We start from the raw sequence: 56,864 nt of genomic DNA on the forward strand, positions 1-56,864 counted from the left end.
GTCCACGGACGGCGGAGCGGGCATCGTCTATCTGCTCGACGATCCGGACGTGGTCCGCCGCAAGATCATGCGTGCCGTGACCGACAGCGGTCAGGACGTCGTCCACGACCGTGAGAGCCGGCCCGGCGTATCGAATCTGCTGGAGATCCTCGCGGCCTGCGAGGGCGGGAACCCGGAGGGGCTGGCCGGTGCGTACGAGTCGTACGGCGCGCTCAAGAAGGACACGGCCGAGGCGGTGGTGGAGCTGCTGAGGCCGCTCCGGGAGCGGCACGCGGAGCTGGCGGCCGATCCGGCGTATGTGGACGACGTGCTGAGGGCGGGGGCCGCGAGGGCTCGGGGGCTGGCCCGTCCTCTGGTGGATCGCGCCTATCGGGCGATCGGGCTGCTTCCGGTCTGCTGACGGAAGGCTGTCCGGTAGTCGCGCGGGCTGGTGGCGAGGTGGCCGGCGAAGTGCTGGCGCATGGTCACCTCGCTGCCGAATCCCGTGCGGCGGGCGACTTCGGGGATGGGGTGATCGGTGAGCTCGAGGAGCTTCTGAGCGGCTGCCACCCGCTGGGCGATCAGCCAGTGGAGAGGGGTGGTTCCGCTGGTGGCCTGGAAGTGACGGGCGAAGGAGCGGGGCGACATGCCTGCGCGGGCGGCGAGTGACGCGACGGTGTGCGGCTCGGCGAGGTGGGCGAGGGCGTAGTCGCGGACGGCGGCGAGAGCGTCGGCGTCTCGATCGGCCCGCGGTGTGGGGTGCTCGATGAACTGGGCCTGGGTTCCCGTGCGGAAGGGCGCGGTGACCATCGAGCGGGCGATGGTGGCGGCGGCTTCGGCGCCGTGGGTGATGCGGACGAGATGGAGGCACAGATCGATTCCGGCAGCGGTGCCGGCGGAGGTCCAGATGTTGCCGTCGTGGAGGAAGAGTGCGTCGGGGACGACGGTGACCCGGGGATGGTGCTCGCGGAGGAGGTGCGTGAGGCTCCAGTGGGTGATCGCACGACGGCCGTCGAGGAGGCCCGCCTGGGCGAGGGTGAAGGCGCCTCCGCAGAGTGCGGCGATCGGAGTGCCCCGGTCGTGGGCGTGGCGGAGGGCGTCGAGGACCGGCGAGGGGGCGGGGGTGAGATGGTCGTCGAGGCCGGGCACGACGACGAGGTCGGCGCGGCGGAGCCAGGCGAGGGTGCGATCGGGGGTGAGGCTCAGACCGCCCCGCATGGGTACGGGTGCGTGGTCGGCTGCGGCGCGGCGGAGTTCGAAGGGGGGTACGCCGCGGTCAGTGCGGTCGACGCCCCAGACCTCGTTGATGACGGAGACGTCGAAGGCCCGTACCCCCGGGAAGGCGAGGAGGGCGATGCGCTGGGGGGTTGCTGTCGTCGAAGCCGCCATGGGCTGGCAGTAAACCATCGATCGGCGACTTTTGTGCGTCTGTGGCGCGGTACGGCGCCCGGGCAGCATGGCGGGCATGGAGATCGCGGAGAACGCAGCGCTGGTGGTCGTCGATGTGCAGAAGGCATTCGAGGAGGAGGACTTCTGGGGGCGGCGGAACAACCCGGGGGCGGACGAGAACATCGCCGCACTGATCGATGCGTGGCAGACGAGCGGCCGTCCGGTCGTGTTCGTACGGCATGACTCGTCGAAGCCGGGGTCGCCGCTGCGGCGGGGCCACGCCGGCAACGAGTTCAAGGACTACGTGGAGCAGCGGAGGGGGAAGGGAGCGGGACCGGAGTTGCTGGTGACGAAGACCGTGAACTCGGCGTTCTACGGGACCCCGGACCTGGGGGCATGGTTCGGTTCCCACGGGGTGCGTCAGTTCGTGGTGGCCGGGATCCAGACCAACATGTGCGCGGAGACCACGGCGCGGATGGGCGGGAACCTGGGGTACGAGGTGCTGTTCGCGCTGGATGCGACGTACACCTTCGACCTCGTGGGCCCGTTCGGCTGGAGCCTGGGGGCCGATGAGCTGGCACGGGCCACCGCCGTGTCGCTGCACGGGGGCGGGTTCGCGACGGTGGTCGCGACGGAGGAGCTGGTGGCAGCCGCCGGGAAGTGAGCACCGGCCCGGGTTCGGGCGCGCGCACGCCGGTGGACTCCGGGACGGTGATCCGGCCGCCGGCCCGGACCGCGCGCGCCCGACGGCCGGAAGGCGGGTACCGCGACCGCCGTCGCGCTACCGGAACCCTGTCGGCCGGGCGGCCAGGGGGCGCCCCGGTCTCAGCCGTTGCCGGAAGCGAGCTCGCGGCTGCGGTCGCGGGCCGCTTCCAGCGCGGCGATGAGGGCGGCGCGCACACCGTGGTTCTCGAGTTCGCGGATGGCGTTGATGGTGGTGCCCGCGGGAGAGGTGACGGCCTCGCGGAGCTTGACGGGGTGCTCGCCGGAGTCGCGCAGCATCACCGCGGCGCCGATCGCGGCCTGGACGATCAGGTCGTGGGCCTGGGCCCGGGGCAGGCCGAGGAGGATGCCGGCGTCGGTCATGGCCTCGACGAGGAAGTAGAAGTAGGCGGGTCCGGAGCCGGAGAGGGCGGTGGCGGCGTCCTGCTGGGACTCGGGGACCCGAAGGGTCTTGCCGACTCCGCCGAAGATCTCCTCGGTGTGGGCCAGGTGCTCGACGGTGGCGTGGCTGCCGCCCGAGATCACGGACATGCCCTCGTCGACGAGGACGGGAGTGTTGGGCATGACACGGACCACGGGGGTGTTGGGGGCGAGCCGGCTCTCGATGGTGGCGGTGGTGATACCGGCGGCGGCGCTGATCACGAGGCGCTCCGCCGAGACATGGGGGGCGAGCTCGTCGAGAAGCCTGTTCATGTCCTGCGGCTTGACGGCCAGGATGAGGGTGTCGGCCCGTTTGGCGGCGTCCGCGTTGGTGACGGCTTCGACGCCGTAGCGGGTGCGGAGCTCCTCGGCGCGCTCGGCCCGGCGGGTGGTGACCAGCAGGGCCGAGGCGGGCCAGCCGGCCCGGATCATGCCGCTGAGCAGGGCCTCGCCGATCTTGCCGGTACCGAGGACTGCGACTGTCTGGGTCATGCGGGTCACCTCGCCGGGGTGGTGCGTGTGCACATGGTGGTCGTCCGTGTCCGTGGCCGGTCGCTTCCGGGTTCTTCCACGGACATGGACATCCTTGCACCGGGCTCCCCGTGGTGTCGGCGGCGTCCGAGGGGCGGTCACGCGGTGCGGCGGCGGAGGGTGGCCGCGCCCAGGGAGAGGACGAGGAGGGCGCAGGCGGCGACGACCAGGATGTCGCGGAGGAAGTCGGCGGTGACGTCGGTGTGGCGGAGCACCTCGTTCATGCCGTCGACGGCGTAGGACATGGGCAGCACGTTCGAGATGCCCTCGAGGACGGGCTGCATGTTGTCGCGGGCGGTGAAGAGGCCGCAGAGGAGGAGCTGGGGGAAGATCACGGCCGGCATGAACTGGACCGCCTGGAACTCGGATGCGGCGAAGGCGGAGACGAACAGGCCGAGGGCCGTGCCGAGCAGGGCGTCCAGCAGCGCGACCAGGAGCAGCAGCCAGGTGGAGCCGACGACGTCCAGCCCGAGGAACCAGACCGCGAGCCCGGTCGCGAGGGCGGACTGGACGACGGCCAGGAGGCCGAACGCCAGGGCGTAGCCGGCGATGAGGTCGGCCTTCCCGAGGGGCATGGCGAGCAGTCGTTCGAGGGTGCCGGAGGTGCGCTCGCGCAGCGTCGCGATGGACGTGATCAGGAACATCGTGATCAGCGGGAAGATGCCGAGCAGCGAGGCGCCGATGGCGTCGAAGGTCTGCGGGCTTCCGTCGAAGACATAGCGCAGCAGGAAGAGCATCAGGCACGGCACCAGCAGCATCAGGACGATCGAGCGGGGATCGTGCCGCAGCTGCCGCAGGACCCGGGCGGCGGTTGCGAGGGTGCGGGACGGGGAGAGCGCGGGGCGCGGCGCGGACTCGGCGGCGGTCGCGGGCGGGCGCGAGGGATGGGCGTTCATCGAGCGGTCTCCTGGAGGGCGTCGGCCGTGTCGACGAGGTGGAGGAAGGCGTCTTCGACGGTGGCGGTGTCGTTGCGGCGGCGGAGGGCGTTGGGGGTGTCGTCGGCGAGGAGTTCGCCCTCGCGCAGCAGGAGGAGCCGGTGGCAGCGCTCGGCCTCGTCCATGACGTGCGAGGAGACGAGGATCGTGGTGCCGCGTTCGTCCGCGACACGGTGGAAGAGGTCCCAGAGGTCGCGGCGCAGGACCGGATCGAGGCCGACGGTGGGTTCGTCGAGTACGAGTAGTTCGGGAGCGCCGAGGAGGGCGACGGCGAGGGAGACTCGGCTGCGCTGACCGCCGGAGAGCCTGCCCGCGAGTGAGCCGGCGTACGCGGCGAGGTCGACGTCCGCGAGGGCCTGGGAGACATGGCGCCGGCGCCGTTCGGCCGCGGCGCGACCGGGGTCGAGGACCGCGGCGAAGTAGTCCAGGTTCTGGCGGACGGTCAGATCGTCGTAGACGGAGGGGGCCTGGGTGACGTAGCCGATGCGGGAGCGCAGTGCGGCGTGGCCGGCGGGCCGGCCGAGGACGTCGAGGATGCCGGTGACCCTGGCCTGGCTGCCGACGACGGCCCGCATGAGAGTGGACTTGCCGCAGCCGGAGGGACCGAGGAGTCCGGTGATCTGCCCTCGCGGCACCTCGAAGTCGAGGTCGCGCAGGACGGTTCGGGAACCGCGGACGACGCTGAGGGCGCGCGCGTGGACGGCCGGTGCCGGAGTACCCTCCGGCGGATTATTCATCATGCGGTGAATAATCCATCCGGAGCGGGTGGGCGTCAAGATGCGAGGCGGGGAGCCATGACATGCCCGGCGCCGGCGGGACGACCCGCGGACGACGGTCCGCGGTCCGTCGGTCCGCAGTCCGCAGTCCGCAGTCCGCAGGAGAACGACGGTGGCGCGGACGATCGCTGCTCGACCCGGGCGGCCGGACGCCCCGTCAGAAAGCGGTCGCATGGACTGCCGTCCGGCCTGACGAACTGGATGCACCCCTCCCGGCGGCCGAGGCTCACGCACTGGACCAGGAAGCGGAAGTCCGGTGGCCGAGGCTCACGCCCGCAGAGCCGGAAGACGACCGCTGCGGCGGTGTGCGAGCCCGTCGGGAGCGCGGACGCACCGGCTCTGCGCAGTGCGCCCGCCCCCTTGGATGTGCCATGCGGCTCAGCACCGCGGCCATGGCGGGGCCGGGTTCGACGGCGACGACCCGGGCGCCTCGGTCGCGCAACAGACGGGTGGCGATGCCGGTACCCGCGCCGACGTCGACGACGCGGGAGTCCGGAAAGGTCTGCCGGTCAGTTCCTCGATCGCGTCGAGAAGGGCGGGCGGACAGCCGGGGCGGGCCGCCTCGTACTGGTCGGCGACGGACCCGACGGAAAGCGGCGGCCGTGGGCGTCAGGCCCCGGCCGCCGGGCCGCGTGCGTCATGTGCCTCATCATGGCGCGGCCCGGTCACTTGCGCTTGGGCTTCCTCCGGGCCGCCGGGTTGCCGGTGCGCGTGCCACGGCGCTTCTCGTACTGCGCGAGGGCCGTCTCGTACTCCCCGCGCCGCAGTTCCTCCCCCGGCGCTTCGGCGAGCGAGCGGAAGAAGTAGGCGAGCAGCGCTCCGATGAAGCCGATCATCCGCAGGCTGTGCAGGGACTCGTCGCGCGCGGGGTCGGCCGGACGGCGCGAGAAGCCCTCCCAGGTCTTGCGGAAGGCGATGGCGCTGCACACCGCGAACGTCACGATCACGAGCAGGTTGACGAAGCCGCCGACCCGGGCGGTCTCCAGGCCCTGGTAGGCGAACCGCAGGACGAGGCACCCGGTGACCGCCGCGGCGAGCGAGCCGGCCGCGACGGCGACGCGGCGCAGAACGTAACCGCCGTCGTGGTGGACCCAGGTGGTGCCGAAGAACCTGATCTCCTCGGGCTGCGGCCCGGCGCGGCCGTCGCTCCCGGCGCCGGACTCGCCGGGAGCGGCCGCGAAGCCGGGGGTACGGCTGGGGTGGGGACTGTCTCCACGGGTCTCGCTCACGCACCCGATTATCCCCGGCCGCTCCCGGCCCCCGGACGCGGCCGCGGGGAACGGGTCCCCGAGCGGCCCGGCCACCGCCCGCGGCAGATTCGGCGACGGCCGGCGCCCGCCCGGACGGAGCCGCCCCGCGTCCGCGCATGGGCGGAGGAGGCACGGCGGGCCGCAGAGGCGGCCGGGACCGCCGCGGAGTCCTCGGCCGCGGGGACGAGGGTGCCGGCTGCCGTGGTGGGCGCGAACGACGTCACGCAAACGGTCGAGACGCCCCGCCCGCACATCGGCAGTCCCACTGCCGGTGTCGAGCCGGACGTCCGGGCCTCGGGCGGCGGGCCGGGCAGCGCTCCGCGAGCGGAGCGAACGCGGTCGCCAGGCGGGCGGCGGACGCGGCCGTCGGCGCCGTGGCTGACCCGGTCACCGGAAGGGTCATCGCCCCCGGACCCGGTCACCGGAAGGAACGCCGCCCCCGGAACCGTGACGGACCCGGTCACCGGAAGGGACGCCGCCCCCGGGCCCACCGGGCCCACCGAGTGCCCGGGCCCGGGCTCCGTCCCTGACGAGTCGAGTCGAGTCACCGGAGTGTCCACGCCGGTCCGGGTGTCCGGCCGGACGGAGCCGCCGGTCAGGCACAGCGCACGGCCACGTACCCGTCGCTGCCCGTGTTCACGTACGCGTCGGAGACGAACTGGCCGTTGGCGATGTTGTCCCACAGGTTCGACGTGCCGTACGGCCCGGTGACGGTCTCGCCCGGCTTCTGGCAGTTGATCGGCACGCGCGCGCCGTACTGCAGCACCCTGACGATCTGGTAGTGGGTTCCCGGCCCGCTGCGGACGTTCAGGCGGTAGCCGGGGGCCACCGCGTAGCGTCTCGTGGCGCGCGGTGCGGCGAGGGCCTGGGGCTCCGCCTCTTCCGCCTCTTCCACGCTTTCGCTTCCTTCGACGGCCATGAAGGCCTCCCCCGCGTTTCGAAAGACATGTCTGCGCCCCGCAGGCTAGCAAGCCGCCGCCGACTCGTACGCGCCATCGACTAGGCTCCGTGAGTCGCGCTTGCGGACAGAACACGGGGGTGGGCGATGCCGCCGCTGCGCAGCACCGGGCCCGTCCCGGAAGCGGAACATCCTGAGTACGCCGGGCAGTACCGCCTCGAGCGGTGTCTGGGCTCGGGCGGCATGGGTGTGGTGCATCTGGCCACCTCGGTGTCCGGGCTGCGCCTCGCCATCAAGGTCGTCCATGCGGAACACGCCACGGATCCGGAGTTCAGGGCTCGTTTCCGGCAGGAAGTGGCCGCGGCCCGCCGGGTGAGCGGTGCGTTCACCGCACCCGTCGTGGACGCCGACCCGGAGGCCGGGCGCCCTTGGATGGCGACACTGTTCATCAAGGGGCAGACCCTCGCCGAACGCGTCAAGTGGAACGGGCCGTTGAGCCTCGACGAACTGCGCAGGGTGGGCGCCGGGCTCGCGGAGGCGCTGCGCGACATCCATCGCGCGGATGTCGTACACCGCGATCTCAAACCCAGCAACGTGCTCCTCGCCGCCGACGGTCCGAAAGTCATCGACTTCGGGATCTCCCGTCCCTCGGACAGCGATCTACGCACGGAGACGGGGAAGTTGATCGGCACTCCCCCGTTCATGGCACCGGAGCAGTTCCAGCGGCCACGGGACGTCGGGCCCGCCGCCGACCTGTTCGCGCTGGGCGCCGTCCTCGTCCACGCGGCGACAGGACGGGGGCCGTTCGACTCCGGCAGCCCGTACATCGTCGCCTACCAGGTGGTGCACAACGAGCCGGACCTGACCGGGGTGCCGGGCGAACTCGCACCACTCCTGGCCCGTTGTCTGGCCAAGGACCCCGCCGAACGGCCCGCGCCCGACGAGGTGATGGCCGAACTCCGCACCCCGGTGGGGGAAGTGGCGACGGCCTTCATACCGCTTCAGCGGACGCCCGCGGCCGGACGGCCGTCCGGCGGATCCCCCTCCCCCGCGGAGGAGGAAGGGGCTGGACCGGCCCCCCGGCCGCGCCGGCGCCTTGTCCGGTACGCCGCCGTCGGCGGCCTCGTCGCCGGACTGCTCGCGGGCGCGTACGCGGGAATCCGCCTGGCCGCGGACGACGGCGCCCGCCCGGCCGGCGCCCCGGTCGCCCACCGCGGCGAGCCTGCCTTCACCGCCTGGCGGACCTCCCTGTCGAAGGGCTCCGACGCCCTGCGGACCCCCGCGTGTTCCGCCCACGGCGGATACCTGTACTGCGCGGCGCCGGGCGTCATGGCGACCCGGCTCGCCGCGGCCGACGGCAAGCCCCGGTGGAAGCGCGAGGCCGTCGGCTCCGCTGCCGGAGCGGGGCCGCAGGCGGACTCGGGCTACCAGGCCGGGGCCCCCGTGCTCTCCGGCGGACTGCTGCATGTCACCACGGCCGGCGGTAGGCGTCTCGAAGCGCTCGACCCGGAGTCGGGCGCCACGCGCTGGACGACGTCCATCGGTTCCGCCACGGTCGGCCACGCCGAGGGATGCGTCCTCCTCGCGGGAGCGGACGGGATCGTGCGGGCACTCGACGGCGCGACCGGCGAGGAGCTGTGGCGGAAGCGGCGGGGCGCGCCGGGCACCCAGTGGGCGCCGGGCCCGCCCGGTTCGGGAACCGTCTTCGCCGTCACCCCGGGGGCCGACGGCGCCACCACCGTCGTCCGGGCCGTCGGCACCCGTGACGGCGGTGTGCGCTGGGAGGAGCACCTGAAGGGCTCGCTGTCGCCGGTGCCGTCGGTCTCGGAGGACGCGCTCTTCCTCCTGGCGGCCGATGCCGACGACTTCACCACGGCGGTCGTACGCCTCGACACCGCCACGCGCGAGGTCCGCCGCGTCCCGCTGCCGGTCGACGTCGACCAGGCCCAGGCCGCGGTGGCCGGCGGCACGGTCTACCTGGCGGGTGCGGGAGGCTCGCTGCTCGCCGTGGACACCGCGGACGAAGGCCGCCAGCGATGGCGGCTGGAGACGTACGTGGCCCGGTCCTCGCGGCCGGTCGCCGACGGGCACCGGGTCTATCTGAGCGGTGCCGACGGGCGGCTGCTGGCGGTCGACGCCGAACGCGGTGTGCAGCTCGGTCAGACGGATCCACGGATGGGCACGGGGCGTTTCACCCACGCGTCCGCCCTGCCGGCTCCCGTCACCGCCCCCGGCAAGGTGTTCGCGACCGCTCCCGACGGGAGCGTGTTCGCCGTGGACGCCGAGGATCCGGCGCGCTGGTAGGCGGCCGGGTACGGCGGAGCCCCGCCGGCCGGTGGGGCCGACGGGGCCGGCGCGGCGGAGCGGTGCGTCAGCCGAGCCTGTCGACGTCCCGCACCGCGCCCTTGTCCGCGCTCGTCGCCATCGCCGCGTATGCCCGCAGCGCCGCGGAGACCTTGCGCTCGCGGTTCCTCGGCGCGTAGACGCCGCCCAGGGCCTCGCGGCGGGCGGCGAGCACGGCGTCGTCGACGAGGAGCTCCACGGAGCGGTTCGGGATGTCGATGCGGATGCGGTCGCCGTCCTCGACGAGGGCGATCGCGCCGCCGGACGCCGCCTCCGGGGAGGCGTGGCCGATGGACAGCCCCGAGGTGCCGCCTGAGAAACGGCCGTCTGTGATCAGCGCACAGGCCTTGCCCAGGCCGCGGCCCTTCAGGAAGGAGGTCGGGTAGAGCATCTCCTGCATGCCGGGGCCGCCGCGCGGGCCCTCGTAGCGGATGACGACGACGTCGCCCTCCTTGACCACCTTGGAGAGGATCTTGTCGACGGCCTCCTCCTGCGACTCGCAGACGACGGCCGGGCCCTCGAAGGTCCAGATCGACTCGTCGACGCCCGCCGTCTTCACGACACAGCCGTCCTCAGCGATGTTGCCCCTGAGGACTGCGAGGCCGCCGTCCTTGGAGTAGGCGTTCTCGACGGAGCGGACGCAGCCGCCCTCGGCGTCGACGTCCAGCGACTCCCAGCGCTCGGACTGCGAGAAGGCGGTGGCGGAGCGGACGCAGCCGGGAGCCGCGTGCCACAGCTCGACGGCCTCGGCGGACGGGGAGCCGCCGCGGACGTCCCAGGTCTTGAGCCATTCGGCCAGGGATGCCGAGTGGACGGTGTGGACGTCCTCGTTCAGCAGCCCGCCCCGGTACAGCTCGCCGAGGATGGCGGGGATGCCACCGGCCCGGTGGACGTCCTCCATGTAGTACGTGCCGCCCGGCGCGACGTTCGGTGCGACCTTGGCCAGGCACGGCACCCGGCGCGAGACGGCGTCGATGTCCGTGAGGTCGTAGTCGAGCTCGGCCTCCTGGGCGGCGGCGAGCAGGTGGAGGATCGTGTTGGTCGAGCCGCCCATGGCGATGTCGAGGGCCATGGCGTTCTCGAATGCCTCACGGGTGGCGATGTTGCGCGGGAGGACCGACTCGTCGCCCTCCTCGTAGTAGCGCTTGGTGATCTCGACGACCGTGCGGCCCGCGTTCTCGTACAGCGCGCGGCGGGCGGTGTGGGTGGCGAGGACCGAGCCGTTGCCCGGCAGGGAGAGGCCGATGGCCTCGGTCAGGCAGTTCATCGAGTTGGCGGTGAACATGCCCGAACAGGAGCCGCAGGTCGGGCAGGCGTTCTCCTCGATGCGCAGCACGTCCTCGTCCGAGACGTTCTCGTTGACCGAGTCGACGATGGCGTTGATCAGGTCGAGCTTGCGGACCGTGCCGTCGACGAGGGTGGCCTGGCCGGCCTCCATCGGGCCGCCGGAGACGAAGACCGCCGGGATGTTGAGGCGCATGGCGGCCATCAGCATGCCCGGGGTGATCTTGTCGCAGTTGGAGATGCAGATCAGGGCGTCGGCGCAGTGGGCCTCGACCATGTACTCCACGGAGTCCGCGATCAGGTCGCGCGACGGCAGCGAGTAGAGCATGCCGCCGTGGCCCATCGCGATGCCGTCGTCGACGGCGATGGTGTTGAACTCGCGGGGCACCGCGCCCGCCGCCAGGACGGCGTCCGAGACGATCCGGCCGACCGGGGCGAGGTGGGTGTGCCCGGGGACGAACTCCGTGAAGGAGTTGGCGACCGCGATGACCGGCTTGCCGATGTCCGCGCTCGCTACGCCCGAGGCCCGCATAAGGGCGCGGGCGCCCGCCATGTTGCGGCCGTGGGTGACTGTGCGGGACCTCAGCTCGGGCATCGTCGCTCGCTCCTTCAGGCAGTTCTGGCTTTATCGAGCGTACGCCGATGCTCCAAGATCTGGACATCCCGTCCGGAATACGGGACGCGGGTCCGCCTTTCGGTCAGCGTCCCGGGCGCCGGTACGAACGGTACGCGCCCCCGTCCACCATGCGGGCCGCAGGACGCACCGTAGCCCGGTCCGGCGGCGCACCGGGCACCGGGCGCGACCGGGAGAGAGCTGCCGGACCCGGCGGCGCGGCCCCCGCGCCCCGGTCCGTCCTCCCGGAACCGGCCTCGGGCCGCGGGGCGCCCGTCCCCGGAGCCGGCGCGCAATCCGAACCGGGCCGGGCCGGCCCCGGCAGTGACCGTCGTCCCGGCCCCGGACTCACGCCTCGGTGAGGTACCTCTGCAGCGTCGGCGCGACCATCTCGATGATCTCCTCCGGGTCCACCGTGGCCAGCGGCTCCACCTGGACCACATAGCGGAGGATGGCGATGCCGATCATGTGCGAGGCGGCCAGCTCGGCCCGGAACTTCGGGTCCGGCACGTCCAGGTCGGCCGCGATCCGCTCCAGCATCCGCCGAAGGACGAAGCCGCGGAGCACCTTCGCGGCGGCCTCGTGCGTCAGCGCGGAGCGGAGGATCGCGAGCAGCGGCGCCCGGCTCACCGGGTTCTCCCACACCCCGACGAAGTAGCGGGCCAGCCGCTCGCCGACGCCGTCCTTGCCCTCGCCGAGGATCGCCGGCACGACCAGCGCCGGCTCGAAGGACACCTCGATGGCGGCCGCGAAGACCTCGTCCTTGGTGCCGAAGTAGTGGTGGACGAGAGCGGGGTCCACCCCCGCTGCCTTGGCGATCCCCCGTACGGAGGTCTTGTCGTAACCGCGCTCGGCGAACTCCTCGCGGGCCGCTTCGAGGATCCGCTCCCGGGCGCCGGGGCCGGTCTCCGCCTCGGTGCGCGCGGGCCGGCCGCGTCGTCTGGGCACCCCGCCGGTCATGATCGGCCCGGGTCCGCCGTGCCGGGGCGGCCGCCCCGCGGCGGCGCGCTCGCCGAGGCCAGGTGCAGCCGGGTGAAGGCCAGCGCCTCCGCGAGGTCGGCTTCGCGTTCGGCGGCCGACATCGCCCGCCGGGTGTTCACCTCGATCACGACGTGGCCGTCGAAGCCGCTGCCGGCCAGGTGCTCCAGCAGCTCCGCGCACGGCTGGTCGCCACGGCCCGGCACCAGGTGCTCGTCCTTCGCCGAGCCCCTGCCGTCCGCGAGGTGGACGTGGCCGAGCCGGTCTCCCATGCGGTCGACCATGGCGAGGGTGTCCGTGCGGGACGTCGCCGTGTGGGAGAGGTCGATCGTGAAGTGCCGGTAGTCCTCTTTGGTGACGTCCCAGTCGGGGGCGTACGCGAGCATCTCGCGGTCCCGGTAACGCCAGGGGTACATGTTCTCGACGGCGAAGCGCACGTCCGTCTCGTTCGCCATCCGCCAGATTCCGGAGACGAAGTCCCGGGCGTACTGCCGCTGCCAGCGGAACGGCGGGTGCACGACGACGGTCGACGCGCCGAGCTTCTCGGCGGCCGCCTGGGCACGCTGGAGCTTCACCCAGGGATCGGTGGACCAGACGCGCTGGGTGATGAGCAGACACGGCGCGTGGACGGCCAGTATCGGCATCTCGTGGTAGTCGGAGAGCCGGCGCAGCGCCTCGATGTCCTGGCTCACGGGGTCGGTCCAGACCATGACCTCGACGCCGTCGTAGCCGAGGCGCGCGGCGATCTCGAAGGCCGTCGCCGTCGACTCCGGATAGACGGAGGCCGTCGACAGGGCGACCTTCGCATCCGGGATGCGCACCACTGGTTCTGCCACGAGGGACAGATTACGGGCCCGCATCAGAGGGTGGGGAGGTGATCCAGCCTCCGCAGGATCACCCCCTCGCGGAGCGCCCAGGGGCAGATCTCCAGTTCGTCGACGCCGAAGAGGTCCATCGCACCCTCCGCGACCAGCGCTCCTGCCAGCAGCTGGCCGGCGCGGCCCTCGGAGACGCCCGGCAGGGTGGCACGCTGCGCGGCCGTCATCGCGGCGAGCTTCGGAACCCACTCCTCCAGTGACTTTCGACTCAGTTCGCGCTGGGTGTACAGGCCCTCGGTGGAGCGGGCGGCGCCCGCGATCCGGGCGAGCTGCTTGAAGGTCTTGGACGTGGCGACCACGTGGTCCGGCCGGCCGAAACGGCTGAACTCACCGACCGTACGGGCGATCTGCGCCCGCACATGGCGGCGCAGTCCGCGGACGTCCTCCGGGTCCGGCGGATCGCCGGGCAGCATCCCGGCGGTCAGCCGTCCGGCGCCGAGCGGCAGGCTGACGGCGATGTCGGGGTCCTCGTCTATGCCGCAGGCGATTTCCAGCGAGCCACCGCCGATGTCGAGGACCAGCAGCTTCCCGGACGACCAGCCGAACCAGCGCCGGGCGGCCAGAAACGTCAGCCGGGCCTCCTCGTCGCCGGTGAGGACCTGGAGGTCGACGCCGGTCACCGCCTTCACCCGGGACAGGACGTCGTCGGCGTTGGCGGCCTCCCGCACGGCGGAGGTCGCGAACGGCAGCACGTCCTCGCAGCCCTTGTCCTCGGCTGCCTGCAGGGCGTCGTTGAGCGTGCCGATCAGCCGGTCGACGCCCTCCGGGCCGATGGCTCCGTCTCCGTCGAGCAGCTCCGCCAGGCGCAGTTCCGCCTTGTGGGAGTGGGCGGGCAGCGGCCGGGCGCCGGGGTGGGCGTCCACCACCAGAAGGTGCACTGTGTTCGAACCGACGTCGAGGACTCCGAGTCTCATGGACGGAACGCTACTGCGGCGACGCGCATACGCTGGAGTCGTGCCAAAGACGAAAAAGGCGAAGCAGGACAAAGCCCAGCCGAAGAAGCCCCCTGTCACCTCTCACGACCCTTCGCAGGCCGAACCGGACGAGAAGGGCCTGGACTTTCCGCGGGCCTGGGTCGAGTTCCCGGACCCGGCGGACGACGAACAGCTCTTCCGCTGCGACCTGACGTGGCTGACCTCGCGCTGGAGCTGCATTTTCGGCAGCGGCTGCCAAGGCATCCAGGCGGGCCGTGCGGACGACGGCTGCTGCACGCTCGGTGCGCACTTCTCCGACGAGGACGACGAGAGGCGGGTCGCCGAGCATGTGGCACGTCTCACCCCAGAGGTCTGGGAGTTCCACGACATCGGCCGCGCGTCGGGCTGGGCCGAGGTCAACGAGGACGGTGACCGGCAGACGCGGCGCTGGAAGGGCTCCTGCATCTTCCAGAACCGGCCGGGCTTCGCGGGCGGCATGGGCTGCTCGCTGCACATCCTGGCGATCAAGGAGGGCCGGGAGCCGCTGGAGACCAAGCCCGACGTGTGCTGGCAGCTGCCGATCCGCCGCACGTACGAATGGATCGACCGGCCGGACGACACGCGGGTCCTCCAGGTCTCGATCGGCGAGTACGACCGCAGGGGCTGGGGCCCCGGGGGTCACGACCTGCACTGGTGGTGCACCTCGGCAACGTCGGCGCACGGCGCGGGGGATCCGGTCTATGTGACCTACCGGCCCGAACTGACGGAGCTGATGGGCAAGGCGGCCTACGACGTGCTCGTGGAGCTGTGCGAGGCGCGGCTGGCCTCGCAGCTGCCGCTGTTGGCTCCCCACCCGGCGGATCCCGCGTAGCGGGATCCCGGCAAGAGCACGCCTGACCGGCGGCCGCCCGCTGACGCCGCGAGATCGCAGACCCGGCGGGCGTGCGGGCCGCAGCCTTCGACCGTGCCGGGCGGACGACGCGCGACCACGCGGATCGCGACCGTGCGGCTGCCTGCTGAGGCGGGACCGCCCGGCGCCCGGCGGTCCCGCCTGGTCCACGGCTTCTCACACCGGGGCACCGGGGCACCGAGGCAAAACGCTTCGTCAGCCTGGCGTGGCCGGGGCCTCACTCAGCGGCGGCGGGGAGGGACCGGTCGCCGACGACGGCGGCTCCGACGGCGGAGGTTCCGAGGACGACGGCGGAGGTTCCGAGGACGAAGGTTCCGAGGACGGCGGCTCGGACGGCGGAGGCTCCGACGACGGCGAGGTCTGCGGCGCCCCCTCCCCCCGGATCTGCAGGACCGTTCCAGCGGGGTCGACACCGACACGGGCGCTCCACGGACCCGCCGGTTCGGCAGCGTGGTCGACATGGACGCGGACGACGACCGACCGCCCCGGAGCCAGCGTGCCGGAGACGCGGTCGGCGTAGAGCCACGGCACGTCCGTCCACAGGGACCAGGAAACCGGGGCACCGCCGGAGGCGGTGAGGGTGAGCATCGTGGACCCGCCGTACGGTCGCGCCTCCACGGAGAGCCGGCCGAAGCCCTGTCCATCCGCCCCGGCGGAGCCGGGAGGGAGGCCGGGGCTGATCACCTCGACGGTGACTCCACCGGCCCCGGGGCGCGGCAGCCCGCCGGCGACCAGGGAGTCCGCGGCGTCCCGACGCGCGTTGCCGGCGTTCTCGTACCGGTCGTACGGGACGCCGCCCACGGGCTGCGCCGCGTCGGCCTCGCTCGCGGAGACCGAGGAGTCCTCGCGTGCCTCGCCGGTCAGCGGGGCGCCCCGGTAGGCGGCCCAGAGGGCGAGCACGGGCGCGGCGACGACGGTCGCGACCACGGTGGTGGTGACGGCGCGGGCCCGCAGCCGGCTGCGTCGGGCGGCGTGGTCCTTGGGGTCCAGGGGGAAGCCGTCGCGGCCGAAGCGGGGCGCTGCGGCGCGGGCGCGCGGGAGGTGCGGCAACGCCGCGTGCGCCTCGGCACGGGGCGCGGCGACCAGGGGGAGTGCGGCGGGCGTGACCGTCGACCCCGGCCACGGTCCCGAGGCACCCGCCCGCTCGGCCGATCGGCGACAGCGCGGACAGTCGTCGACGTGACGGACGAGCTCACGCCGCAGTGCGGCGGAGAGCAGCACCCTGCGGTCCGCGGTGAGCCGGGCGACGGAGGGACAGTTGCCGGTCTCGACGACGGCGAGCGCGGCACGGGTGCGCTCCACCTCGCAGGCGGCGGACGAGAGCAGTTCGCGTGCGCTGGCCGGCTCCATCCCGAGCACGGCGGCGACGTCACGGGAACCCAGCCCGTGCCGCACGGCGAGTTCCAGTGCCTCCCGCTGCTCGGGAGTGGTGCCCGCGGCCTCGGGCCAGGCCAGCCGGGCGAGCTCCGCCCGGTGCCGCTCCTCGGTCTCGGGAGGCACCAGGGGCTCGCCCTGGTCCTCCGGGGCGGCGGCCCCTCGGGCGTGCGCGCCCGGTCGGGCGGCGTGCGCCCCCGGTCCCTGGTGCCTCCGGCGGCGCTGCTCGCCCAGTGCACGCAGGCAGGCCCAGCGGGCTAGTGCGTACAGCCAGGCCTTCCGCCGCTCCTCGTCGGCGGGGCCGCGCCCGTGATGCCGTTCGGCGACGGCCAGGACCTCTCCGAGCACCGCCGTCGCGGCGCCGTGGTCGCACAGCACGGACAGGCAGTAGGTGAACAGCCCGTCCAGATGGGGCTCGTAGCGCGCGGACGGGGTCTGCCCGAGCGCCGGCCGCGCACGGCGGAGTGCGCGGTGTGCGCCGGTGGTTTGCGCGGGGGGCTCCAGCATGCGGCTCGTCACCTGGCGACCGTAGGCAGCCATTGGCACACCCTTCGCGCGACTTGAGCGCATTTAATCCATACGGGTGAAGCGATCCCTCGAAAGAGAACAGCGGCATTTGCCACGGTGCGGGTGATTGTGGTTACCAACCTGGCCTATGCGCAACGCATGTGCGTGTCCCTCCCGCGCGGGCCGCCCCGGGCTGCGCGGCTCCCCGTCCGGGCACCCGTGGGCGCGCTGTCGGTGCGCGCCGCTACGGTTTCCCGCATGGCTGCCCGTACGAAGACCTCGAAGGACCGGCCGTCCTACCGCTGTACTGAATGCGGATGGACGACCGCCAAGTGGCTCGGCCGCTGCCCCGAATGCCAGGCGTGGGGCACGGTGGAGGAACAAGGCGCGCCCGCGGTCCGCACGACCGCCGCCGGCCGGGTCACCAACGCCGCCCTGCCCATCGGCCAGGTGGACGGGCGCCGGGCGGCGGCCCGCACGACCGGCGTCGACGAGTTGGACCGGGTGCTCGGCGGGGGGCTGGTACCGGGCGCCGTCGTGCTCCTCGCGGGTGAGCCGGGCGTCGGGAAGTCCACACTCCTGCTCGACGTCGCGGCGAAGGCGGCTGGCGACGACCACCGCACCCTCTACGTCACGGGCGAGGAGTCCGCGAGCCAGGTCCGGCTGCGCGCCGACCGGATCGGCGCGCTGCACGACCACCTGTACCTCGCGGCCGAGACCGACCTGTCCGCCGTCCTCGGGCATCTCGACGCGGTCAAGCCCTCCCTGCTGGTCCTGGACTCGGTCCAGACGGTTGCCTCCCCCGAGATCGACGGCGCACCGGGCGGGATGGCACAGGTCCGGGAGGTCGCGGGAGCGCTGATCCGCGCCTCCAAGGAGCGCGGCATGTCCACGCTGCTGGTGGGCCACGTCACCAAGGACGGGGCGATCGCCGGCCCCCGGCTGCTGGAGCATCTCGTCGACGTCGTGCTCCACTTCGAGGGCGACCGGCACGCGCGACTGCGCCTCGTACGGGGCGTCAAGAACCGCTACGGGGCCACGGACGAGGTCGGCTGTTTCGAACTGCACGACGAGGGCATCACCGGACTCGCCGACCCCAGTGGGCTGTTCCTCACCCGGCGCGACGAGCCCGTACCGGGCACGTGCCTCACGGTGGCCCTGGAGGGCCGCCGCCCGCTGGTCGCCGAGGTGCAGGCGCTGACCGTCGACTCGCAGATCCCCTCGCCCCGGCGCACCACCTCCGGGCTGGAGACCTCCCGGGTGTCGATGATGCTGGCCGTGCTCGAGCAGCGGGGCAGGATCAGCGCCCTGGGCAAAAGGGACATCTACAGCGCGACGGTCGGCGGTGTGAAGCTCTCCGAGCCCGCGGCGGACCTCGCGGTCGCCCTGGCGCTGGCCTCCGCCGCGAGTGACACCCCGCTGCCGAAGAACCTGGTGGCGATCGGCGAGGTGGGGCTCGCAGGCGAGGTGAGACGCGTCACGGGCGTCCAGCGCCGGCTGGCCGAGGCGCACCGTCTGGGCTTCACACACGCGCTGGTCCCGTCCGATCCGGGCAGGGTCCCGCCTGGTATGAAGGTCACGGAAGTCGCCGACATGGGGGACGCGCTGAGAGTGCTCCCGCGCGGGCGTAGGGCAGAGGCCCCACGGGCGGACGACGCGCGCCGGTAGACTTTGCCCTGGTCTCGCCCGCCCGTACGAGCCGGAGGAGTGCAGTGGCAGCCAACGACCGGGGCTCAGCACCCGGAAAGTCCGGCGGAGGCCCCGGGGGATCCGGCACGGACGCGCTGATGCGCGCCTCGCTCAGCGCGGTCGCCCCGGGCACCGCCCTGCGTGACGGTCTCGAGCGCATTCTTCGAGGCAACACGGGCGGCCTCATCGTCCTGGGAATGGACAAATCGGTCGAATCCATGTGCACGGGCGGCTTCGTGCTGGACGTGGAGTTCACGGCCACACGACTGCGCGAACTGTGCAAGCTCGACGGCGCGCTCATCCTCGACAAGGACATCACCAAGATCCACCGGGCCGGTGTGCAGCTCGTCCCCGACGCGTCGATCCGGACCGAGGAGACCGGCACCCGGCACCGGACGGCGGACCGCGTCTCCAAGCAGTGCGGCTTCCCCGTCATCTCCGTGTCCCAGTCGATGCGCCTCATCGCGCTCTACGTGGACGGCGAGCGGCGGGTCCTGGAGGAGTCCGCGGCGATCCTGTCCCGGGCGAACCAGGCACTGGCCACGCTGGAGCGCTACAAACTCCGGCTGGACGAGGTCGCCGGCACGCTCTCGGCCCTGGAGATCGAGGACCTGGTGACGGTGCGGGATGTCACGGCGGTCGCGCAGCGGCTGGAGATGGTGCGGCGTATCGCCACCGAGATCGAGCAGTACGTGGTGGAGCTCGGTACCGACGGCCGGCTCCTCGCGCTCCAGCTCGACGAGTTGATCGCCGGTGTGGAGCCGGAGCGCGGTCTCGTCATCCGCGACTACGTCCCGGAACCGACCGCGAAACGCTCCCGCACGGTCGACGAGGCGCTCGCCGAGCTCAACGACCTGACGCACGCCGAGCTGCTGGAACTGCCCATCGTGGCGCGCGCCCTGGGGTACAGCGGCTCGCCCGAGACGCTCGACTCCGCGGTCTCGCCGCGCGGTTACCGGCTGCTGGCCAAGGTGCCCAGGCTGCCCGGCGCGATCATCGAGCGGCTCGTCGAGCACTTCGGCGGCCTGCAGAAGCTCCTGGCCGCCAGTGTCGACGACCTCCAGACGGTCGACGGCGTCGGAGAGGCCCGCGCCCGCAGCGTCCGCGAGGGGCTGTCGCGCCTCGCCGAGTCGTCCATCCTGGAGCGCTACGTCTGACGGCCGCGGGCAGGCGTACGGCCACAACCCGGCAGGTGGCGCGCTACGGACAGCGGCCGCACGCGGCGCCCCCCGATCTCCGAACCGGCCCTCGCCCGGCCGGAGACGGCACCCGCCCTTGCCCGGCCGGGACCGCACCTGCCCTCTCCGGCCGGAACCGACCCAGCCCTAGAACACCGATGAAGAACTTGCTCTGGCCGCCCGGCTCACCCCGGATTGCCGGTAAATGTCAATCGCGTAAATGTCAATCGCTGCAAACCAGGGCAGACCGGGCACAGTTTCAAGATCTTCAGGACGCTTCTAGTCCTTCTCCAGCCGGAACGACGCCGGAGCCACCGACGTGCCCGGGAACGCGGCTTCCAGCAGGTACGAGCCGGGGGCCGCGGGAGTGGACGGCGGGGTCGCGCACTGCGGGGCGCTTCTGCGCCGGTCCCAGCCCACGGTGTGGGTCACGGTCCGGCCCGCAGGGACCTTCAGGAGGAGGGAACCGCCCGCGGTCGGGCAGTCCTTCGAGGACCACACCTTGTCGTTCTCGCCGTCGTTGATGGCGGACACGGTCAACACCGCGTTCTTGGGCCCGACATCGGCCTTGCAGGTCACGGACGAGCCGTTGTGCACGGAGAGTTCGAACCGGGGGCGCTCTCCCGGTGCGTAGGCGGGCTTGACGCTGCGCACCGTCAACCCGACCGCGCCCGGGGCGCAGTCGGGGAGGGATGAACCCGCCGGGACCTGCTCGGCCGGGCCGGTTCCGCCGCCGTTCGCCGCGCCGCCCGCCCCCGGGTCACCGTTCTTGCCGTCGCCGCCGCCGGTGTCCGTACCCGTGCCCGCGTCGCCGCCGGTGCCGCTGCCTTCGCCGGTGCCGCCCGACTCGTCGCGGCCGCCCGGCTGTTCGCTGATCGCGGGGCCCGAGCCGCTGGGGCCCGGCGTGATGGAGGGCGCGGGCTCGGTGCCGCCCGGCTTGCCGTCTTCGCCCGTTCGGCTGCCGGTGTCGCCGGAGCTGACGGCCCAGGCGATCAGCAGCGCGAGCAGCGCGAACAGCAGCAGCGCGACCGCCCTCCGCCGCCAGTAGATGGAGGAGGGAAGGGGCCCGACCGGATTGCGCAGAGATCCCACGTACCGAACTGTACGAGAGATCGGCGGGCAACTCCGGCCCCACCCGCCGCACATGGTTCCCGAATGTGCGGATCATCATCATGCGCCCCTGATTCCGGCCGCCTTGAAGTGCCCGGCAGGGCCCCGAGGGGAGCCGCGGGCCCGACCGCCGGCCCCTGCCCGCCACCGCTCCGGGCCGTGTGTGCGGTGAGTCCCTCAACTCGCCGGTGGACGAGGAGCGTCCGTTCGCCGGTGGACGAGGAGCGTCCGTACCGCGCCGTCGCGGGGGCCGTGCGCGCCCCCGGTGCCGTGCCGGCCGACGGACGGCTGGTCGTTCCGAGCGCCCCCTCGACGACCGCCGGGCCGCGCTCGTGCCCGGTACGGCCGTGGATCGCCCGGCTCACCGCTCCCACCTCCTGATCACGGCCTGCTCCCGCATCCTCGCCGGGGGCCACCGCACGACGTGAACGCGGCCGGCTGCCGGGCACGGCGGCCCTGGACGTGGAGCCCCGTGCGACCGGGCCGGGCGTCTCCCCCGGCGCGGTGGTCCGTCCCGGCCGGTCCCACGGCGGGGAGGCCCGCGGGCCGCAGCCCCACCGGGGGCGGCCGCCCGACGCCCCGGGCGCACGGGCGCACTGGCGCGGACAGACCGGGAAATACACCGATCCGGACGCGGCCGTGTACTCCGACCCGGACCCCGTCACGGTCCGCCCGGAGCGCATACGCCGCGTCCGGCGCTGAACATGCCAGGATCGGAGGTGCCATGACTGCGACCGAGATGCCCTCCTCCGTGACCGACGTCCCCTCCGACCAGGACGGTGTGCCCGGCGCCGCCGAGGCCACCGCCGACCTCCACACCCCCGTCCTCGCCTGGTTCGACCAGCACGCCCGCGACCTGCCCTGGCGCCGCCCCGAGGCCGGTGCGTGGGGGGTGATGGTCAGCGAGTTCATGCTGCAGCAGACCCCCGTCAACCGGGTCCTCCCGGTGTACGAGCAGTGGCTGGCCCGCTGGCCGCGCCCCGCGGACCTGGCCGCTGAGGCCCCCGGCGAGGCCGTGCGCGCCTGGGGCCGCCTGGGCTACCCCCGCCGGGCACTGCGGCTGCACGGAGCCGCGGTCGCGATAACGGAGCGGCACGGCGGTGACGTACCCAGCGAGCACGCCCAGCTGCTCGCACTGCCCGGGATCGGCGAGTACACGGCCGCCGCCGTGGCGTCGTTCGCCTACGGGCAGCGCCACCCGGTCCTGGACACCAACGTCCGCCGGGTGTTCGCCCGCGCGGTCACCGGAGTCCAGTACCCGCCGAACGCGACGACCGCGGCCGAACGCCGGCTGGCCCGCGCGCTGTTGCCGGACGACGAGCCGAAGGCGGCCCGCTGGGCCGCAGCCTCCATGGAGCTGGGCGCACTCGTCTGCACCGCGCGCAACGAGGACTGCGGACGGTGCCCCGTGGCCGGGGTGTGCGCCTGGCGCCTCGCCGGCAAGCCGGCCCACGACGGACCGCCCCGGCGCGGCCAGACCTACGCCGGTACGGACCGCCAGGTGCGCGGCAAGCTCCTCGCGGTGCTCCGGGAGGCCGTGCGACCGGTGCCGCGCGCCGTGCTCGACCGGGTCTGGGACGAGCCCGTCCAGCGGGCCCGCGCCCTGGACGGCCTGGTATCGGACGGATTGGTCGAACCTCTGGAGAATGACCGGTTCCGGTTGCCGCTGACCTGAGAATCGGCGGCCTGACCCTCCTGTTACACAACCGATGGATGGCCGTGCGCCCTCCGACGGCTTCTCCGCACAGCCTCGTGACAACTGCTCCGTAGCTTCTTGTGGCGTAAGCGAGACCACGGAAACACACGGCGTGTCACGAGGCTGGAACGGGGAACGGAGGCGGTTGGAATGGCGCACGCAGAGGTGCTCGAGTTCGAGGAGTACGTCCGCACGCGGCAGGAGGCTCTGCTGCGCAGCGCACGACGGCTCGTCCCCGACCCGGTCGACGCCCAGGACCTGCTGCAGACCGCGCTGGTGCGGACCTACGGCCGGTGGGACGGGATAGCCGACAAGTCCCTCGCCGACGCCTATCTGCGCCGCGTCATGATCAACACGCGTACGGAATGGTGGCGGGCCCGCAAGCTGGAGGAGGTCCCCACCGAGCAGCTGCCGGACGCCAGCGTCGAGGACGTCACCGAGCAGCACGCGGACCGGGCCCTGCTCATGGACGTCCTGAAGGTACTCGCGCCCAAGCAGCGCAGCGTGGTCGTGCTGCGGCACTGGGAGCAGATGAGCACCGAGGAGACGGCCGCCGCGCTCGGCATGTCGGCGGGTACCGTGAAGAGCACGCTGCACCGGGCGCTCGCCAGGCTCCGCCAGGAGCTGGAGAGCCGTGAGCTGAACGCCCGGACCACGGAGCGTTCGGATCACGGGAACCAGTCGCACGCAGGGCGTGAGGAACGGGGGCAGGAGCGTTGCGCGGCCTGATCAGAGGGGCCGGCCCCGGGGACGGGACCGGCCCGCGGGGCGGTCCCCCCTTCGGACGGCTCCCGGGCCCGTGGGCGGCGAGTGGCACGGCGATGGCCGGCCTCGCCGCCTTCGGCCTGCTCGCGGCGGGATGCTCCACCGGCGGCATGGGTACCCGCGACGAGGGTCCGGCGCGTACGGACCCGGTGGCCCAGTCGCCGTCGACGACGTCGCCGACCGCCACGACCTCTCCGGTGAAGAAGGTGGACGCGGTCGCGCTGCTCAAGAGCGACCCCAAGGTCAGCAAGGGGGTCAAGGCCGATCTCCGGCCGTGCGCGGCCGACGCCTACGCGATCGACACCTCGTACGGGAGCCTCACGGACAACCCGACGACACCGGACGTGGTGGTGAATCTGATGACGTGCGGGGATGCCGTGGGGATCGGTACGTATGTGTACCGGGCGACGGACGGGACGTACGAGAATGTCTTCGCGAAGGAGGAGCCCGCCGTCTACGCGACGATCGACCGCGGGGACCTCGTCGTCACCCAGCAGGTCTACGCGAAGGACGACCCTGTCACGTACCCCTCCGGCGAGATCGTGACCACCTACCGCTGGTCGGGGAACAAGTTCACCGAGCACGACCGGGTGCAGAACGAGTACAGCCGGGTCGTCGGCGGCGAGGCGGAGCCGCCGCCGACGCCGGTGCCGAGCGAGAACTGACCCGCGCCCCGAGCCGGCCGTGCCGCCGGACGGCCCGCGCAGCGCCGCCGGCAGCGGCCGGGAGGTACCGGGAACTGCGGACGGCCGCAGACGACGATCGAGAGACGAGAGCCGAGAGAGCTGAGGGATGGCCGAGACACATGTGCTGTTCGTCGAGGACGACGACGTCATCCGTGAGGCCACCCAGCTGGCGCTGGAGCGCGACGGTTTCACGGTGACCGCCATGCCGGACGGGCTGGCCGGTCTCGAGGCGTTCCGCGCGAACAGGCCCGACATCGCGCTGCTCGACGTGATGCTGCCCGGTCTCGACGGGGTCAGCCTGTGCCGCAGGATCCGGGACGAGTCGACCGTGCCCGTGATCATGCTTTCGGCACGGGCGGACTCGATCGACGTGGTCCTCGGCCTGGAGGCCGGGGCCGACGACTACGTCACGAAGCCGTTCGACGGTGCCGTACTGGTCGCCCGGATACGTGCCGTGCTGCGCCGCTTCGGCCACGCGGGCGGGGTCGCGGGCGACTCGGGCGAGCCGGGCCGTCCGGGCGAGCGCGGAGTGCTGGTCTTCGGCGACCTGGAGGTCGACACGGAGGGCATGGAGGTACGCCGGGACGGCCGTCCGATCGGTCTCACGCCCACGGAGATGCGGTTGCTGCTGGAGTTCTCCTCCGCGCCCGGCACGGTGCTTTCGCGCGACAAGCTGCTGGAGCGCGTCTGGGACTACGGCTGGGGCGGGGACACCCGCGTCGTCGACGTCCATGTGCAGCGGCTCCGCACGAAGATCGGGCAGGACCGGATCGAAACGGTCCGCGGCTTCGGGTACAAGCTCAAGGCATGAGGAGACCGGCCCTGCGCACCGGCGTCCGCTGGAAGATCAGCATCGCGATCGCCGCGGTGGGTGCACTGATCGCGATCGCGCTGAGCCTGGTGGTCCACAACGCCGCCCGGGTGTCGATGCTCGAGACCTCGCGTGATCTGCAGATGAGCCGGCTGCTCTTCGCCCAGCGCATCTACGAGACCACGAAACCGAGGACCGAGCCGAAGCTCGGCTCCAAGCTCAACGACCCTGAACTGCCGCGCCCGCTGCGCAGCCTGCTCGCCGACGGACGGATGGCCACCTATGTGCAGGGGGAGGGCCCGGCGCCCGACATCTGGGCGGCCGTGCCGCTGAGCAACGGCGATGTGCTCTCCCTGCACAGCCGGATACCCGACCGCAGCGCCGACATCATGAAGGACCTCGACCGCGCCCTCGTGATCGGTTCGGTGTCGGTCGTCTTCGGCGGCTGCGCGCTGGGCGTGCTCATCGGCGGACAGCTCTCGCGCCGCCTGCGGAAGGCCGCCGCGGCGGCGGGCAGGGTGGCCCAGGGCAACACGGACGTACGGGTCCGGGAGGCCGTCGGCGGCGTCGTACGCGACGAGACCGACGAGCTGGCGCGGGCGGTCGACGCCCTGACCGACGCGCTCAACGAACGCATAGAGGCCGAACGCCGGGTCACCGCCGACATCGCACACGAGCTGCGCACACCGGTGACCGGACTGCTGACGGCGGCGGAGCTGCTCCCGCCGGGCCGCCCCACCGAGCTGGTGCGGGACCGGGCGCGAGCCATGCGCACCCTGGTCGAGGACGTGCTGGAGGTGGCACGGCTGGACGGCGCTTCGGAGCGGGCCGAGCTCCAGGAGATCGCCCTGGGCGAGTTCGTCAGCCGCCGGGTCGCGGTGCTCGACCCCGAGGTCGGGATCAGCGTCGTACACGAGTCGTGGGTCAGTACGGACCCGAGGCGGCTGGAGCGGATCCTGCTGAATCTGCTGACCAACGCGGCCAAGTACGGCAGGCCGCCGATCGAGGTCACGGTCGAGGGCCGGGTGGTCCGGGTCCGCGACCACGGTCCCGGCTTCCCGGAGGCGCTGCTGCGCGAGGGGCCGAGCCGCTTCCGCACCGGCGCGAGCGACCGTGCGGGAACGGGCCACGGGCTGGGCCTCACCATCGCCGCGGGCCAGGCCCGGGTCCTCGGCGCCCGGCTGACCTTCCGCAACGCGGCCCCGGAGGGCGTCGTGGGGCCGGGCACCGCCGGAGGTGCGATCGCCGTGCTCTGGCTGCCGGAGCACGCGCCGACGAACACGGGAAGTTTCCGCAGACCGACGTTCCCGGACTGATCGCTTCCCGGCGGAACGCCCCCGCTCGGATCGCTCCCGGCGCAGCGACCGACGGGCCGTCCGTCCCCGGTGGCCGCGGCCGTGGCGGACGAGCGAGCGGGCATGCCATCGGGCCCGCGTTCACCTCGTCCGCGCTTCCCGGTGTCCGTCCGTCCGCCCGACGCCGTACGCACCCTCGACGGCGGCCCGCACGGCAGCCGGCCCCCGGTGCCGTGCACGGGGGGCCGTCGCGCATCCGCGCCCGAGGTCAGACCTCCTCGGAGACCTTCGCGCCATCGGGAGCACCGGTCGAATCGCCCTCCGTGCGGGCCGGGCCGGCGCCCTTCAGCGGCACTTCCTTGACCAGGAACGCCGCCAGGAAGCCGATCACCGCGATCGCGGAGCCGAGCAGGAACGCGGAGTGCGTACCGGAGGCCACCGCGGACTGGTAGGCCTCCCGCACCTGCTCCGGCAGTCTCGCCAGACTCGCGGCGTCGAGCTGTGCCGACTGCTGTGTCGCCACCGACCCACCCCGTGCGGCCATCTCGTCCTGGACCCGGGAGGTGAAGAGGGCACCCATGATCGCCACGCCGAAGGAGGAGCCGAGGGTGCGGAAGAGGGTGGTCGCCGAGGAGGCGACGCCCATGTCCTTCATCTCGACGCTGTTCTGCGCGACCAGCATCGTGATCTGCATCAGGAAGCCCATGCCGGCGCCGAGGACCGCCATGTAGAGGCCCGAGGTGAGCCGCGAGGTGCCCGTGTCCATCTGCGCGAGCAGGAAGAGCCCGGCCACCATCAGGGCACCCCCGACGATCGGGAAGATCTTGTACTTGCCGCTGCTGGTGGTGAACCGTCCCGCGATGAGCGAGACGACCATCATCGACAGCAGCATCGGCAGGAGCAGCAGCCCGGAGTTGGTGGCGGAGGCGCCCTGCACGGACTGCTGGAACAGCGGCAGGAAGAGCACGGCACCGAACATCACGAAGCCGATCAGGAAACCGATCACCGACATCAGGGTGAAGTTGCGGCTCCGGAAGATGTGCAGCGGCATGATCGGTTCCGCGACCTTGGTCTCAACGAAGACGAAGCCGACGAGGGCGGCGACGCCGATCGCGATGAGCTCCAGGATCACCGCGGAGTCCCAGGCGTACTCCGTGCCTCCCCAGGTGGTGACGAGTACGATCGCGGTGATACCGACCGTGAGCAGCGCCGCCCCGAGGTAGTCGACCCGGACCTTGGCCGTCCGGTCGGGCTTCGGCAGGTGCAGCACGACGCCGAGCATCGCGAGGGCGACCGCGCCGAGCGGCAGGTTGATGTAGAAGCTCCAGCGCCAGCCCCAGTGGTCGGTGATCGTGCCGCCGACCAGCGGCCCGCCGATCATGGCGAGGGCCATCACACCGGCCATCATGCCCTGGTACCTGCCGCGCTCCCGGGGCGGTATGAGATCGCCGATGATCGCCATCACGCCGACCATGAGACCCCCGGCACCCAGGCCCTGGACGGCTCGGAAGCCGATCAGTTGGCCCATGTCCTGGGCCATTCCGCTGAGGGCCGAGCCGATCAGGAAGACGACGATCGAGGTGAGGAAGACGCCCTTGCGGCCGTACATGTCGCCGAGCTTGCCCCAGATGGGGGTGGAGGCGGCCGTGGCCAGGGTGTACGCGGTGACCACCCAGGACAGGTGGGCGAGGCCGCCGAGTTCACCGACGATCGTCGGCATCGCGGTCCCGATGATCATGTTGTCGAGCATCGCGAGGAGCATCGCGATCATGAGCGCGAGCAGGACGACGCGGACGCCGCGCGACTGCGGAGCGGTGGACGGGCCGTCCGCGGCCCCGCCCGCCCCGGCGGGTTCGGGCCCACCGGACCCCGCTCCCCGATCTGCTGCCTGTGCTGCCACCCGTCCCACTCCCCTGTGCACTTACTTGCCGCCCGGCTAGTTCATTACACTGGGGAAGGTAGTCACGGAACTAGCCGGTCGTCAAGTAAGTTTCCGCCCCAGGAGAGCCCCCATGGCCAGAGGCAACACCCGCCAGCGCATTCAGGACGTAGCCCTGGAACTCTTCGCCGAGCAGGGCTATGAGAAGACGTCGCTGCGCGAGATCGCCGAGCGGCTCGATGTGACGAAAGCGGCGCTCTACTACCACTTCAAGACCAAGGAAGACATCGTCATCAGCCTGTTCCAGGACCTGACGCGGCCCATCGACGAGCTCATCGCCTGGGCCGAGGAGCAACCGCACACCCTGGAGACCAAGCAGGAGATCCTGCGCCGCTACCAGGAGGCGCTCGTCGGCGCCTACCCGCTCTTCCGCTTCATGCAGGAGAACCAGGCGACCGTGCGTGAGCTGAGCATCGGCGAGACCTTCAAGGAGCGCATGATCACCATGACCCGGCTGATCCAGGAGCCGGGCCTGGCCCTGACCGACCGGGTGCGCTGCGTCAGCGCGCTGTTCACGATGCACGCCGGGATGTTCTTCATGCAGCACGTCGAAGGCGACCCCGAGGACAAGCGTGAAGCCGTCCTCGAGGTCGCCGTCGATCTGGTGTCGCAGGCCCATCACGGCCCGCGGGGGTGAGCCGTGGCGGCCGTCGCGGCGAGCGTCAGATGGTGACGCCCTGGGCGCGCAGGAAGTTCGCCGGGTTCAGGGCCGAGCCGTAGTTCGGGGTCGTACGGATCTCGAAGTGCAGGTGCGGGCCGGACGAGTTGCCGGTGTTGCCGGACAGGGCTATGAGCTTGCCGGCGTTCACGCTCTGGCCGACGTGCACGTTGATCTTCGACAGGTGCGCGTACTGCGAGTACTTGCCGTTGCCGTGCTTGATCACGATGGCGTTGCCGTACGCCGGACCGTCACCGCCGCCGTTCGGGCCGGCCTTGACGACGACACCGCCGCTGGCGGCCTTCACCGGGGTGCCGACCGGAACGGCGAAGTCCTGGCCGGAGTGCTTGTTGGACCACATGGCGCCGCCCTGGTTGAAGCTGGCGGTCAGGGTGTAGCCCGAGACCGGCTTGACCCACGCGTTGGCCTTGGCCTTCTTCGCCGCGGGCTTCGCCTCGGCGGCGACCGAGCCCTTCACCGTGTCGGCGGACGCGACACCGGCACCGGCCCCGACGACCATCGCGGCGCCGAGTCCGGCGGCCACGACGGCACCACGGGTACGGAGCGCGGACGGAAGGAAACGGGTGGGGGTGATGCGCTTCGACATGCGGGGAGAACCTCCGGGCTGTGGGGCGGGAAGCGACCCGATGCCTGAGCACCGGGGCGACACCTTGGTAACCCGCGCCCCCAAGCCGACTCAAACACCCCATCTACGACATCTCGTCGTAGGTTCGCGCCTGTGAGCGGGACCCTTGACGTCAGCGGATTCCCTGTCCCCTATTGCCCGAAATCTCCGGACGAAGAATGGTTTATTCGCACGTGGGGGCTGCACGGATGCGTTGTCCGGTCCGGACCGCCGCCACACCGGGCCCGGACGTCCGGCGCACCCGCCCACGACGGCCCGAAAAGCCCGAAGCGCGGCCCCGCACCCCCACTAAGCCACCTAGTAGGCTCGGAATCGCCTGTGCGCCTTGTCACGGCCGGTGGGACCAAAGACCTTCCGTTTCGGGACCAAAGTCCCGTTAGCCGGAGGCGCTGACGGACTTCGGACGATGAGCCCGAAGTGCCCAATTTGAGTGGATACGCCCCTCGGGACACGGGAGAGAGGCCGATGGAGCCCGCACTGATCGGCACCCGCCTCGCATCGGCGGTGCTCTCCCCCCTCGTCAGGCGCCTCCTGGTGCAGGAGGGCGGCGGCGCCGCCCTCACCGACCGCCCCGTGCGACTCGCGGGCCTGGTCTCCTTCCGGGGCGAGAAGCGCACCCTCACCGAGCGGGACGTCCGCAGGCTCGCGGGCACCCTCGTCCGGGAGTCGCTGACCCGGCCCGGCGAGCCGCCGTTTCCCGGTGACGAGGCCGAAGCCGTCGCGGACGCCCTGTCCCGGAGCCTGCTGGCCCTGGGCGACCTGGAGATGGACGACGTCCAGGCCGTCCGCCACGGCCACCGCGAACTCGCCCGGCGACTGCGCGCCACCCCCGCGGCACGGAGCGCGGCCGAGGGCCTGTCCGCGGACGCCACCCTCTACCTCGACTCGATCACCGAGTGGGCCTGCCTCCACATCCTGCAGTTCTTCACCCAGCGGTCGTCCTTCGTCGCCCGCACCCTCGTCGAGCAGAGCCGCACCCAGGCCGAGCTGATCGCGAAACTCGACGAGCTGATCCTGCGCGTGCCGCGTACGGACGCCCGTGACACGGCGTTCGAGCGCCGCTACCTCCCGTACGTCGGGCGGAGGTACGGGCACCTCACGATCTACGGCATCGACCTGCACGAGGCACCGGACGAGTGGCCGCTGGACGTGGCCTACCTCTGCCTGGAGGCCTCCGCCCGGACCGGACCGTCCGGGGACCGGCCCACCGGACCGGCCGCGGTCGGGCCGGCCGCCGACCCCCGGACCGACCCGCCCGGGGACCGGCCCACTGTGCCGCACGCCCGCCCGGAGCCGCCGGACGACGGCGTCCGGTGGCTGCGGAGGGCGAGCGTCACGGACGGGCCGGAGGCGGAACCCGTGCAAGCGGACCAGACCCTCGCCGCCCACGACCGGGTGCTGCTCCGCGGCGTCGCCGGCTCCGGGAAGACCACCCTCGTCCAGTGGCTGGCCGTGTCCGCGAGCCGCACCGCGGGGGAGGATCCCGACGGGCGGATGGCCTACCTCCACGACCGCGTCCCCTTCGTCCTGCCCCTGCGCACCCTCACCCGCCACGGCGAGCGGCTGCCCGGCCCCGGCGGATTCCTGTCGGCCGTGGGCTGCCCCCTCACCCCGCCCGAGGGCTGGGCGGACCGGGTCCTCACCGCCGGCCGCGGGCTGATCCTCGTCGACGGCCTCGACGAGGTCCCCGAGGCGGAGCGGAGCCGCACCCGACGCTGGCTGCGCGACCTGCTGGGCGCGTACGGCGACGGCAACCGCTGGCTCGTCACCTCCCGCCCCTCCGCCGTACGCGACGACTGGCTCGCCCCGGACGGCTTCACCGACCTCACTCTCTCGCCCATGAGCCGCCGCGCGGTCACGGCGTTCGTGCAGCGCTGGCACCGTGCTGCGGGCGCCGACGCGGGGACGTACGAGCAGCCGCTCCAAGACGCCCTCCGCGGCAAACGGGACCTCGCCGCCCTCGCCACCAACCCCCTGATGTGCGGACTCATCTGCGCACTCCACCGCGACCGGCGCGGCTTCCTCCCTCGCGGCCGCAGGGCCCTCTACGAGGCGGCGCTCACGATGCTGCTCACCCGCCGCGACCGGGAGCGGGACCTGGGGGCACCCTCCGGCGTCGACCTCGCGGAGGCACCGCAGATCCAGCTCGTCCAGCGCCTGGCGTACTGGATGACGCTCAACGGGCGTACGCAGATGGATCGTTCACGAGCGGAGTCGCTGGTCACGGGAGCGGTCCCGGCGGTTCCCGAGGCGGCCGCCGCCGGGGACCCCCAGGCCGTCTTCGGTCATCTGCTGCACCGCAGCGGACTGCTGCGCGAATCCTCCCCCGGTGCCGTGGACTTCGTGCACCGCACCTTCCAGGACTTCCTCGCGGCCAAGGCGATCGTGGACGAGTGGCACATCGGAGTCCTCACCCGGCATGCGGCGGACGACCAGTGGGAGGACGTGATCCGGATGAGCGTGGCCCATGCGCGGCCGCGCGAACGCGCCGAGATCTTCACGGAGTTGCTCGCCGCGGCGGACGCGGCACCCGACCGCGCCACCCAGCTGCGGATCCTGGTGGTCGCGGCGGCGGCGATGGAACAGGCCACGGAGATCGCGCCCTCCGTCCGCGAGACGCTGCTGAGCCGTACGGCCGAGGCCATTCCGCCGAGGACCGTCGAGGAGGCCCGTGCCCTGTCCGCCGCGGGTCCCCTGGTGCTCGACCTGCTGCCGGGGCCCGAACACGCGGCCGACGACGACGTGGCGCGCATGACGGTCGTCACCGCCTCGCTCGTCGGCTCCGAAGCGGCGGTCCCCTTCCTCGCCCGGTACGCCGAACATCCCTCGGTGCGGGTGCGCTCGCAGCTCGTGTGGGCCTGGGACCGGTACGGCCACGACGAGTACGCCAGGGACGTGATCGCCGCCGTCGACCCGTCAGGGCTCTACTTCACGGTGCGCAACGCCGAGCAGGCCCGCTCGGTCGCCGCCCTCGCCGGCGGCCGCGCGGTGCACTTCCAGGGGGACCTGCCAGGTGAGCTCATCACCGCGACCGTCCGGTCCTGTGCCCCTCCAGCGGTCCGCATCTCCCAGAACCCGCAGCTCACCGACCTCACCTGGCTGGCGGACGCGCCCGCGTCGCCGGAGGACGTCGAGATCGACCGCTGCCCCGCTCTCACCGACCTCTCGGCCGTGGGCCCCCTCACCACGCTCCTCCTCGACGACAGCCAACTGGCCGTCGTGGAGAGGGTGCCGGACACGGAGGGGGTCCAGGTGGAGCTGAGGCGGGCGGTACCGAACCTGCGCCGCATCGCGGCTCTCTTCCCCGGCCTTCCCTCCCTCTCCGTCGTGCACCTGTGGCAGGACGAACCGGTCGACCTGTCTCCGCTCACGGCCGTCGACGGGCTGCGCCGGGTCCTCCTCGTCGGCGACCCCACCCTGTTCCTGGGGGCGGACGACCTCGCCGCACGTGTCTCACTGTCCGTCAGACTACCTGAATGACACGGGCGTTGCGTCACGCCTCCTTCCGGCCCCGGGTCCCGTCCGCCATCCTCCTGTGACATGAGCAGACCCGTGATGAGCCCGAAACCACGCGGGCACGGCCGCCGCGACCCCTTCCTCCGCGGTGTCCGCCGCGCCCGGACCTGGCCGCTCACCCTTCTCCTCGTAGCCGCGCTCACCTGGAGCGGCGGCAGCGCGCCCGCCGGGGCAGGGCCCTCGGACACCGGACTCAAGGGCGCGATCGACACGATCCTCGCCGACCCCCGGATGGACGGCGGTGCCGCGAGCGTCGTCGTCGCCGACGCCACCACCGGGGAACGGCTCTACGAACGCGACGCCGGCGACCGGCTGATGCCCGCGTCCAACACGAAACTCGCCACATCGGCCGCCGCGATGGCCCTGCTCGGCCCCGGCTACCGGTTCCGTACCGAAGTGCTGTCCACCGGCCGCCGATACGGCTCGGTCCTGCACGGGGACCTGTACCTCCGCGGCGGGGGCGACCCCACCACGCTCGCCTCCGACTACGAAGGACTCGCCGCCCGGCTGCGGGAGTCGGGCATCCGCAGGGTCACCGGTCGAGTCGTCGCCGACGACACCCGATTCGACACCGGCCGCCTGGGCCGGTCCTGGGCCGCCGACGACGAGTCCTCGTACTACTCCGCCCAGATCTCGCCGCTGACCGTCGCACCCGACACCGACTACGACTCCGGCACCGTCGTCGTGGAGGCGTCACCCGGCGCCGCACCCGGCGACAGGCCGGAGGTGAAGCTCACCCCGCCGACGGACTACGTGCGGGTCGACGTCCGGGGCAGCACCGTCCCCGCCGGGCAGGCCGACACCCTCGCCGTCGAGCGCGAGCACGGCACCAACACCATCGTGGTCGGCGGGGACATCCCGGTCGGCGGGTCCACCACCAAGGAGTGGATCACCGTGTGGGAGCCCACCGGCTACGCCGCTGCCGTGTTCGCCGACGCCCTGGCCGAGCACGGCGTACGCGTCACCGGCACCCCGCGCCTGGGCAGGCCCACTCCGCCCGGCGCGAAGGTCCTCGCCACCCACAGCTCCATGCCGCTGAAGGAGCTGATGCTCCCGTTCATGAAGCTGTCCAACAACATGCACGCCGAGACGCTGACCAAGGCGATCGGCTACGAGACGTCCGGAAGCGGCACCTGGAGCGCGGGACTCTCCGCCGTCGACGGCTATCTGGAGAAGGAGGGCGTCGAAGCCGCGAAGCTGCGCCAGGTCGACGGCTCCGGGCTGTCCAGGATGAACGTCTTCCCCGCCGACCAGCTCGCCCGCCTGCTGCTCGCGGTCCGGGACGCGCCCTGGTACGCCGGCTGGCAGGCGTCCCTGCCCGTCGCCTGCCACCCCGACCGCGCCGTCGGCGGCACGCTCCGCAACCGGATGTGCAACACCCCGGCGGCGCTCGGCGCCCGCGCCAAGACCGGGTCCCTGACCGGGGCCTCGGCCCTCTCCGGATACGTCGAGGACGCCGCCGGCCGCGAACTGGTCTTCAGCATCGTGCTCAACAACTATCTCGCGTCCTCCGTGAAGAGCATCGAGGACGCGATCGTGGTGACGCTGGCCGGGTCCGACACGGCCGCCGGCACGATCGCCGCGGCGCCCTCCGTACCGGGCCTGCGAAGCGCCGACCGGAAGGCACCCTCGGATCTCGAATGCACCTGGCGGAAACCCGATGTCTGCTGATGCGCCAGGGCCCGGACCGCGGGGAGGCGCGGTCCGGGCCCCGGCGACCGGTGTCGTCGGCCACCCGGCGTGGGCCGCCGTTGCGGAAGTCCGCCGCCTGACCGGGCGGCACCGCAAAGGGGCTGCCCCCGGACCCGAAGGCCCGGGGGCAGCCCCTTCGACGTGTGCTCAGGACGCTCAGGCGTCCTTCGACAGGTTCGGCCCGCTGCCGCCGGCCGCCGACTCGATCGGCGGGACGTCCGGCAGAGCCGACTTCTCCTCACCGCGGAAGGTGAACTTCTTCTCCTCACCCTCGCCCTCGGTGTCGACCACCACGATGTGACCGGGACGCAGCTCGCCGAAGAGGATCTTCTCGGAGAGCAGGTCCTCGATCTCCCGCTGGATCGTGCGGCGCAGCGGCCGGGCGCCCAGGACCGGGTCGTAGCCCTTCTTCGCCAGCAGGAGCTTGGCCTCCTGGCTGAGCTCGATGCCCATGTCGCGGTCCTTCAACCGCTCGTCCACCTTGGCGATCATCAGGTCGACGATCTGGATGATGTCGTCCTGGGACAGCTGGTGGAAGACGACCGTGTCGTCGACACGGTTGAGGAACTCCGGCCGGAAGTGCTGCTTCAGCTCGTCGTTGACCTTGGCCTTCATCCGCTCGTAGCCGGTCTTGACGTCGCCCTGGGCTGCGAAGCCCAGGTTGAAGCCCTTGGAGATGTCCCGGGTGCCGAGGTTGGTCGTCATGATGATGACCGTGTTCTTGAAGTCCACGACCCGGCCCTGGGAGTCGGTCAGGCGACCGTCCTCCAGGATCTGGAGAAGGGAGTTGAAGATGTCGGGGTGGGCCTTCTCGACCTCGTCGAAGAGGACGACGGAGAACGGCTTGCGGCGGACCTTCTCGGTGAGCTGGCCGCCCTCCTCGTAGCCCACGTATCCGGGCGGGGAACCGAAGAGGCGGGAGACCGTGTGCTTCTCGCTGAACTCCGACATGTCGAGGGAGATCAGCGCGTCCTCGTCGCCGAAGAGGAACTCGGCCAGTGTCTTGGACAGTTCGGTCTTACCGACACCGGACGGGCCGGCGAAGATGAACGAACCACCGGGGCGCTTCGGGTCCTTCAGGCCGGCACGCGTACGCCGGATCGCCTGGGACAGCGCCTTGATGGCGTCCTTCTGGCCGATGACGCGCTTGTGGAGCTCGTCCTCCATGCGGAGCAGACGGGAGGACTCCTCCTCCGTCAGCTTGAAGACCGGGATGCCGGTCGCCGTGGCGAGGACCTCGGCGATCAGCTCGCCGTCGACCTCGGCGACGACGTCCATGTCGCCGGCCTTCCACTCCTTCTCCCGCTTGGCCTTCGCCGCCAGCAGCTGCTTCTCCTTGTCGCGCAGGGAGGCTGCCTTCTCGAAGTCCTGCGAGTCGATCGCGGACTCCTTGTCCCGGCGGACACCGGCGATCTTCTCGTCGAACTCGCGGAGGTCCGGCGGCGCGGTCATCCGGCGGATGCGCATCCGGGAACCGGCCTCGTCGATCAGGTCGATCGCCTTGTCCGGCAGGAAGCGGTCCGAGATGTACCGGTCGGCCAGGGTCGCGGCCTGGACCAGCGCCTCGTCCGTGATGGAGACGCGGTGGTGCGCCTCGTAGCGGTCGCGCAGGCCCTTGAGGATCTCGATGGTGTGCGGCAGGGACGGCTCCGCGACCTGGATGGGCTGGAAGCGGCGCTCCAGGGCCGCGTCCTTCTCCAGGTGCTTGCGGTACTCGTCGAGCGTCGTCGCACCGATGGTCTGCAGCTCGCCGCGGGCCAGCATCGGCTTGAGGATGGAGGCGGCGTCGATCGCGCCCTCGGCGGCGCCCGCACCCACCAGGGTGTGCAGCTCGTCGATGAACAGGATGATGTCGCCGCGGGTGCGGATCTCCTTGAGGACCTTCTTCAGGCGCTCCTCGAAGTCACCGCGGTAGCGGGAGCCGGCGACCAGCGCGCCGAGGTCGAGGGTGTAGAGGTGCTTGTCCTTGAGGGTCTCGGGCACCTCGCCCTTGACGATGGCCTGCGCCAGGCCCTCGACGACGGCGGTCTTGCCGACGCCGGGCTCGCCGATGAGGACCGGGTTGTTCTTGGTGCGGCGGGACAGCACCTGCATGACCCGCTCGATCTCCTTCTCGCGCCCGATGACCGGGTCGAGCTTGGACTCGCGGGCCGCCTGGGTGAGGTTCCGGCCGAACTGGTCGAGAACGAGGGAGGTCGAGGGCGTGCCCTCGGCCGGACCGCCGGCGGTGGCGGCCTCCTTGCCCTGGTAACCGGAGAGCAGCTGGATGACCTGCTGCCGCACCCGGTTGAGATCGGCGCCCAGCTTCACGAGGACCTGGGCGGCGACACCCTCGCCCTCGCGGATCAGGCCGAGCAGGATGTGCTCGGTGCCGATGTAGTTGTGGCCCAGCTGAAGAGCCTCCCGGAGCGACAGCTCCAGGACCTTCTTGGCACGAGGGGTGAAGGGGATGTGCCCGGACGGGGCCTGCTGGCCCTGGCCGATGATCTCCTCCACCTGCTGGCGGACCGCCTCGAGCGAAATCCCGAGGCTCTCCAGGGCCTTAGCGGCGACACCCTCACCCTCGTGGATAAGGCCCAGGAGGATGTGCTCGGTGCCGATGTAGTTGTGGTTGAGCATCCGGGCTTCTTCCTGAGCCAGGACGACAACCCGCCGCGCGCGGTCGGTGAACCTCTCGAACATCGTTAATCGCTCCTCAGAGCGGTCAGTCAGTTAGGGGTCGATCCCCTCCCTGTCCTTCCGCAGCTTAGTCCCGCAAGCGGGGACCGCTCATTCCAACTGCCGACACCCGTCTGTGGCCTCCTGCCCCGAACGCCGACAAATGCTCCAACCCGATGGTGCGAGACGATGTTCCCGCAGGCCAGGCAGTTACCCGTGCCATCAGTACGCCGATGGCGAACGTGAGACTCCAAAGCCCGCGTGTCACCCGTCCCCACTAGGGATGTCTTACCCGTATGGACCGACACTCCATGCGGCGCGTACCGGTTCCCTCAGCTACGGGCGAACATCCTTGCGCCCTCGAACACACCCTCACCACCTCCTCGCCGACACCCTGGGTGACAAATGCCCGACGATGCGTAACCACCGGGTTCTTCCGGGAGTTCCCGGGTCATGGCCTTCACTCTCCCGGCACCTCGCGTGCCGCTCGATGACGGCAGCACAAGGTGGTACAAGAACGAGCTTGGCTGGGCTACGGCCGAAGGGCCACCGCTACGGCTGATCACCGGGCTGCGGTTCGACGCGCTGCAGCTGCCGGCGGACGCCGGGAAGGCTCTGTTGCGGCGCTGCCGGCGCACCGGACCGGTCGCCAGGGCGGGAGACAGAATTCTGCTCCTGGTCGCCGCGGGCAGCGCCGAGGAGCTGCCCGGGCTGCTCGACTGGCTGGAGTGGGGCGGGATCGGCCTGGAGCTGACCGCCCTCGGGGCGGGCGGATCCGTGCCCGCGCCGATGCCCCCGGGGCTCGCGGTCCCGGCCTGGGCGCCTCAGGGGGCCGCCGTGTGGCTGCGGCCCCCGAAGCCGGGGCGCGAGGTGGAACCGTCACTGCCGGCGTTCGGCGCCGTGGGGCACCCGGGCGACGGGTCCGGGGGCGGTGGGGGCGCCCCCGACCTCGTACGGCTCGTGGACGCGGCGGCGAACGCCTGCCACAGGGCCCGTCTGCTGCGCGCGTATGCGGGCGGGCCGCACACGAACGCTCAGCCGTTGGCCTTCTCGTAGGCCTCACGGATCTCGGCGGGGACGCGGCCGCGGTCGTTGACGCTGTAGCCGTTCTCCTTCGCCCACTTCCGGATCTCCGCGGTGTCCTTGCTGCCCGTCGAGGTCGCGGCACGGCCCTTTCCGCGGCCGGCCGAGGCACGGCCGCCGGTACGCCGGCCGCCCTTGGTGTAGGGCTCGAGTAGACCGCGGAGCTTGTCCGCGTTGGCGGTGGTGAGGTCGATCTCGTAGGTCTTGCCGTCCAGAGCGAACGTCACGGTCTCGTCCGCCTCGCCGCCGTCGAGGTCATCGACAAGAAGGACCTGAACCTTCTGTGCCACCGGATTTCCTTTCATCGAAAATGCAGTACGCGGAAAGGAAACCGCTTTTCCCTGGAAAACACAAACCCTCGGCAGAGGTTCAGAACCCGGGGAACGCGGGAAACGTACGCGATTCGGACATAGGGGTTCGGTGCCGGGCCGAGTCCCGCTTCCGCTTGCCGCCGAAGCGGCATCACAGGTGCAGAAGCATCCGGCTGTTACCCAAGGTGTTCGGCTTCACCCGTTCGAGGCCGAGGAACTCGGCGACACCCTCGTCATAGGAACGCAGCAGCTCGCTGTAGACATCTCCGTCAACCGGGGTCTCCCCGATCTCCACGAACCCGTGCTTCGCGAAGAAGTCGACTTCGAAGGTCAGGCAGAATACCCGCCGCACACCCAGCCAGCGGGCGGTGTGCAGCAGCTTGCCGAGCACGTGGTGGCCGACGCCGGCACCCCTGAACTGGGGGTCCACCGCGAGGGTACGGACTTCGGCGAGGTCCTCCCACATCACGTGGAGGGCACCGCAGCCGACCACCCGGGCGTCCGAGTCGCGTTCCGCGACCCAGAACTCCTGGATGTCCTCGTAAAGCGTCACGGTCGCTTTGTCGAGCAGGATACCTTCGCTCACGTACGGGTCCACGAGACGGCGCACGGCCGGCACATCGCCGGTCCTGGCCCGGCGGACCGTGACGGCATTTGCTGCGGCATTGGGGGGCGACTGCTCTGACGACATGACCGGACGCTATCGCCCCGCCCCGCCCCCGCCGTCGGCGCCCTCGGCCTCCCGTTCGGGAGAACCTTCCGCCACACCTCGTGGAGACCCTTCCCGCCCGGGCTCCGGAGCTTCTCCCTCGGGGTCGCGCTGGACGACGCGGATCGCGTCACGGAGCGCCTGGCGCTGCTCCGGCGACATCATGCCGAAGAAGGCGACAAGAGCCGCAGCGGGGTTGTCGCTCTTCGACCAGGCTTCGTTCATCAGTGCGGCCGAGTAGGCGGCCCGGGTGGAGACCGCGGTATATCGATAGGCGCGGCCTTCGACTTCCCTGCGAACCCAGCCCTTCTGATGGAGATTGTCCATTACGGTCATGACCGTGGTGTAGGCGATGGACCGTTCCTGCTGGAGATCTTCCAGCACTTCGCGCACCGTCACCGGGCGGTTCCATTGCCAGATGCGCGTCATGACGGCGTCTTCGAGCTCTCCCAATTGGCGGGGCACATCGCCACCATAGTCGGAGATGTCGTAATGGTCGGCTATTGACGTACTTCGGGTACGAAAAAGGACGTACGACCGCGATGAGCCGTACGTCCTGAGAGAGCCGGTGCGGACCTGGGTCAGGCCTCGGTCGGACGGTCCGACGGCGCGGCCCCGCCGGCGGCCTCCGCGCGGGCGATCGCCGCGTCCACGGCAGCGTCCTCCTTGGCCTTGTTCGGACCGCCCTGGCTCTTCACGATCGTGACGACGAGGGCGGTGAAGAACGCGGCCATCACGACCGGGGGAAGGAGCGCGGATACGTAGTCCATGCCCTCCAGAGTAGCTATCCGACGGCCCGCTTCTCCGGCGGGGGCGCCGGGCGGCGGCGCGGCGGGAAGACCTCGCCCGGGGTGGGGATGGGGCGCTCCGGGCGGGGAGCCGGGCGGGAGGGCTTCGGGGAGGCCGGGCGGGGCTCCTGCTTGTCACCGGCACCGGCACGGCCGCCGGGCAGGGCCTGCAGCCGCGCCCGGGACGGAGGCGCCGAGGGCGCGCGGGCGGCCGCGCGGTCCGCCGACCGGGCCCGTACGGACTCCTCGGCGAGGTCCTGGCAACGTTCCAGGAGCACCTCGGAGAGGGGTGTGGGGCGCAGGGAGCGCAGAGCCTCGAGATCCTCGGGCGCGGGCCCGTGGCCGGCGGCGAGGGCCTCGTGGAGGAGCTCCAGATAGCCGCCCGCAGAGCCGGGGAGGGCGTCGCGGTACCGCTCCAGGTCGGCGAACAGGAACGCCCGCAGCCGGCTCGCTTCGCGGACGGCCTCGTCCACGGACTGTGCGAGCCGCAGACACTCCTGGGCGGTGTTCGCGCCGGGACCGTCACCCCGGTCGGCGCGACGGGACTGGTCGGGGTTGAGGGCGATGGCGAGAGCGCGGCGGAGCACACGCAGTTCGTCCGCGCTGAACGCCATGCCGCCGCGGGATCCGTATGGCGTGGGCATGGGCCGACGATACGCGCTAATCGGACAAAATTCGTTTAACGTCACATTGACGGCGCGGCGTGCAGTGCGGCGACGGTGTGCGCGGGCCTTGCGTGCGGGCGCCCGGGGCGCGCCCGCACACCGGCTCACATTCGGGAGACGTTCCGCTCGTAGACCAGGCGCAGGCCGATCAAGGTCAGCCACGGCTCGTGCTCGTCGATCGCGGAGGACTCGCCGAGGACCATCGGGGCCAGGCCGCCGGTGGCGATCACGGTCACGTCCTCCGGGTCGTCCGCCAGCTCGCGCTTCATGCGCTGGACGACGCCGTCCACCTGGCCGGCGAAGCCGTAGACGATGCCCGCCTGCATGGCCTCGACCGTGTTCTTGCCGATCACGCTGCGCGGGCGGGCCAGTTCGATCTTGCGGAGCTGGGCGCCCTTGACGCCGAGGGCCTCGACGGAGATCTCGATGCCGGGGGCGATGACGCCGCCCGCGTACTCACCGCGGGCACTGACCGCGTCGAAGGTCGTCGCCGTGCCGAAGTCGACGACGATCGCAGGGCCGCCGTAGAGCTCGACGGCCGCGACCGCGTTGATGATGCGGTCCGCGCCGACCTCCTTCGGGTTGTCCATCAGGATCGGCACTCCGGTCTTGATACCGGGCTCGACGAGCACCGCGGGCACGTCGCCGTAGTAGCGCCGGGTCACCTCGCGGAGCTCGTGGAGCACCGAGGGCACGGTGGCGCAGATCGCGATGCCCTCGATGCCGTCGCCCAGCTCCTCGCCGAGCAGCGGGTGCATGCCCATCAGGCCGTTGAGGAGCACGGCCAGTTCGTCGGCCGTGCGGCGCGGGTCGGTGGAGACGCGCCAGTGCTCGACGATGTCCTCGCCGTCGAAGAGGCCGAGGACGGTGTGGGTGTTGCCGACGTCGATGGTGAGCAGCATCGGATCAGACCCCGGCCTCTCGCAGGTCGAGACCGATGTCGAGGATCGCGGAGGAGTGGGTGAGCGCCCCGACCGCGAGGTAGTCCACTCCCGTCTCGGCGTAGGCCCGGGCGTTCGCCAGGGTGAGCCGGCCGGAGGACTCCAGGACCGCGCGCCTGGCGACGATCGCGACGGCCTCGGCGGTCTCCACCGGCGTGAAGTTGTCCAGGAGGATCAGGTCAGCGCCCGCGTCCAGGACCTCGCGGACCTGGTGGAGGGTGTCCACCTCGACCTCGACGGGCAGGTCCGGGGTGCCCAGCTCGGCCAGCGTCTCCCGGACGGCCTTGAACGCCTGGGCCACGCCGCCCGCGGCGACCACGTGGTTGTCCTTGACGAGGGCCGCGTCGGACAGTGACATGCGGTGGTTGACGCCGCCGCCGCAGCGCACCGCGTACTTCTCAAGGGCGCGCAGGCCCGGAGTCGTCTTGCGGGTGTCGCGCACGCGCGCGCCGGTGCCCTCGAGCGCGTCGGCCCAGGCGCGGGTGGCGCTGGCGATGCCCGAGAGGCGGCACAGCAGGTTCAGGGCGCTGCGCTCTCCGGTGAGCAGGTCCCGGGTGCGGGCGGTGACGGAGATGAGCTTCTGGCCCGGCTCGACGCGGTCGCCGTCCTCGACGTGGCGCTCGACCTCGAACTCGTCGGTGCAGACGATCGAGAGCACCGCCTCGGCGATGCGCAGACCCGCGACGACGCCCGACTCACGGGCGGTGAAGTCGCCGGTGGCGACCGCGTCCTCGGGGACGGTGGCGACGGTCGTCACGTCCACTCCGCCGTCGAGGTCCTCCTCGATGGCGAGGTGCGCGATGTCCTCGACCTGTACGGGGTCGAGGCCGGACTCGGCCAGCAGCCCGGCGAGGGCGGGGTCCAGGCCGCACTCGTACACCTCGTCGCCGCAGCCGCAGTCGTCGCCGCAGCCCTGCTCCTCGGCGGCGCGGGCGCCGATCTGGATCAGCGGGACGTCCACGGGCTCCGGACGTTCTTCGGACGTGCTCACTGTTACGGCTCCCTGTCGGCGGTGGGGGTGGGGACGAAGGCGGGACGGGTGGGCGGGAAGACCTCAGTCGCCGTGCGGCGCACCACGAGGCGGCGGTCGGGGGTGAGGCGCACGACGATATGACGGCGCCACCCGGCGTCATCCCGCCCGGGGTGGTCCTCGCGCCAGTGGCAGCCGCGCGTCTCCGTCCGCTCGTGGGCGGCGGCGACCAGCACCCGGGCGACGAGCAGCAGATTGGTGGCCTCCCAGGACTCGACGCCCGGTTCGGCGGCCTTGTCGAACTCCTCGGCGTCGTGCAGCGCGGACAGGTGCAGCGCCTCCAGGGCGTCCGCCGCGTCGTCCAGGCTCGCCGCGGAGCGCAGCACTCCGGCGCCGTTCGTCATGATCCGCTGGATCTCGCGCCGGGCCTCGGGCACGAGGAGCGGTACGGGGCCCCGGGAACCCCCCTCCGCCGGGGCGCCGGCCGCGAGCCCCGGCCGGCTGTCCGCCACGGCCGCGACGGGCGGGGAGCCGTCGGTACCGGCCGGCGGGACGGGCCCGTGCGCATGGGTCTCCGCGATCGTCCTCGCGATGCGTTCCGCGAAGACGAGGCCCTCCAGGAGGGAGTTGGAGGCCAGCCGGTTGGCGCCGTGGACACCGGTGCAGGCGACCTCGCCGCAGGCGTAGAGGCCGGGGACGGTCGTACGGCCGTGGAGGTCGGTGCGGACACCGCCGGAGGCGTAGTGGGCGGCCGGGGCGACCGGGATCGGCTCGGTGACCGGGTCGATGCCGTGGGCGCGGCAGGCGGCGAGGATGGTGGGGAACCGGTTCTCCCACATCTCGGCGCCGAAGTGGCGGGCGTCCAGGAACATGTGGTCCGCGCCCTGCTCCTGCATGCGGCGCATGATGCCCTTGGCCACGATGTCCCGGGGGGCGAGCTCGGCCAGTTCGTGCTGCCCCACCATGAAGCGGGTGCCGGACGCGTCGACGAGATGGGCGCCCTCACCCCGCACCGCCTCGGAGACCAACGGCTGCTGGCCCTCGGAGTCCGGGCCGAGCCAGAGCACCGTCGGGTGGAACTGGACGAACTCGAGGTCGCTCACCTCGGCGCCGGCGCGCAGCGCGAGCGCGACGCCGTCGCCGGTCGACACCGGCGGGTTGGTGGTGGCGGAGAAGACCTGGCCCATGCCGCCGGTCGCCAGGACCACGGCGGGGGCGTGCACCGCGCCGACGCCGTCGTGCTGGCCCTCGCCCATGACGTGCAGGGTGATGCCGGCCGTACGGCCCTCCGCGTCGGTCAGCAGGTCGAGCACCAGCGCGTGCTCGATGACGCGGACCGCGCCGTCACGTATCGCCGTGACCAGCGCGCGGGAGATCTCCGCGCCCGTGGCGTCGCCTCCCGCGTGGGCGATGCGGCGGCGGTGGTGGCCGCCCTCGCGGGTCAGCGCGATGCCTCCGGCGCCGTCGGTGTCGAACCGCGCGCCGGTCGCGATCAGCCGCCGCACGGCGTCCGGGCCCTCGGTGACGAGCGTGCGCACCGCCTCCCCGTCGCACAGCCCGGCGCCCGCGACGAGGGTGTCGCCGAGATGCTGCTCGGGGGTGTCGCCCTCGCCGAGCGCCGCGGCGATGCCGCCCTGGGCCCAGCGGGTGGATCCGTCGTCCAGGAGCGCCTTCGTGACCACGACGGTGCGCAGGCCCTCGGCCCTGCAGCGGAGTGCCGCCGTGAGTCCCGCGACGCCCGATCCGACCACGACGACGTCCGCGTCGATGGCCCAGCCGGGGGCCGGGGCGTTCAGCCGTATACCGGTGCTCGTCACGAGGCGGCTCCGAAGGTCAGGGGGATGTTGTCGATCAGGCGGGTCGTGCCGACCCGTGCGGCGACGGCCATGATCGCCTCGCCGGTGTGGCCGTCGGCGACCTCGGAGAAGTCGGCCGGGTCGACCAGGGCGAGATAGTCGAGGACGAGGGGCGACGAGGACTTGGCGGCCTCGTCGAGAACGGCTCGCGCCGCGGCCCGCACCGCGTCGGCTCCGCCGCCGGGCTGGGCGACGGCGACCGCGTGGGCGTCTGCGGCCGCCCTGGCCTCGCCGAGCGCGGACAGCGCGGCGGCCCGGGCGTTGGACGCGGGCGCCGACTCGGCCCGGGCCCGCAGGGCGACCTGCGCGGCGAGCCGGTCGCGGGCGGCGAAGAGGGCCCGGGACAGCGCCAGGGCGGTGTGGCGCTCCTCCGTCGAGAGGTAGCGGTTGCGGCTGGAGAGGGCGAGGCCGTCCGGCTCCCGCACGGTCGGCACCCCGACGATCTCCACCGGGAAGTCCAGGTCCCGGACCATACGGCGGATCAGGGCGAGCTGCTGTGCGTCCTTCTGCCCGTACAGCGCCGTGTCGGGACGGGTGAGGTGCAGCAGTTTGGCGACGACGGTCAGCATCCCGTCGAAGTGGCCGGGCCGGGAGGCGCCCTCGAGGAGTTCGCCCATCGGGCCGGCGGTGATCCGGACCTGGGGCTCGCCTCCCGGGTACACCTCGTCGGCCGAGGGGGCGAAGACGGCGTCGGCGCCCGCTTCCGCCGCGGTCTTGAGATCCGCTTCGAGGGTGCGCGGATAGCGGTCGAGATCCTCGCCCGCGCCGAACTGCAGCGGGTTCACGAAGACCGTGACGACGACCTGTCCCGCCGGCCCGACCAGCGACCGGGCGGTACGGACCAGGGTGGCGTGGCCGTCGTGGAGGGCGCCCATGGTCATGACGACGGCGCGGCGGGCGGGCGCCGCCGGGGCGAGGGCGTGCAACTCCGCCGCGGTGCGCAGGGGGGTGATCATCGGTCGCTCTCTCCGTCCGAGGCGCCCGGGCCGTCCGTGTGGCCCCGGCCGTCCGCGGCGTCGTGGCCGTCCGCGAGGACCACCAGCAGGTCCTCGGCGAGTTCGGGCTTGAGCAGGCCGTGCGCGAGGGCGCGGTCCGCGGTCGCCCGTGCCATGGCCAGATAGCCGGCGACCATGCCCGGGGCGTGCTCGCGCAGCTCGGACACATGGGCCGCCACGGTCCCGGCGTCACCGCGTGACACCGGCCCGGTCAGCGCGGCGTCGCCCGAGCGCAGGGCGTTGTCGAGCGCGGCGCCGAGCAGCGGGCCGAGCATCCGGTCCGGGGCCGAGACCCCGGCGGTGCGCAGCAGTTCCATGGACTGGGCGACCAGGGTGACCAGGTGGTTCGCGCCGAGGGCGAGGCCGGCGTGGTACAGCGGGCGGGCGGCCTCCTCGATCCACTCGGGCTCCCCGCCCATCTCGATGACGAGGGCCTCCGCGGCGAGCCTCAGCTCCTCGGGCGCGGTGACGCCGAAGGAGCAGCCGGCCAGCCGCTGGACGTCCACGGAGGTGCCCGTGAAGGTCATGGCGGGGTGCAGGGCGAGCGGGAGCGCCCCGGCCCTCCGGGCGGGGTCGAGGACCGCAGCGCCGTACCGTCCGGAGGTGTGCACCAGCAGCTGGCCGGGGCGCACGGCACCGGTCTCCGCCAGCCCCTCGACCAGTCCGGGCAGCACGTCGTCGGGAACGGTCAGCAGCACCAGCTCGGCGCGCGCGAGCACCTCCGCCGGGGGGACCAGCGGCACGCCGGGCAGCATCGCGTCGGCCCGGCGCAGGGACGCGTCGGAGACCCCGGAGACGGCCACGGGGCGGTGGCCGGCGAGCTGGAGGGATGCGGCCAACGCCGGGCCGACGCGGCCGGCGCCGACGACACCCACGGCGAGGCGGGCCGGACGGTCCTTGGGCTCGACCGGCTCCTGTGCCGGTGGTGTTGCTGGCGATGGTGCGTTCACGCGCGGCCTTCCGTTCCAGTCCGCAGGGGGTACCGGACGATTCCTCGCCATGCTACGCCAGCGTTTCGACGGGGTTCCGCTTGTCCACAGGCTGTGGAGGCGGTGCCGGCAACGGACGGACGGGGCCTGTGGACAACGGCACGGGACGGCCCGGTGTGAGCGATCATCGCAGCATGACTCAGAACGCGGAGGGGACGCCGCCCATCGACTCCGGCGGACCGGGGGCCGGCACGGAGGGGGCGACCGGCGCGGACCCGGCAGCTGCCCCGGAGCGACACGGAGGGGACGGCGACGAGGAAGCTGAGCGCCGCCGCAGACTGGCGGCCTGGCGGGCTTCCGAGCGACTGCTGTGGCACGGCCCCGCGGACGGCCGGCTCGGCGAGCGGCTGGCGGCCCTGGCGGCCGACGCGGGCGCCGTCCACGACCTCGACGAGCACGTGGACCTCTACGGCGACGGGGTCGTCGCCCGGCTGGAGGGGCGCGTGGCGGCGCTGCTCGGCCTCCCGGCAGCGGCGTTCTTCCCCACCGGCACGATGGCGCAGCAGGTGGCGCTGCGCTGCTGGGCGGGGCGCACGGGGAACCGGACCGTCGCGCTGCATCCGCTCGCCCATCCCGAGCTCCACGAACGGGGCGCGCTGGGTGCGGTCGGCGGACTGCGCACGGTCCATCCGACCCGGGAACCGCGGTTGCCCACGGCGGACGAGATACGCGGCCTGGACGAGCCGTTCGGCACGCTGATGCTGGAACTGCCCCTTCGGGACGCCGGATTCGTGCTGCCCGAGTGGGACGAACTGGTGGACGTCGTCGAGGTGGCGCGCGAAATGGATGCGGTGGTGCACTTCGACGGCGCGCGACTCTGGGAGTGCGCTCCCCATTTCGGCCGAGAACTGGACGAGATCGCCGGACTCGCGGACAGCGTGTACGTGTCGCTCTACAAGTCCCTCGCGGGCCTGTCCGGCGCGGTGCTGGCCGGGCCCGGGTCCCTGGTGGAGGAGGCGCGAGCCTGGCGCCACCGCTACGGCGGCCTGGTCTTCCAGCAGTACCCGGCGGTGCTGTCGGCACTGCTGGGCTTGGAGCGGGAGCTCCCGAGGCTGCCGTCGTACGTGGCTCATGCGAGGACCGTCGCGGCGGCGTTGACGGCCGGACTGGCGGAGGAACCGGGCGTGCCCTGGTTCCGGTTGCATCCCGATCCGCCGCACACCCACCAGTTCCAGGTGTGGCTCCCCTTCGGTGCCGAGCTGCTCGACGAAGCGGGCGTACGGCAGGCGGAGGAGACGGGCGTGACCCTGTTCCGCCGCTGGTTCCCGGCCCAGTGCGGCCCGCCTGGCGTCTGCGTCACGGAGGTGACGGTCTCCTCTCCGGGTCTTTCGTGGACCGCCGACGACGTCAGGGCGGCCCTCGCGGACTTCATGGCGCGGGTACGGGCCGGGGGCGGGCGGGCGCGCGGCTGATGGGCGGGCGCCGCGTCCTCCCCGCCACCGTCACCGCGGCGGACGTCCGGGCGCGCGAGGCGGCACAGCCCCGTCCGCGGACCGGCCAAGCGGGGCGGACGGGGCGCCGCTCCTGATGGCCCGGCCCCTGCTCCTGGTGCTCCCGCCCTCTCTGCACCGCGACTTCCTGGAGGAGGTGCTGCGCTGGTTGCCGCGTCGGGCAGGGTCTGCCCATCGCGGAGCGGCGCCCGGCGCATGAGGTCTCCGCCGGCCCGCCGGGCGGGGGAAGGACCCGGGGGCGGGGGGAAGGACCCGGGGGCGGCGGGGAAGGACCGCAGGGCGCCGGACGCCCTCGTGGTGGGCCGATCCGGCCGATCCGGCAGCGCCGCGAGTCGCCGTGCCGGGCGTCGCGACGGCGCGAACGTCGCCTGCCGCGGCACCGGTGCCGCGGCAGGCACGGGAGCACGCCGGTCAGGACGCGGAGCCACCGCCCGCGCGGACCAGACCGCTCTCGTACGCGAGCACCACGACCTGCACCCGGTCGCGCAGCCCGAGCTTGGTGAGGATGCGGCCCACATGGGTCTTCACCGTGGCCTCGGACAGCACCAGCCGGGCGGCGATCTCGCCGTTCGACAGTCCCTGGGCGACGAGCAACATCACCTCGCGCTCGCGGTCGGTGAGCCGCTCCAGCTCCTTCTGCTCCGGCTCCTTCCCGTGGGAGGGCAGCATCGGCGAGAAGCGGTCGAGCAGCCGGCGCGTCGTGGACGGGGCGACCACCGCGTCACCGCTGTGCACGGAACGGATGGCACCGAGCAGTTCGGCCGGAGGCACGTCCTTCAGCATGAAGCCGCTGGCACCCGCCTTGAGTCCCGAGAACGCGTACTCGTCCAGGTCGAAGGTCGTCAGGATCAGCACCTTCGGCGGGTCGGACTGGGCGCAGATCCTGCTGGTCGCCTCCACCCCGTCCAGCCGGGGCATACGGACGTCCATCAGCACCACGTCGACCGCTGTGGAGCGGAGGATCTCGATGGCCTCGGCCCCGTCGCCGGCCTCCGCGACGACCTCCATGTCGGGCTGGGCGGCGAGCACCATCCGGAAGCCGGTGCGCAGCAGCACCTGGTCGTCGACGAGCATCACGCGGATGGGCATGGGCGGGGTCCTTGTCTCGTGGGCCGGGGAGGGACGGATGCGGGTGGATTCGGTGGGGTGGCTCGACGGGGTGGCCGGAACGGGCGGGTGCCGGTGCCGGTGCCGGTGCCGGTGCCGGTGCCGGCAGGCTAGTGGGCGGATTTGAGGGGCAGCAGCACGCTGATCCGGAATCCGCCGCCCGGCCGCGGACCGGCGTCGAGCGTGCCGCCGACCATGCCGACGCGCTCCCGCATGCCGATGAGGCCGTGGCCCCTGCCGTCCGCGCCGCCGTCCTCGTACAGCTCGTGTGCCGCGCCCCGGCCGTCGTCCTCGACGAGGAGTCCGAGGCCGTCGTCGAAGTAGACCAGCCGGACGCTCGCCCCGGCATCCGGGCCGCCGTGCTTGCGCGTGTTGGTGAGGGCTTCCTGGACGATCCGGTACGCGGTGAGCTCCACCCCGCTCGGCAGCGGTCGCGGGGTGCCCTCGATCCGGAAGTCGACGGTCAGTCCCGAGCCGCGGACCTGCTCCACCAGTTCCTTGATCTGCTCGACGTCCGGCTGCGGCACGTACTCCCCGCTCTCCGGTGCGTCACCGGTGCGCAGGACGCCCAGCAGCCGGCGCATCTCGGCGAGCGCCTGACGGCCCGTGGAGGAGATCGTCTCCAGGGCCTGCCGAGCCTGGTCGGGCGCGGAGTCCAGCACGTATGCGGCGCCGTCGGCCTGGACGACCATCACCGAGACGTTGTGTGCGACGACGTCGTGGAGCTCTCGTGCGATCCGGGCGCGCTCGGCGGCGACGGCCACCTTCGACTGGGCCTCCCGCTCCTTCTCCAGCCGGGAGGCACGCTCCTCGAGCTGGGCGAAGTAGGCGCGACGGGTGCGCAGGGAGTCGCCGAGCACCCAGGCGAGGGCGAACGGAACGGTCATGACGACCGTGAAGAAGATCTTCCCGCCCGCGCTCATACTCGGCTCGGGCCAACGGATCTGGGCGAGCGTGGCGGCACACAGGCCGCCGGCGAGCGCGAGGTGGGAGGCCCAGCGCGGTCCGTCGTGCGCGGCGACGGTGTAGATGAGCACGAGCATCGCGAAGTCCGCCGGGTTCGGCCCGACGTCCAGCGCCAGCTGCGCGACGCCGATCCCCGCGACCAGCAGCAGCGTCTTCTCCGGCATTCGGCGGCGCAGCGCGACGGCGAGGCAGAGGAGGAGCACGACGAGGGCGGGTGCGATGCGCGGCTCGACCCCGACGTGCTCCTGGACGACCCACAGCATCGAGAACCCGAAGAGCATCACAGCCCAGAAGCTGTCGACGCCCGTCGGGTGCCTGCGGAGAAAATCATAGAGGCGCTGCACGTAACCCAGCGTAGGCACGTACGAAAGGTGCCCGGGTCAACCGGAGGGCCGATCCGGTCCGTGGACGCCTACTCCCCAAGGTGGAGGCCGGGGCAGGTGGAGACCGGGCGCACTCCCCGAGGTGGAGACTGGGGCGCGTGACGTACCAGGCGACGAACGAGGCGGAGGACGCCGACGGCGCGGAGTGGGTCCCCTGGCGGGAGGCCACGGAACGCGCGCTGTACGGTCCACGGGGCTTCTACCGGAGGCCGGAGGGACCCGCAGGGCACTTCCGCACCTCCGTGCACGCGTCCCCGCTGTACGCCGCCGCTGTGGCGCGGCTGCTGAGGGAGACTGCGGAGGGCCTGCCGGCCCGGGTCGCGGAGGTCGCGCTCGTCGACGTCGGCGCGGGACGCGGGGAACTGCTGACCGGAGTGCTGGCGGCGCTGCCTGACGGCTTCCCGGTGCGCGCCTACGCCGTCGAGCGGGCCGCCCGGCCGGCGGGGCTCGACCCCCGGATCGAGTGGGGCGAGCGGCCGCCGTCCGGGGTCTCCGGGCTGCTGTTCGCGAACGAGTGGCTGGACAACGTCCCGGTGGACGTCGCCGAGGCCGACGACGCGGGCGTCCGCCGTTACGTGCTGGTCAGGGCCGACGGCGAGGAACGCCTCGGCGATCCGGTCGCCGGGGCCGACGCCGCCTGGCTGGACCGCTGGTGGCCGACCGCCGGCCCGGGTGCGCGGGCCGAGATCGGGCGGCCCCGCGACGAGGCCTGGGCTGCGGCGGTCGCGGGACTGGAGGCGGGACTCGCGGTCGCCGTGGACTACGCCCACCGCGCGGGCGACCGTCCGCCCTTCGGGACGCTGACCGGATTCAGCGGCGGGCGCGAGGTGCGTCCCGTTCCCGACGGCGGCTGTGACATCACGGCGCACGTGGCCCTCGACGCCTGCGCCGGTCCCGGGGCCGAGCTGGTGAGCCAGCGCGAGGCCCTGCGCCGTCTCGGCGTCTCCGGTGCCCGGCCGCCGCTCGCCCTGGCCTCGTCCGATCCCGCGGCCTACGTCCGCGCCCTGGCCTCCGCGGGAGAGGCCGCCGAACTCACCGCCCGGGGCGGCCTCGGCGACTTCACCTGGCTGTTCCAGCCGGTCCCGGCCGGCTGAGGCGCCGTCGGCACGGGTCCGCGCGCACGGCGACGGCTCCTCCGGCGATCGGGGCCGAGGCGCCGTGACGCGAGTCCTCGGGTACGGCGACGGCCCGTGCACGGCCGCGGGGGGATCCGCCGCGCACGGCACCGGTGCCGTGCCGACCTGCCCGGTTCACACCGAACCGCCTCCCGCTCACGGCCCCCGCCACCGCCGAGGGCATCACCGCACGCACCGGCGGACACCGGACATTCGGCAGACGGAGTCGCGGCGGGCGCGCGCAGGCGTCGGGCAGCGGCCGGCGCCGCCACGGGAGCCCGACGAAGGACTCACACTCTCCCGACACGGATCCGTCGAGGTCCGGCCCCGGACGGACGGCCGTGGCCGGCTCCCTGTCCCGGACGGTTCGAGCGCCCGCCTCGGACGGGTGCGTGCGGCGCCTCGCGCCGGACGGATCGGAGGGCAGGCGCGCACCGCTCGGATCGGGCCCCTGCCGGTGGCCGGACCGGGCCCCCGCCGGTGACCCGGTCGCATGCCCGTCCGGTCCGCGGGCGGGCTCCTTATCAGTCGCCCACGCGAGGGATACTGTCGCCCATGACGGAGACGACGATCGGCATCGGCGGCGCGGCGGAGAGCACCGACATGGTGCTGAACATCGGGCCGCAGCATCCCTCCACGCACGGCGTGCTGCGCCTCCGTCTCGTCCTGGACGGCGAGCGCATCGAGCGGGCGGAGCCGGTGATCGGCTACATGCACCGGGGCGCGGAGAAGCTCTTCGAGGCGCGTGACTACCGGCAGATCGTCATGCTGGCCAACCGCCACGACTGGCTGTCCGCGTTCTCGAACGAGCTGGGCGTCGTGATGGCCGTCGAGCGCATGCTCGGCATGGAGGTCCCGGAGCGCGCCGTATGGCTGCGCACGCTCCTCGCGGAGCTGAACCGGGTGCTCAACCACCTGATGTTCCTGGGGTCGTATCCCCTCGAACTCGGTGGCATCACCGCTATCTTCCACGCCTTCCGCGAGCGGGAGGACCTCCAGCACGTGATGGAGGAGATCTCCGGCGGCCGGATGCACTACATGTTCAACCGCGTCGGTGGACTCAAGGAGGACCTGCCCGCGGGCTGGACCGACCGGGCGAGGAGCGCGATCGCCGAGGTACGGTCGCGGATGGACGTCTACGACCGGCTCGTCCTCGGTAACGAGATCTTCCGGGGCCGCACCCGGGGGGTCGGCGTGATGACCGGGCGGACTGCACACGCGTACGGCGTCTCCGGCCCCATCGCCCGTGCCTCAGGCGTCGACTTCGATCTTCGCCGCGACGAGCCGTACCTGGCCTACGGCGAACTCCAGGAGACGCTGAAGGTCGTCACCCGCACCGAGGGGGACTGCCTGGCCCGCTTCGAGTGCCTGCTGAGGCAGGCGCACAACTCGCTGGAGTTGGCGGACGCCTGCCTGGACCGGCTCGCCGAGCTGCCGCCGGGGCCGGTCAACCAGCGGCTGCCGAAGGTGCTCAAGGCGCCCGAGGGCCACACGTACGCCTGGACCGAGAACCCGCTCGGCATCAACGGCTACTACCTGGTGTCCAAGGGGGAGAAGACCCCGTACCGCCTCAAGCTCCGCTCGGCGTCGTACAACAACATCCAGGCACTCACCGAGCTGCTGCCCGGCACCCTGGTCGCGGACATGGTCGCGATCCTGGGATCGATGTTCTTCGTGGTCGGGGACATCGACAAGTAGGACCAGGCGAGCCGACGACGTCCGCGCGCAAGGCGAGCCGGCGGGACGGTCGCGAAGCAAACCGCCGAGACCGGCGCACGGAGCGGTTCGGTGGGGATCCGCACCGCGGGGCCGGCGATGCCGGGACCAGACCGACGCGACCGGTCGCGGCCGGACACACGGCGGCGCCGGCGCGGCACCCGGTTCCGGACGGCGAGCGGCCCGTCGGGCCCCTGACACCACGAACGCCGGGCGGCACGGCCGCCCGGCGTTTCCGATCCTGGGCAGCGCGGCGGCGCGGCCGCGCCGGATCAGGAGATCGCGCTGCGCAGCTGCGCGACGTCGAGCTGCTCCGTCTCGTCGTGCGCGGTCAGATCGATGACCTCACCCACGGCGCGTTCGTCGGTGTGCCTGCTCTGGGCCAGGGCCTCCTCGCCCACCACATCGGCGAGGTCCTCGTCCTGGACGGAGGCGAGCTGAGCAGGTTCCAGGGCCGCGATCGGCTTCTTCCGGCTGACGTCCCCGGCGTTCACCTCCGGTCCGGTGGACCCGGCGGCTTCCGCGGTCTGTGCGCCGGCATCCGGTGCCTTTGCCCCCTGGGTGCCGAAGAAGTCGAATCCGCCCTGCGGGCGCGCGGCCCGGCGCTGCCCGGAGTAGGGGACTATCGCCGCGGCGACCGGCACACGCGTGGCGGGGACGGCGGACGACGGGCGGGCGTGCTGTGCTCCCCCGGCGGCCGCCGCGTGCTTCCCCTGCGGCTCGTCCGCCTCTCGGGCACGCTCGGCGATGTCGCGCTTGCGGGCCTCCTCGACGGTGCGCTTGGCCTGTTGCTCGGCGGCCCGGCGCGGCAGGTCATCCAGCGCCTTGGCCGCACGCAGATACGCGGACGGCGTCGGCGTGGAGCCCGCCGCGGGAAGCTCCTTGGGCGAGCCCGCCCCGATAGCGAGCTGCCTGCGGCCCTCGAGCGCGCTGGCGCGCTCGGTCTCCGCGTTCGCGTACCGGCGGAGCAGGGCAGCGTGCTCATTGCGCAGTCCGGCCAGCTCGACCCGCTTGGCGCGGAGCTTGGCGTCCAGCCTGGTCCGCAGTTCGCGGGACTCGTCGAGATCGGCTTCCAGCTCGGCGATGCGCTCCTCCGTCTTCCACGCGTCGCTGGCACGGAGACGGGTGAGCTCGGCGACGCGGCGGCCCGCGTACCGGTCCCAACTGCGCATGAGGACCGCGCCGGTGACCGCCGCGGCGGCGGCCGCCGCGACCAGGGTGCGGAGCAGGACCGGATCGGAGAGCAGCCAGGCGCCCAAAGCACAAAGGACCGAAGCTCCGGCGACCGCCGAAGGCGGAAGGAGCCTGTGCAGAGGTGGGGAATGGCGGTGGCGTCCACGTGGCATGGCCTGAAATTTACCGTGCGTAGGTGACGATTGGGGGGTCAGCCCGGCAATCTCTTCGCATCAGGAACACATCGCTTTCGACCTGCCCTGCCGTCCCTCTTCGTCCTTGCCCCGTTCCCCCTCGCACCGCGCCTTCGGACGCCCGCCCTCAGAGCAGGCCCCTCGACGTCAGATACTCCTTCGCCACGTCCTGCGGCTTGGCCCGCTCGGCGTCCACCTTCCGGTTCAGCTCGACCAGGTCCTCGGTCGTCAGCGCGCGGGTGAGCTTGCCGAGCGCGTCGGCTATCTCCTGCGATCCGGCGTCCTTCGCATTGACGACGGGCAGCACGTTGTCGGCGTTCTGGAGCTTCTTGTCGTCCTCCAGCAGCACCAGCCCGAAGCTCTCAAGCGTGGCGTCGGTCGTGGTGGTGAGCACCAGCTGGTCCTCACCGTCCTTGACCGCCTGCTTGGCCTGCGGGGTGCCGACGCCCTTCGGGTCCACGCCCGCCACGTCGATGCCGTACGTCTTCTTCAGACCCGGCGCGCAGAACGGGCGCACCTCGCACTCGTCACCGGCCGCGATCCTGACCTTGATCTTCGACCTGCCGAGATCGGAAAGAGACGTGAGCTTGTTCTTCTCGGCGAATTCCCTGCTCACCGCGAACGCGTTCTGGTCGACCGCGTCCCCGGCGGGCAGCACCTTCAGCCCGCGAGGGGTCGCGAGCTTCTCCAACGCGGCCACGGTGGCGGCGACGTCGCTCGACGCGACGGGCTTCTCCTCGGGGGCCTTCGGGCCGTTCGCCTTGGCGTTGAGGAATTCGGCGATCGTGGCCGCGTATTCCGGTACGACGTCGATTTCGCCCTTCTCCAGGGACGGTTCGTACAGCTCGCGGTTCTTCACCGTGGTGACGGAGGCGTCGTATCCGGCGTCGCGCAGTACCTGGGCGTAGAGCTCGGCGAGCACCTTGGACTCGGTGAAGGCCGCCGCCCCCACGACGAGGGTGCCCTTGCCGCCGGCGGCGCCGTCCGAGGCTCCGGCGCCGCCCTTCTCCTGCTCCAGGCTGTCACCGCCGCAGGCGGCGAGCGAGCCCAGCAGGGCCACGGTGCCCAGTACCGCTCCCGCGAGGCGCGAGGTCTTGCTCATGAGGTTCACCATCCAAGGGAGTGAGTCGTCACACGGTCTTGCGGAGCGGACTGAACAGACGGTCCACCGCCACCAGCACGGCCTCCACGAGGAGGGCGAGCACGGCCACGAGCAGGGCGCCCGCGACCACTTGCGGAGTGTCGTACGTGTTGAAACCGGCCGTGATGATGCGACCGAGGCCGCCCTGCCCGACCATCGCCGCGATCGTCGCGGTGGCGACGACCTGGACCGCTGCGGACCGCAGCCCGGTCATGACCATCGGGTACGCGAGGGGCAGCTCGACCCGGACGAAGAGCTGCCCGCCCGACATGCCCATGCCTCGCGCGGCCTCGACGACCGCCCGGTCCACCTCCCGCATGCCCACATAGGCGTTGGTGAGCAGGGGCGGCACGGCGAACAGCACCAGGGCGATGATCGTCGGGACGTATCCGGCACTGCGCAGCGGTGTGACCATGAACAGCGCGAGCACCGCGAAGACGGGCACGGCCCGGCCCGCGTTCGCCAGGTTCACGGCCAGCGCGCCGCCGCGCCCGACATGTCCCAGATACAGCGCGACGGGCAGGGCGACGGCACAGGCGAGGGCCATGGCCACGCCGCTGACGTACAGATGCTCGCCCAGCCGGTGCCAGGCTCCGCCCTCCCCTGCCCAGTTGGCGCCGGTGCCGAGCCATGCCCAGGTCCTGGCCAGTACGTCCATCAGTGGGCCCCCCGGGTCCCGGCGTCACGTATCCGGGTCCAGGGCGTGAGCAGCCTCTGCGCACCGAGCAGCAGCAGGTCCGCGGCGACCGCGAGGAGCACGCAGAGCACGGAGGCGGTCAGCACCTGCGCCTTGAAGAAACTGGGCAGCGCGTCCTCGATGAGATTGCCGAGGCCGCCGCGGCCGACGATCGAGCCGACGGTGGTGAGAGCGACCGTCGAGACCGTCGCGATCCGCAGGCCCGCCATCAGCGCGGGCAGGGCGAGCGGGAGCTCGACTTCCCAGAGCAGCCGGGCCGGCCCGTAGCCCATGCCCCGGGCGGCCTCCCGGGCCTCCGCGGGGACCGCCTCCAGCCCCGCGACCGTGTTCCGCACCAGAATCGTCAGCGAGTACAGCACCAGGCCCGTGACCACCAGGGCGGCCGAGAGGCCGAAGAAGGGCAGCAGCAGCGAGAACATGGCCAGCGACGGGATCGTGTAGAGCACGGTCGTCAGTCCGAGGACAGGGCCGGCGAACCGGGGCCGGCTGCGCGCGAGAAGCGCCAGCGGAAAGGAGACGACGAGTCCGATCGCGACCGAGGCGCCCGTGATCCCCACGTGCTGCACCGTGGCG

50 protein-coding genes and 1 pseudogene (2 of these 51 running past the window's edge) are annotated in these 56,864 nt (G+C 72.4%); 19 read left to right on the forward strand and 32 right to left on the reverse strand.

The annotated features are described in order from the left end of the window. On the forward strand, window positions 1-400 hold the final stretch of the coding sequence (gene trpS, locus FEF34_RS16055; protein WP_138053804.1) for a tryptophan--tRNA ligase. 599 nt of this gene lie to the left of the window's left edge; 400 of the gene's 999 nt are visible here — the last part of the coding sequence; the start codon falls outside the window, past its left edge; it ends in the stop codon at window positions 398-400. On the opposite strand, the gene FEF34_RS16060 is transcribed toward trpS, so the two are convergent. Next, on the reverse strand, window positions 367-1,368 hold the full coding sequence (locus tag FEF34_RS16060; protein ID WP_138053805.1) for a GlxA family transcriptional regulator: 1,002 nt from the start codon (window positions 1,366-1,368) through the stop codon (window positions 367-369). The genes trpS and FEF34_RS16060 overlap by 34 nt on opposite strands. 76 nt (window positions 1,369-1,444) lie before the next feature. Between FEF34_RS16060 and FEF34_RS16065 the strand changes: the two genes are divergently transcribed. Continuing rightward, on the forward strand, window positions 1,445-2,032 hold the full coding sequence (locus FEF34_RS16065) for a cysteine hydrolase family protein (RefSeq protein WP_138053806.1): 588 nt from the start codon (window positions 1,445-1,447) through the stop codon (window positions 2,030-2,032). Between the two features lie 161 nt (window positions 2,033-2,193). On the opposite strand, the gene proC is transcribed toward FEF34_RS16065, so the two are convergent. The 6 genes and pseudogenes from proC to FEF34_RS16100 all read right to left on the reverse strand — a co-directional run bounded on the left by proC (window position 2,194) and on the right by FEF34_RS16100 (window position 6,922). Beyond that, a complete protein-coding gene (gene proC, locus FEF34_RS16070) occupies window positions 2,194-3,003 on the reverse strand; it encodes a pyrroline-5-carboxylate reductase (RefSeq protein ID WP_138053807.1) in 810 nt (269 codons plus the stop codon). Between the two features lie 137 nt (window positions 3,004-3,140). Beyond that, window positions 3,141-3,938: an ABC transporter permease gene (locus FEF34_RS16075; protein ID WP_138053808.1), complete on the reverse strand. Its 798-nt coding sequence runs from the start codon at window positions 3,936-3,938 to the stop codon at window positions 3,141-3,143. Continuing rightward, on the reverse strand, window positions 3,935-4,717 hold the full coding sequence (locus FEF34_RS16080; RefSeq protein ID WP_407698283.1) for an ABC transporter ATP-binding protein: 783 nt from the start codon (window positions 4,715-4,717) through the stop codon (window positions 3,935-3,937). The genes FEF34_RS16075 and FEF34_RS16080 overlap by 4 nt, the downstream gene beginning before the upstream one ends. Window positions 4,718-5,126: 409 nt before the next feature. Then, window positions 5,127-5,344, reverse strand: a pseudogene (locus FEF34_RS42845) (class I SAM-dependent methyltransferase); the annotation flags it as partial. A gap of 74 nt (window positions 5,345-5,418) precedes the next feature. After that, a complete protein-coding gene (locus FEF34_RS16090; RefSeq protein WP_138053809.1) occupies window positions 5,419-5,982 on the reverse strand; it encodes a hypothetical protein in 564 nt (187 codons plus the stop codon). A gap of 616 nt (window positions 5,983-6,598) precedes the next feature. Then, window positions 6,599-6,922 (reverse strand): peptidase, encoded by a 324-nt coding sequence (locus FEF34_RS16100; RefSeq protein ID WP_138053811.1) that lies wholly within the window; start codon window positions 6,920-6,922, stop codon window positions 6,599-6,601. 126 nt (window positions 6,923-7,048) lie between these two features. Between FEF34_RS16100 and FEF34_RS16105 the strand changes: the two genes are divergently transcribed. Further along, entirely contained in the window at window positions 7,049-9,205 is a 2,157-nt protein-coding gene (locus tag FEF34_RS16105) for a protein kinase domain-containing protein (protein ID WP_138053812.1), read from the forward strand. Between the two features lie 67 nt (window positions 9,206-9,272). On the opposite strand, the gene ilvD is transcribed toward FEF34_RS16105, so the two are convergent. The 4 genes from ilvD to FEF34_RS16125 all read right to left on the reverse strand — a co-directional run bounded on the left by ilvD (window position 9,273) and on the right by FEF34_RS16125 (window position 13,911). Then, window positions 9,273-11,123: a dihydroxy-acid dehydratase gene (gene ilvD / locus FEF34_RS16110; protein ID WP_138053813.1), complete on the reverse strand. Its 1,851-nt coding sequence runs from the start codon at window positions 11,121-11,123 to the stop codon at window positions 9,273-9,275. Between the two features lie 366 nt (window positions 11,124-11,489). After that, window positions 11,490-12,101, reverse strand: a complete 612-nt coding sequence (locus tag FEF34_RS16115; protein WP_138053814.1) for a TetR/AcrR family transcriptional regulator — start codon at window positions 12,099-12,101, stop codon at window positions 11,490-11,492. Then, window positions 12,098-12,955, reverse strand: a complete 858-nt coding sequence (locus tag FEF34_RS16120) for a sugar phosphate isomerase/epimerase family protein (RefSeq protein ID WP_138053815.1) — start codon at window positions 12,953-12,955, stop codon at window positions 12,098-12,100. Before FEF34_RS16120 ends, FEF34_RS16115 begins: the two co-directional genes overlap by 4 nt. A gap of 23 nt (window positions 12,956-12,978) precedes the next feature. Next, entirely contained in the window at window positions 12,979-13,911 is a 933-nt protein-coding gene (locus FEF34_RS16125) for a Ppx/GppA phosphatase family protein (RefSeq protein ID WP_171052965.1), read from the reverse strand. Between the two features lie 40 nt (window positions 13,912-13,951). Between FEF34_RS16125 and FEF34_RS16130 the strand changes: the two genes are divergently transcribed. Continuing rightward, window positions 13,952-14,782 carry a hypothetical protein gene (locus FEF34_RS16130; protein ID WP_171052966.1) on the forward strand — a complete coding sequence of 277 codons (831 nt, stop codon included), beginning with the start codon at window positions 13,952-13,954 and terminating at the stop codon, window positions 14,780-14,782. Window positions 14,783-15,016: 234 nt separating this feature from the next. Here the strand turns inward: FEF34_RS16130 and FEF34_RS16135 are convergent, their stop codons facing one another. Then, complete coding sequence (locus FEF34_RS16135) at window positions 15,017-16,702, reverse strand: sigma-70 family RNA polymerase sigma factor (protein ID WP_138057513.1); 1,686 nt, start codon at window positions 16,700-16,702, stop codon at window positions 15,017-15,019. A 258-nt stretch (window positions 16,703-16,960) separates the two neighbouring features. On the opposite strand from FEF34_RS16135, the gene radA reads away from it, so the two are divergent. Together radA and disA are read left to right on the forward strand one after the other, a co-directional pair. After that, entirely contained in the window at window positions 16,961-18,370 is a 1,410-nt protein-coding gene (gene radA / locus FEF34_RS16140) for a DNA repair protein RadA (RefSeq protein WP_138053816.1), read from the forward strand. A 44-nt stretch (window positions 18,371-18,414) separates the two neighbouring features. Beyond that, window positions 18,415-19,548 (forward strand): DNA integrity scanning diadenylate cyclase DisA, encoded by a 1,134-nt coding sequence (disA, locus tag FEF34_RS16145; RefSeq protein WP_138053817.1) that lies wholly within the window; start codon window positions 18,415-18,417, stop codon window positions 19,546-19,548. 300 nt (window positions 19,549-19,848) lie between these two features. On the opposite strand, the gene FEF34_RS16150 is transcribed toward disA, so the two are convergent. After that, window positions 19,849-20,661 (reverse strand): hypothetical protein, encoded by an 813-nt coding sequence (locus FEF34_RS16150; protein WP_138053818.1) that lies wholly within the window; start codon window positions 20,659-20,661, stop codon window positions 19,849-19,851. Window positions 20,662-20,892: 231 nt separating this feature from the next. Between FEF34_RS16150 and FEF34_RS41260 the strand changes: the two genes are divergently transcribed. The 6 genes from FEF34_RS41260 to cseC all read left to right on the forward strand — a co-directional run bounded on the left by FEF34_RS41260 (window position 20,893) and on the right by cseC (window position 25,953). After that, window positions 20,893-21,060: a hypothetical protein gene (locus tag FEF34_RS41260; protein ID WP_171052967.1), complete on the forward strand. Its 168-nt coding sequence runs from the start codon at window positions 20,893-20,895 to the stop codon at window positions 21,058-21,060. 343 nt (window positions 21,061-21,403) lie between these two features. After that, on the forward strand, window positions 21,404-22,354 hold the full coding sequence (locus FEF34_RS16155; RefSeq protein ID WP_138053819.1) for an HhH-GPD family protein: 951 nt from the start codon (window positions 21,404-21,406) through the stop codon (window positions 22,352-22,354). 171 nt (window positions 22,355-22,525) lie between these two features. Further along, window positions 22,526-23,104 carry a SigE family RNA polymerase sigma factor gene (locus tag FEF34_RS16160; RefSeq protein WP_138053820.1) on the forward strand — a complete coding sequence of 193 codons (579 nt, stop codon included), beginning with the start codon at window positions 22,526-22,528 and terminating at the stop codon, window positions 23,102-23,104. Between the two features lie 92 nt (window positions 23,105-23,196). Next, window positions 23,197-23,805, forward strand: coding sequence for a hypothetical protein (locus FEF34_RS16165; protein ID WP_138053821.1), 609 nt, complete (start codon window positions 23,197-23,199; stop codon window positions 23,803-23,805). A gap of 127 nt (window positions 23,806-23,932) precedes the next feature. Next, window positions 23,933-24,637, forward strand: coding sequence for a two-component system response regulator CseB (gene cseB / locus FEF34_RS16170; RefSeq protein WP_138053822.1), 705 nt, complete (start codon window positions 23,933-23,935; stop codon window positions 24,635-24,637). Next, window positions 24,634-25,953, forward strand: coding sequence for a two-component system sensor histidine kinase CseC (gene cseC / locus FEF34_RS16175; protein WP_138053823.1), 1,320 nt, complete (start codon window positions 24,634-24,636; stop codon window positions 25,951-25,953). Before cseB ends, cseC begins: the two co-directional genes overlap by 4 nt. 247 nt (window positions 25,954-26,200) lie before the next feature. On the opposite strand, the gene FEF34_RS16180 is transcribed toward cseC, so the two are convergent. After that, window positions 26,201-27,715, reverse strand: coding sequence for an MDR family MFS transporter (locus FEF34_RS16180; protein WP_234043090.1), 1,515 nt, complete (start codon window positions 27,713-27,715; stop codon window positions 26,201-26,203). 229 nt (window positions 27,716-27,944) lie between these two features. Here FEF34_RS16180 and FEF34_RS16185 point away from each other — a divergent pair, with 229 nt between their 5' ends. Continuing rightward, complete coding sequence (locus tag FEF34_RS16185) at window positions 27,945-28,508, forward strand: TetR/AcrR family transcriptional regulator (RefSeq protein ID WP_138053824.1); 564 nt, start codon at window positions 27,945-27,947, stop codon at window positions 28,506-28,508. Between the two features lie 25 nt (window positions 28,509-28,533). Here FEF34_RS16185 and FEF34_RS16190 read toward each other — a convergent pair whose 3' ends face one another. Further along, window positions 28,534-29,136: a M23 family metallopeptidase gene (locus FEF34_RS16190; RefSeq protein ID WP_138053825.1), complete on the reverse strand. Its 603-nt coding sequence runs from the start codon at window positions 29,134-29,136 to the stop codon at window positions 28,534-28,536. A 504-nt stretch (window positions 29,137-29,640) separates the two neighbouring features. Here FEF34_RS16190 and FEF34_RS16200 point away from each other — a divergent pair. Beyond that, window positions 29,641-32,655, forward strand: coding sequence for an NACHT domain-containing protein (locus FEF34_RS16200; protein ID WP_234042411.1), 3,015 nt, complete (start codon window positions 29,641-29,643; stop codon window positions 32,653-32,655). Between the two features lie 75 nt (window positions 32,656-32,730). Then, window positions 32,731-34,362, forward strand: a complete 1,632-nt coding sequence (gene dacB / locus FEF34_RS16205) for a D-alanyl-D-alanine carboxypeptidase/D-alanyl-D-alanine endopeptidase (RefSeq protein WP_138057516.1) — start codon at window positions 32,731-32,733, stop codon at window positions 34,360-34,362. 177 nt (window positions 34,363-34,539) lie between these two features. Here the strand turns inward: dacB and FEF34_RS16210 are convergent, their stop codons facing one another. Beyond that, window positions 34,540-37,065 (reverse strand): ATP-dependent Clp protease ATP-binding subunit, encoded by a 2,526-nt coding sequence (locus FEF34_RS16210; RefSeq protein ID WP_018892500.1) that lies wholly within the window; start codon window positions 37,063-37,065, stop codon window positions 34,540-34,542. A 429-nt stretch (window positions 37,066-37,494) separates the two neighbouring features. Here FEF34_RS16210 and FEF34_RS16220 point away from each other — a divergent pair, with 429 nt between their 5' ends. Beyond that, window positions 37,495-38,097: an SCO3374 family protein gene (locus tag FEF34_RS16220; RefSeq protein ID WP_138053827.1), complete on the forward strand. Its 603-nt coding sequence runs from the start codon at window positions 37,495-37,497 to the stop codon at window positions 38,095-38,097. On the opposite strand, the gene FEF34_RS16225 is transcribed toward FEF34_RS16220, so the two are convergent. From FEF34_RS16225 to FEF34_RS16270, 10 genes are all read right to left on the reverse strand, one after another. Beyond that, the gene (locus tag FEF34_RS16225; RefSeq protein ID WP_138053828.1) at window positions 38,076-38,414 is read right to left on the reverse strand and encodes a histone-like nucleoid-structuring protein Lsr2; all 339 of its coding nucleotides are present in this window, start codon (window positions 38,412-38,414) and stop codon (window positions 38,076-38,078) included. The two genes, FEF34_RS16220 and FEF34_RS16225, sit on opposite strands and share 22 nt — an antisense overlap. 172 nt (window positions 38,415-38,586) lie before the next feature. After that, a complete protein-coding gene (locus FEF34_RS16230; protein ID WP_138053829.1) occupies window positions 38,587-39,126 on the reverse strand; it encodes an amino-acid N-acetyltransferase in 540 nt (179 codons plus the stop codon). Window positions 39,127-39,135: 9 nt separating this feature from the next. After that, a complete protein-coding gene (locus FEF34_RS16235) occupies window positions 39,136-39,609 on the reverse strand; it encodes a BlaI/MecI/CopY family transcriptional regulator (RefSeq protein ID WP_138053830.1) in 474 nt (157 codons plus the stop codon). A 116-nt stretch (window positions 39,610-39,725) separates the two neighbouring features. Next, window positions 39,726-39,914, reverse strand: coding sequence for a hypothetical protein (locus tag FEF34_RS16240; RefSeq protein WP_138053831.1), 189 nt, complete (start codon window positions 39,912-39,914; stop codon window positions 39,726-39,728). A gap of 14 nt (window positions 39,915-39,928) precedes the next feature. After that, entirely contained in the window at window positions 39,929-40,546 is a 618-nt protein-coding gene (locus tag FEF34_RS16245; protein ID WP_138057517.1) for a hypothetical protein, read from the reverse strand. A gap of 155 nt (window positions 40,547-40,701) precedes the next feature. Next, a complete protein-coding gene (locus FEF34_RS16250; protein WP_017949716.1) occupies window positions 40,702-41,499 on the reverse strand; it encodes a type III pantothenate kinase in 798 nt (265 codons plus the stop codon). 4 nt (window positions 41,500-41,503) lie between these two features. After that, entirely contained in the window at window positions 41,504-42,529 is a 1,026-nt protein-coding gene (gene nadC / locus FEF34_RS16255) for a carboxylating nicotinate-nucleotide diphosphorylase (RefSeq protein ID WP_138053832.1), read from the reverse strand. Between the two features lie 2 nt (window positions 42,530-42,531). After that, window positions 42,532-44,325 carry an L-aspartate oxidase gene (locus FEF34_RS16260; RefSeq protein ID WP_138053833.1) on the reverse strand — a complete coding sequence of 598 codons (1,794 nt, stop codon included), beginning with the start codon at window positions 44,323-44,325 and terminating at the stop codon, window positions 42,532-42,534. Next, the gene (gene panC / locus FEF34_RS16265; protein ID WP_138053834.1) at window positions 44,322-45,320 is read right to left on the reverse strand and encodes a pantoate--beta-alanine ligase; all 999 of its coding nucleotides are present in this window, start codon (window positions 45,318-45,320) and stop codon (window positions 44,322-44,324) included. Before panC ends, FEF34_RS16260 begins: the two co-directional genes overlap by 4 nt. Continuing rightward, a complete protein-coding gene (locus FEF34_RS16270) occupies window positions 45,317-46,234 on the reverse strand; it encodes a Rossmann-like and DUF2520 domain-containing protein (protein WP_234043091.1) in 918 nt (305 codons plus the stop codon). The genes panC and FEF34_RS16270 overlap by 4 nt, the downstream gene beginning before the upstream one ends. A gap of 248 nt (window positions 46,235-46,482) precedes the next feature. Between FEF34_RS16270 and FEF34_RS16275 the strand changes: the two genes are divergently transcribed. Continuing rightward, window positions 46,483-47,760 carry a threonine aldolase family protein gene (locus tag FEF34_RS16275; protein WP_138053836.1) on the forward strand — a complete coding sequence of 426 codons (1,278 nt, stop codon included), beginning with the start codon at window positions 46,483-46,485 and terminating at the stop codon, window positions 47,758-47,760. Between the two features lie 450 nt (window positions 47,761-48,210). Here the strand turns inward: FEF34_RS16275 and FEF34_RS16280 are convergent, their stop codons facing one another. Continuing rightward, on the reverse strand, window positions 48,211-48,888 hold the full coding sequence (locus FEF34_RS16280) for a response regulator transcription factor (RefSeq protein WP_138053837.1): 678 nt from the start codon (window positions 48,886-48,888) through the stop codon (window positions 48,211-48,213). A gap of 128 nt (window positions 48,889-49,016) precedes the next feature. Further along, the gene (locus FEF34_RS16285) at window positions 49,017-50,216 is read right to left on the reverse strand and encodes a sensor histidine kinase (protein WP_138053838.1); all 1,200 of its coding nucleotides are present in this window, start codon (window positions 50,214-50,216) and stop codon (window positions 49,017-49,019) included. Between the two features lie 137 nt (window positions 50,217-50,353). On the opposite strand from FEF34_RS16285, the gene FEF34_RS16290 reads away from it, so the two are divergent. Together FEF34_RS16290 and FEF34_RS16295 are read left to right on the forward strand one after the other, a co-directional pair. Continuing rightward, entirely contained in the window at window positions 50,354-51,349 is a 996-nt protein-coding gene (locus tag FEF34_RS16290) for an SAM-dependent methyltransferase (protein WP_138053839.1), read from the forward strand. A 576-nt stretch (window positions 51,350-51,925) separates the two neighbouring features. Beyond that, window positions 51,926-53,068, forward strand: coding sequence for an NADH-quinone oxidoreductase subunit D (locus FEF34_RS16295; RefSeq protein ID WP_138053840.1), 1,143 nt, complete (start codon window positions 51,926-51,928; stop codon window positions 53,066-53,068). A 290-nt stretch (window positions 53,069-53,358) separates the two neighbouring features. Here FEF34_RS16295 and FEF34_RS16300 read toward each other — a convergent pair whose 3' ends face one another. The 4 genes from FEF34_RS16300 to FEF34_RS16315 all read right to left on the reverse strand — a co-directional run. Beyond that, window positions 53,359-54,432, reverse strand: a complete 1,074-nt coding sequence (locus FEF34_RS16300) for a hypothetical protein (RefSeq protein WP_171052969.1) — start codon at window positions 54,430-54,432, stop codon at window positions 53,359-53,361. A 148-nt stretch (window positions 54,433-54,580) separates the two neighbouring features. Beyond that, window positions 54,581-55,555 (reverse strand): ABC transporter substrate-binding protein, encoded by a 975-nt coding sequence (locus FEF34_RS16305; RefSeq protein ID WP_138053842.1) that lies wholly within the window; start codon window positions 55,553-55,555, stop codon window positions 54,581-54,583. A 28-nt stretch (window positions 55,556-55,583) separates the two neighbouring features. Continuing rightward, complete coding sequence (locus FEF34_RS16310) at window positions 55,584-56,252, reverse strand: ABC transporter permease (protein WP_138053843.1); 669 nt, start codon at window positions 56,250-56,252, stop codon at window positions 55,584-55,586. Further along, window positions 56,252-56,864, reverse strand: partial view of an ABC transporter permease gene (locus tag FEF34_RS16315; RefSeq protein WP_138053844.1) — the 3' portion only. 80 nt of this gene lie beyond the right edge of the window; the window shows 613 of its 693 coding nt (coding positions 81-693); its start codon lies off the right edge, out of view — the gene reads right to left on this strand; the stop codon is at window positions 56,252-56,254. Before FEF34_RS16315 ends, FEF34_RS16310 begins: the two co-directional genes overlap by 1 nt.

The sequence above is a fragment of the Streptomyces marianii genome (assembly GCF_005795905.1).
Taxonomy (GTDB): domain Bacteria; phylum Actinomycetota; class Actinomycetes; order Streptomycetales; family Streptomycetaceae; genus Streptomyces; species Streptomyces marianii.

Excerpts from the sequence above, each read along its gene's own strand:
- FEF34_RS16300 (WP_171052969.1), bottom strand. The coding sequence starts at position 54,432 with ATGCCACGTGGACGCCACCGCCATTCCCCACCTCTGCACAGGCTCCTT.
- panC (WP_138053834.1), bottom strand. The coding sequence starts at position 45,320 with ATGATCACCCCCCTGCGCACCGCGGCGGAGTTGCACGCCCTCGCCCCG.
- FEF34_RS16060 (WP_138053805.1), bottom strand. The coding sequence starts at position 1,368 with ATGGCGGCTTCGACGACAGCAACCCCCCAGCGCATCGCCCTCCTCGCC.
- FEF34_RS16075 (WP_138053808.1), bottom strand. The coding sequence starts at position 3,938 with ATGAACGCCCATCCCTCGCGCCCGCCCGCGACCGCCGCCGAGTCCGCG.
- FEF34_RS16200 (WP_234042411.1), top strand. The coding sequence starts at position 29,641 with ATGGAGCCCGCACTGATCGGCACCCGCCTCGCATCGGCGGTGCTCTCC.
- FEF34_RS16250 (WP_017949716.1), bottom strand. The coding sequence starts at position 41,499 with ATGCTGCTCACCATCGACGTCGGCAACACCCACACCGTCCTCGGCCTC.
- cseB (WP_138053822.1), top strand. The coding sequence starts at position 23,933 with ATGGCCGAGACACATGTGCTGTTCGTCGAGGACGACGACGTCATCCGT.
- FEF34_RS16080 (WP_407698283.1), bottom strand. The coding sequence starts at position 4,717 with ATGATGAATAATCCGCCGGAGGGTACTCCGGCACCGGCCGTCCACGCG.
- dacB (WP_138057516.1), top strand. The coding sequence starts at position 32,731 with ATGAGCCCGAAACCACGCGGGCACGGCCGCCGCGACCCCTTCCTCCGC.
- FEF34_RS16275 (WP_138053836.1), top strand. The coding sequence starts at position 46,483 with ATGACTCAGAACGCGGAGGGGACGCCGCCCATCGACTCCGGCGGACCG.
- FEF34_RS16220 (WP_138053827.1), top strand. The coding sequence starts at position 37,495 with ATGGCCTTCACTCTCCCGGCACCTCGCGTGCCGCTCGATGACGGCAGC.
- FEF34_RS16230 (WP_138053829.1), bottom strand. The coding sequence starts at position 39,126 with ATGTCGTCAGAGCAGTCGCCCCCCAATGCCGCAGCAAATGCCGTCACG.
- FEF34_RS16295 (WP_138053840.1), top strand. The coding sequence starts at position 51,926 with ATGACGGAGACGACGATCGGCATCGGCGGCGCGGCGGAGAGCACCGAC.
- FEF34_RS16310 (WP_138053843.1), bottom strand. The coding sequence starts at position 56,252 with ATGGACGTACTGGCCAGGACCTGGGCATGGCTCGGCACCGGCGCCAAC.
- FEF34_RS16065 (WP_138053806.1), top strand. The coding sequence starts at position 1,445 with ATGGAGATCGCGGAGAACGCAGCGCTGGTGGTCGTCGATGTGCAGAAG.
- FEF34_RS16125 (WP_171052965.1), bottom strand. The coding sequence starts at position 13,911 with ATGAGACTCGGAGTCCTCGACGTCGGTTCGAACACAGTGCACCTTCTG.
- FEF34_RS16245 (WP_138057517.1), bottom strand. The coding sequence starts at position 40,546 with ATGGCGTTCAGCGCGGACGAACTGCGTGTGCTCCGCCGCGCTCTCGCC.
- FEF34_RS16165 (WP_138053821.1), top strand. The coding sequence starts at position 23,197 with ATGGCCGGCCTCGCCGCCTTCGGCCTGCTCGCGGCGGGATGCTCCACC.
- FEF34_RS16305 (WP_138053842.1), bottom strand. The coding sequence starts at position 55,555 with ATGAGCAAGACCTCGCGCCTCGCGGGAGCGGTACTGGGCACCGTGGCC.
- FEF34_RS16100 (WP_138053811.1), bottom strand. The coding sequence starts at position 6,922 with ATGGCCGTCGAAGGAAGCGAAAGCGTGGAAGAGGCGGAAGAGGCGGAG.
- radA (WP_138053816.1), top strand. The coding sequence starts at position 16,961 with ATGGCTGCCCGTACGAAGACCTCGAAGGACCGGCCGTCCTACCGCTGT.
- FEF34_RS16155 (WP_138053819.1), top strand. The coding sequence starts at position 21,404 with ATGACTGCGACCGAGATGCCCTCCTCCGTGACCGACGTCCCCTCCGAC.
- FEF34_RS16280 (WP_138053837.1), bottom strand. The coding sequence starts at position 48,888 with ATGCCCATCCGCGTGATGCTCGTCGACGACCAGGTGCTGCTGCGCACC.
- proC (WP_138053807.1), bottom strand. The coding sequence starts at position 3,003 with ATGACCCAGACAGTCGCAGTCCTCGGTACCGGCAAGATCGGCGAGGCC.
- FEF34_RS16210 (WP_018892500.1), bottom strand. The coding sequence starts at position 37,065 with ATGTTCGAGAGGTTCACCGACCGCGCGCGGCGGGTTGTCGTCCTGGCT.
- FEF34_RS16115 (WP_138053814.1), bottom strand. The coding sequence starts at position 12,101 with ATGACCGGCGGGGTGCCCAGACGACGCGGCCGGCCCGCGCGCACCGAG.
- FEF34_RS16160 (WP_138053820.1), top strand. The coding sequence starts at position 22,526 with ATGGCGCACGCAGAGGTGCTCGAGTTCGAGGAGTACGTCCGCACGCGG.
- ilvD (WP_138053813.1), bottom strand. The coding sequence starts at position 11,123 with ATGCCCGAGCTGAGGTCCCGCACAGTCACCCACGGCCGCAACATGGCG.
- FEF34_RS16190 (WP_138053825.1), bottom strand. The coding sequence starts at position 29,136 with ATGTCGAAGCGCATCACCCCCACCCGTTTCCTTCCGTCCGCGCTCCGT.
- FEF34_RS16105 (WP_138053812.1), top strand. The coding sequence starts at position 7,049 with ATGCCGCCGCTGCGCAGCACCGGGCCCGTCCCGGAAGCGGAACATCCT.
- FEF34_RS16135 (WP_138057513.1), bottom strand. The coding sequence starts at position 16,702 with ATGCTGGAGCCCCCCGCGCAAACCACCGGCGCACACCGCGCACTCCGC.
- FEF34_RS16185 (WP_138053824.1), top strand. The coding sequence starts at position 27,945 with ATGGCCAGAGGCAACACCCGCCAGCGCATTCAGGACGTAGCCCTGGAA.
- cseC (WP_138053823.1), top strand. The coding sequence starts at position 24,634 with ATGAGGAGACCGGCCCTGCGCACCGGCGTCCGCTGGAAGATCAGCATC.
- FEF34_RS16240 (WP_138053831.1), bottom strand. The coding sequence starts at position 39,914 with ATGGACTACGTATCCGCGCTCCTTCCCCCGGTCGTGATGGCCGCGTTC.